50 protein-coding genes are annotated in these 52,947 nt (G+C 74.0%); 13 read left to right on the forward strand and 37 right to left on the reverse strand.

What is annotated here, in order from left to right:
- Positions 1-93: 93 nt before the first annotated feature.
- From GNZ18_RS22190 to GNZ18_RS22290, 21 genes are all read right to left on the reverse strand, one after another.
- Positions 94-2,001 carry a M48 family metallopeptidase gene (locus tag GNZ18_RS22190; protein WP_156218417.1) on the reverse strand — a complete coding sequence of 636 codons (1,908 nt, stop codon included), beginning with the start codon at positions 1,999-2,001 and terminating at the stop codon, positions 94-96.
- Between the two features lie 109 nt (positions 2,002-2,110).
- A complete protein-coding gene (locus GNZ18_RS22195) occupies positions 2,111-2,560 on the reverse strand; it encodes a VOC family protein (RefSeq protein WP_156218418.1) in 450 nt (149 codons plus the stop codon).
- Positions 2,561-2,673: 113 nt separating this feature from the next.
- Entirely contained in the window at positions 2,674-3,081 is a 408-nt protein-coding gene (locus GNZ18_RS22200) for a helix-turn-helix transcriptional regulator (protein WP_156218419.1), read from the reverse strand.
- Positions 3,082-3,191: 110 nt separating this feature from the next.
- Positions 3,192-4,655, reverse strand: a complete 1,464-nt coding sequence (locus GNZ18_RS22205; protein ID WP_156218420.1) for a glutamate synthase subunit beta — start codon at positions 4,653-4,655, stop codon at positions 3,192-3,194.
- A 15-nt stretch (positions 4,656-4,670) separates the two neighbouring features.
- Positions 4,671-9,230, reverse strand: a complete 4,560-nt coding sequence (gene gltB, locus GNZ18_RS22210) for a glutamate synthase large subunit (protein WP_156218421.1) — start codon at positions 9,228-9,230, stop codon at positions 4,671-4,673.
- Between the two features lie 324 nt (positions 9,231-9,554).
- Positions 9,555-10,718, reverse strand: coding sequence for a hypothetical protein (locus GNZ18_RS22215; protein ID WP_156218422.1), 1,164 nt, complete (start codon positions 10,716-10,718; stop codon positions 9,555-9,557).
- 64 nt (positions 10,719-10,782) lie between these two features.
- Positions 10,783-11,592 (reverse strand): hypothetical protein, encoded by an 810-nt coding sequence (locus tag GNZ18_RS22220; RefSeq protein ID WP_173390848.1) that lies wholly within the window; start codon positions 11,590-11,592, stop codon positions 10,783-10,785.
- A gap of 81 nt (positions 11,593-11,673) precedes the next feature.
- Positions 11,674-12,396: a VIT1/CCC1 transporter family protein gene (locus tag GNZ18_RS22225; RefSeq protein WP_214617853.1), complete on the reverse strand. Its 723-nt coding sequence runs from the start codon at positions 12,394-12,396 to the stop codon at positions 11,674-11,676.
- 23 nt (positions 12,397-12,419) lie between these two features.
- A complete protein-coding gene (gene lgt, locus GNZ18_RS22230) occupies positions 12,420-13,685 on the reverse strand; it encodes a prolipoprotein diacylglyceryl transferase (protein ID WP_156218424.1) in 1,266 nt (421 codons plus the stop codon).
- 11 nt (positions 13,686-13,696) lie between these two features.
- Entirely contained in the window at positions 13,697-14,497 is an 801-nt protein-coding gene (locus GNZ18_RS22235; RefSeq protein ID WP_173390849.1) for a DsbA family protein, read from the reverse strand.
- Positions 14,498-14,641: 144 nt separating this feature from the next.
- Complete coding sequence (locus GNZ18_RS22240) at positions 14,642-15,418, reverse strand: DsbA family protein (protein ID WP_156218426.1); 777 nt, start codon at positions 15,416-15,418, stop codon at positions 14,642-14,644.
- A gap of 57 nt (positions 15,419-15,475) precedes the next feature.
- Entirely contained in the window at positions 15,476-15,967 is a 492-nt protein-coding gene (locus tag GNZ18_RS22245; protein WP_156218427.1) for a vitamin K epoxide reductase family protein, read from the reverse strand.
- Between the two features lie 224 nt (positions 15,968-16,191).
- On the reverse strand, positions 16,192-17,004 hold the full coding sequence (trpA, locus tag GNZ18_RS22250; protein WP_156218428.1) for a tryptophan synthase subunit alpha: 813 nt from the start codon (positions 17,002-17,004) through the stop codon (positions 16,192-16,194).
- Positions 17,001-18,215, reverse strand: coding sequence for a tryptophan synthase subunit beta (gene trpB / locus GNZ18_RS22255; RefSeq protein WP_156218429.1), 1,215 nt, complete (start codon positions 18,213-18,215; stop codon positions 17,001-17,003). The genes trpA and trpB overlap by 4 nt, the downstream gene beginning before the upstream one ends.
- Positions 18,216-18,333: 118 nt before the next feature.
- Entirely contained in the window at positions 18,334-19,137 is an 804-nt protein-coding gene (gene trpC, locus GNZ18_RS22260; RefSeq protein ID WP_156218430.1) for an indole-3-glycerol phosphate synthase TrpC, read from the reverse strand.
- 92 nt (positions 19,138-19,229) lie between these two features.
- Positions 19,230-19,673: a DUF2752 domain-containing protein gene (locus tag GNZ18_RS22265; RefSeq protein WP_312874668.1), complete on the reverse strand. Its 444-nt coding sequence runs from the start codon at positions 19,671-19,673 to the stop codon at positions 19,230-19,232.
- A 39-nt stretch (positions 19,674-19,712) separates the two neighbouring features.
- Positions 19,713-20,390, reverse strand: coding sequence for a winged helix-turn-helix transcriptional regulator (locus GNZ18_RS43740; protein WP_214617849.1), 678 nt, complete (start codon positions 20,388-20,390; stop codon positions 19,713-19,715).
- Complete coding sequence (locus GNZ18_RS22275; RefSeq protein WP_156218431.1) at positions 20,387-21,040, reverse strand: Trp biosynthesis-associated membrane protein; 654 nt, start codon at positions 21,038-21,040, stop codon at positions 20,387-20,389. The genes GNZ18_RS43740 and GNZ18_RS22275 overlap by 4 nt, the downstream gene beginning before the upstream one ends.
- The gene (gene hisI / locus GNZ18_RS22280; RefSeq protein ID WP_156218432.1) at positions 21,037-21,420 is read right to left on the reverse strand and encodes a phosphoribosyl-AMP cyclohydrolase; all 384 of its coding nucleotides are present in this window, start codon (positions 21,418-21,420) and stop codon (positions 21,037-21,039) included. The genes GNZ18_RS22275 and hisI overlap by 4 nt, the downstream gene beginning before the upstream one ends.
- A 175-nt stretch (positions 21,421-21,595) precedes the next feature.
- Positions 21,596-21,802: a cold-shock protein gene (locus tag GNZ18_RS22285; RefSeq protein WP_018657218.1), complete on the reverse strand. Its 207-nt coding sequence runs from the start codon at positions 21,800-21,802 to the stop codon at positions 21,596-21,598.
- A gap of 253 nt (positions 21,803-22,055) precedes the next feature.
- Positions 22,056-22,802 (reverse strand): TIGR03085 family metal-binding protein, encoded by a 747-nt coding sequence (locus tag GNZ18_RS22290; protein WP_156218433.1) that lies wholly within the window; start codon positions 22,800-22,802, stop codon positions 22,056-22,058.
- Between the two features lie 186 nt (positions 22,803-22,988).
- On the opposite strand from GNZ18_RS22290, the gene GNZ18_RS22295 reads away from it, so the two are divergent.
- The 4 genes from GNZ18_RS22295 to GNZ18_RS22310 all read left to right on the forward strand — a co-directional run bounded on the left by GNZ18_RS22295 (position 22,989) and on the right by GNZ18_RS22310 (position 28,512).
- Positions 22,989-24,827, forward strand: a complete 1,839-nt coding sequence (locus GNZ18_RS22295; protein WP_246250198.1) for an ABC transporter ATP-binding protein — start codon at positions 22,989-22,991, stop codon at positions 24,825-24,827.
- The gene (locus tag GNZ18_RS22300; protein WP_156218435.1) at positions 24,824-26,605 is read left to right on the forward strand and encodes an ABC transporter ATP-binding protein; all 1,782 of its coding nucleotides are present in this window, start codon (positions 24,824-24,826) and stop codon (positions 26,603-26,605) included. The genes GNZ18_RS22295 and GNZ18_RS22300 overlap by 4 nt, the downstream gene beginning before the upstream one ends.
- A gap of 114 nt (positions 26,606-26,719) precedes the next feature.
- Positions 26,720-27,967, forward strand: coding sequence for a hypothetical protein (locus GNZ18_RS22305; RefSeq protein ID WP_312874669.1), 1,248 nt, complete (start codon positions 26,720-26,722; stop codon positions 27,965-27,967).
- An 86-nt stretch (positions 27,968-28,053) separates the two neighbouring features.
- Positions 28,054-28,512 (forward strand): hypothetical protein, encoded by a 459-nt coding sequence (locus GNZ18_RS22310; protein ID WP_156218436.1) that lies wholly within the window; start codon positions 28,054-28,056, stop codon positions 28,510-28,512.
- A 15-nt stretch (positions 28,513-28,527) separates the two neighbouring features.
- On the opposite strand, the gene GNZ18_RS22315 is transcribed toward GNZ18_RS22310, so the two are convergent.
- Entirely contained in the window at positions 28,528-29,127 is a 600-nt protein-coding gene (locus GNZ18_RS22315) for a phosphorylase family protein (protein ID WP_173390850.1), read from the reverse strand.
- Between the two features lie 144 nt (positions 29,128-29,271).
- On the opposite strand from GNZ18_RS22315, the gene GNZ18_RS22320 reads away from it, so the two are divergent.
- A complete protein-coding gene (locus GNZ18_RS22320; RefSeq protein WP_156218438.1) occupies positions 29,272-29,604 on the forward strand; it encodes a hypothetical protein in 333 nt (110 codons plus the stop codon).
- A gap of 52 nt (positions 29,605-29,656) precedes the next feature.
- The gene (locus GNZ18_RS22325) at positions 29,657-30,832 is read left to right on the forward strand and encodes a winged helix DNA-binding domain-containing protein (RefSeq protein WP_156218439.1); all 1,176 of its coding nucleotides are present in this window, start codon (positions 29,657-29,659) and stop codon (positions 30,830-30,832) included.
- A 17-nt stretch (positions 30,833-30,849) separates the two neighbouring features.
- Here GNZ18_RS22325 and GNZ18_RS22330 read toward each other — a convergent pair whose 3' ends face one another.
- From GNZ18_RS22330 to GNZ18_RS22370, 9 genes are all read right to left on the reverse strand, one after another.
- The gene (locus GNZ18_RS22330) at positions 30,850-31,440 is read right to left on the reverse strand and encodes a hypothetical protein (protein ID WP_156218440.1); all 591 of its coding nucleotides are present in this window, start codon (positions 31,438-31,440) and stop codon (positions 30,850-30,852) included.
- Between the two features lie 105 nt (positions 31,441-31,545).
- Positions 31,546-32,307 (reverse strand): imidazole glycerol phosphate synthase subunit HisF, encoded by a 762-nt coding sequence (hisF, locus tag GNZ18_RS22335; protein WP_214617843.1) that lies wholly within the window; start codon positions 32,305-32,307, stop codon positions 31,546-31,548.
- Positions 32,304-33,023 carry a bifunctional 1-(5-phosphoribosyl)-5-((5-phosphoribosylamino)methylideneamino)imidazole-4-carboxamide isomerase/phosphoribosylanthranilate isomerase PriA gene (gene priA / locus GNZ18_RS22340; RefSeq protein ID WP_156218441.1) on the reverse strand — a complete coding sequence of 240 codons (720 nt, stop codon included), beginning with the start codon at positions 33,021-33,023 and terminating at the stop codon, positions 32,304-32,306. The genes hisF and priA overlap by 4 nt, the downstream gene beginning before the upstream one ends.
- Positions 33,024-33,091: 68 nt before the next feature.
- Positions 33,092-33,739, reverse strand: a complete 648-nt coding sequence (gene hisH / locus GNZ18_RS22345) for an imidazole glycerol phosphate synthase subunit HisH (protein WP_312874674.1) — start codon at positions 33,737-33,739, stop codon at positions 33,092-33,094.
- Positions 33,736-33,906 (reverse strand): CG2302 family histidine operon protein, encoded by a 171-nt coding sequence (locus GNZ18_RS22350; RefSeq protein WP_156218442.1) that lies wholly within the window; start codon positions 33,904-33,906, stop codon positions 33,736-33,738. Before GNZ18_RS22350 ends, hisH begins: the two co-directional genes overlap by 4 nt.
- Before the next feature lie 2 nt (positions 33,907-33,908).
- Positions 33,909-34,502, reverse strand: coding sequence for an imidazoleglycerol-phosphate dehydratase HisB (hisB, locus tag GNZ18_RS22355; RefSeq protein WP_214617842.1), 594 nt, complete (start codon positions 34,500-34,502; stop codon positions 33,909-33,911).
- Entirely contained in the window at positions 34,499-35,617 is a 1,119-nt protein-coding gene (locus GNZ18_RS22360; protein WP_312874670.1) for a histidinol-phosphate transaminase, read from the reverse strand. Before GNZ18_RS22360 ends, hisB begins: the two co-directional genes overlap by 4 nt.
- The gene (gene hisD, locus GNZ18_RS22365) at positions 35,614-36,921 is read right to left on the reverse strand and encodes a histidinol dehydrogenase (protein WP_312874671.1); all 1,308 of its coding nucleotides are present in this window, start codon (positions 36,919-36,921) and stop codon (positions 35,614-35,616) included. Before hisD ends, GNZ18_RS22360 begins: the two co-directional genes overlap by 4 nt.
- A gap of 79 nt (positions 36,922-37,000) precedes the next feature.
- Complete coding sequence (locus GNZ18_RS22370; protein ID WP_156218443.1) at positions 37,001-37,816, reverse strand: PhzF family protein; 816 nt, start codon at positions 37,814-37,816, stop codon at positions 37,001-37,003.
- Between the two features lie 168 nt (positions 37,817-37,984).
- On the opposite strand from GNZ18_RS22370, the gene GNZ18_RS22375 reads away from it, so the two are divergent.
- Positions 37,985-38,656, forward strand: a complete 672-nt coding sequence (locus GNZ18_RS22375; protein WP_214617838.1) for an LON peptidase substrate-binding domain-containing protein — start codon at positions 37,985-37,987, stop codon at positions 38,654-38,656.
- Positions 38,657-38,679: 23 nt separating this feature from the next.
- Positions 38,680-39,177 (forward strand): Cys-tRNA(Pro) deacylase, encoded by a 498-nt coding sequence (gene ybaK / locus GNZ18_RS22380; protein ID WP_156218444.1) that lies wholly within the window; start codon positions 38,680-38,682, stop codon positions 39,175-39,177.
- On the opposite strand, the gene GNZ18_RS22385 is transcribed toward ybaK, so the two are convergent.
- Positions 39,061-39,663 (reverse strand): hypothetical protein, encoded by a 603-nt coding sequence (locus GNZ18_RS22385; protein WP_308166048.1) that lies wholly within the window; start codon positions 39,661-39,663, stop codon positions 39,061-39,063. The genes ybaK and GNZ18_RS22385 overlap by 117 nt on opposite strands.
- A gap of 131 nt (positions 39,664-39,794) precedes the next feature.
- Here GNZ18_RS22385 and GNZ18_RS22390 point away from each other — a divergent pair, with 131 nt between their 5' ends.
- Positions 39,795-40,508: a DUF6882 domain-containing protein gene (locus tag GNZ18_RS22390; RefSeq protein ID WP_156218445.1), complete on the forward strand. Its 714-nt coding sequence runs from the start codon at positions 39,795-39,797 to the stop codon at positions 40,506-40,508.
- Positions 40,509-40,665: 157 nt separating this feature from the next.
- Here the strand turns inward: GNZ18_RS22390 and dnaE are convergent, their stop codons facing one another.
- Entirely contained in the window at positions 40,666-44,196 is a 3,531-nt protein-coding gene (gene dnaE, locus GNZ18_RS22395) for a DNA polymerase III subunit alpha (protein ID WP_156218446.1), read from the reverse strand.
- A 193-nt stretch (positions 44,197-44,389) separates the two neighbouring features.
- Positions 44,390-45,247, reverse strand: a complete 858-nt coding sequence (locus GNZ18_RS22400; protein ID WP_156218447.1) for an AraC family transcriptional regulator — start codon at positions 45,245-45,247, stop codon at positions 44,390-44,392.
- 341 nt (positions 45,248-45,588) lie between these two features.
- Here GNZ18_RS22400 and GNZ18_RS22405 point away from each other — a divergent pair, with 341 nt between their 5' ends.
- The 3 genes from GNZ18_RS22405 (at position 45,589) to GNZ18_RS22415 (ending at position 47,029) form a co-directional block, all read left to right on the forward strand.
- Positions 45,589-45,930 carry a chorismate mutase gene (locus GNZ18_RS22405; protein ID WP_156218448.1) on the forward strand — a complete coding sequence of 114 codons (342 nt, stop codon included), beginning with the start codon at positions 45,589-45,591 and terminating at the stop codon, positions 45,928-45,930.
- Positions 45,931-45,992: 62 nt separating this feature from the next.
- On the forward strand, positions 45,993-46,727 hold the full coding sequence (locus tag GNZ18_RS22410) for an AzlC family ABC transporter permease (protein ID WP_156218449.1): 735 nt from the start codon (positions 45,993-45,995) through the stop codon (positions 46,725-46,727).
- On the forward strand, positions 46,724-47,029 hold the full coding sequence (locus GNZ18_RS22415) for a branched-chain amino acid transport AzlD family protein (protein WP_214617834.1): 306 nt from the start codon (positions 46,724-46,726) through the stop codon (positions 47,027-47,029). The genes GNZ18_RS22410 and GNZ18_RS22415 overlap by 4 nt, the downstream gene beginning before the upstream one ends.
- Before the next feature lie 16 nt (positions 47,030-47,045).
- On the opposite strand, the gene GNZ18_RS22420 is transcribed toward GNZ18_RS22415, so the two are convergent.
- From GNZ18_RS22420 to GNZ18_RS42385, 3 genes are all read right to left on the reverse strand, one after another.
- On the reverse strand, positions 47,046-47,978 hold the full coding sequence (locus GNZ18_RS22420; protein WP_156218450.1) for an RluA family pseudouridine synthase: 933 nt from the start codon (positions 47,976-47,978) through the stop codon (positions 47,046-47,048).
- The gene (gene lspA / locus GNZ18_RS22425) at positions 47,978-48,541 is read right to left on the reverse strand and encodes a signal peptidase II (RefSeq protein ID WP_308166047.1); all 564 of its coding nucleotides are present in this window, start codon (positions 48,539-48,541) and stop codon (positions 47,978-47,980) included. The genes GNZ18_RS22420 and lspA overlap by 1 nt, the downstream gene beginning before the upstream one ends.
- Before the next feature lie 68 nt (positions 48,542-48,609).
- On the reverse strand, positions 48,610-48,990 hold the full coding sequence (locus tag GNZ18_RS42385; RefSeq protein WP_246250205.1) for a TraR/DksA family transcriptional regulator: 381 nt from the start codon (positions 48,988-48,990) through the stop codon (positions 48,610-48,612).
- Positions 48,991-49,734: 744 nt separating this feature from the next.
- Between GNZ18_RS42385 and ileS the strand changes: the two genes are divergently transcribed.
- Positions 49,735-52,947: isoleucine--tRNA ligase (gene ileS / locus GNZ18_RS22435; protein WP_312874672.1), on the forward strand; the 3,213-nt coding region annotated here is incomplete at its 3' end.

Genomic DNA, 52,947 nt, shown 5'->3' on the forward strand with positions numbered 1-52,947 from the left:
GTGGCCGAACGTAGCCGACCGCATCGGGGAGCACAAGTTGACGCGCGCGCCCCACGCGTCGCACCTGCCCCGACGCCGCCTCGCGCGGGGCGGTCACACCTTCGCCTCCGACCACTGGACGCGCGACCCGAACAGGACCCGCAGGGCGCGCTGCGCCTCGGCCAGGTCGGTGCAGGGCGGCTTGCCGCCGACCCGGAGGCGGCCCTCGTGGACGGTGCCGTCGTCCTCGGTGCGGCGGACGAGGAAGCGCACCGCCCACTGGTCCTTCCTGGCCCAGAACGTCGCCTGGACGACGGCGTCCCGGTCCAGGAGCCAGCTTCCGTCGCGTCCGAGCAGCTCAGCGGGCGTGCTGTCGAGGAGCCTCCCGATCCGCTCCCGGACCGGGAGGGTGGACATGCCGCCGCGCATCGCCTCGGCCGCCGAGATCCGCACGAACAGCACGCCGACGTCCAGGACGAGCGCGTCGTAGAAGTCGCCGTCCTCCTCCACCCCGTACAGCACGCCGACGAGGTCGACGGAGGCCCGGCCGGGCGCCTCGGGGCGGTGGGCGGGGTCGGCGCCCCACCCGGTCAGCCAGTCGCGGAGCGCCGGGACGTGCGCGGGGCCGAACACGTCGGGGACGACGGCCACCAGGTCGATCACGGTGCCGTCCGGGCCGGTGAGCGCGACGGGCTCGCCCGACCAGGAGAGCCGGGCGGCGACCCGTCCGGACGCCAGCAGCGCGGAGGTGACGAGCGCGCGCAGGTGCCCCACGAGCGCCTCGGGCCGCTCCCGGGTGCCGCCGGACAGCTCCCGGCCCAGCGCCGGCCCGGCGCCGCGCTCCAGGTCGGCGAGGACCGTCCCGAGCGCGGCCGGGGTGGTGCCCCCGGTGCGCTCGGCGGCGGCGAGCAGGTCCAGCGCGGCCTCGTCGGCCTGGAGCCGGGCGGTGCGGGCGGCGAGGTCGTCCCAGCCGAGCGCGGTGGCGTCGGCGCCGAACATCGCGGCGCCCAGCCGCTCCCCGAGCGCGGCCGGGTCGGTGAGGAGGGCGGTCGCGGGACGGGCGTCGGGGACGAGCCCGCCCGGTTCGGGGCAGGCCGCGATGGCCCTGAGCCGTTCGGCGAGCGTCGGGTGCGAGTCGTAGGGGTCGCGCTCCTCCGGCTCGTCCAGCACCTGGCCCAGTTCGGCGAGGCGGACCGGTTCGGCGAGCACGGCGCGGAACCCGCCGAGCAGGTCGGCGGGGACCAGGCCGTAGCGGGCACCGGGCGCGGCGAGGCGGTTCAGGAAGAACGCCCAGGCGGCGGCGGTGACGCGGACGGACCGGAGCGCGGCCGCGGCGGCCTCCCGCCCCGACAGCTCGACCATGAACCGGTCGGCCTCGATCTCCTGGGAGCGCCGCACCGCCTGCGACACCCGGAAGTAGACCTTCGCGTACCCGGTGAAGACCTTCCCCAGGACGGCGCTCAGCCCGCCGCCGCCCTCCAGCGCGCCGAGCGTGCGCTCCAGCGCGACCGAGCCGCGGTAGGTGATGCCGCCGAGCCGGGTGTGCCGCCCGCCGTAGTGGCCGAGCTCGTGGCCGAGGACGGCGCGGAGCTGGGCGACCGTGAGCGCCTCGACCAGCGGCACCCCGATGATCATGTAGCGGCGGCGGGCGGCGAGGCCGAACCAGCGGGTCTCCTCGCTCACCGCGGCGTTCACGTCCGGGACGAACCGGACCTCGTCGGGCGGGCGGGTGCCGATCCGCCCGGCCAGCTCGTCGATCGCGGCCCACAGCGCGGGCTCCTCGGCCCGTCCGGCGGGCAGGCCGCCGGGCGGCTCGGGACGGTGCCTGGACGCCTTGACCAGCGCGCCGAGCAGCGGCACCGACACCACCAGCATGCCCACGCCGATCTTGACGGTGGCGAGGCCGGGGGCGCGGACCATGAGGTGGAGCGCCAGGCCGGCGACGGCGAACACGGCGAGGGTGAGCAGGTAGTAGCCCGCGAGCAGCGCGACGGCCACGGCGGCGCGTAAGGAGGTCTTCACAGGGGGTTCTCATCGCTACCGGGTCCCGCGACGCGAGACGATCTTCAGGGTGCCGAAATGGTAGCGGGGCCCGGCGCGGGCGTCCCCCGGTTCTCCGGTGCGCGATCTTCTAGTCGCAGCCGGCCCAGGACGCCGACTCGTCGAGGGTCTCGAACCGCTCGGTGAGGCTGAACCAGTTGCCCGAGTCGTCGCGGAAGATGGCCTCGATCCCGTAGGGGCGGCGCTCGGGCCGCTGGACGAACGTGACGCCCTTCGCCGACAGCTCCTCGTAGGTCGCCTGGCAGTCGTCGGCCGTGAACGCCCCCGCACCGAGGACGCCCTTGGCCAGCAGCGCCCTGAACCGCTCGGCGGAGGCGGGGTCCATCGACGGCGGCCCCGGCACCATCAGCGCGATCTTGAGGTCGGGCTGGTCCTTGGTGCCGACCGTGACCCAGCGCATCCCGCCCTCGCCGAGCGTGCGGTCGTCGCGGACCTCCAGCCCGAGCCTGCCGGTGAAGAACTCCAGGGCCGAGTCCTGGTCGAGCACCCAGACGGTGGCCAGGCCGAGCGCGGTGATCATGTTCGTGCTCCCTTCGCGGACGTCATCGGGGAGGTTCCCCGGCTGGTCACGCTAGGTCCCGCCGGGGCGGCCGGACTTCTCCGAAATTGCTACCGGCCCGACCGGAACCCCTGTCAGGCGCGGAAGCCGCCCGCCCAGAACATCACGAAGCAGCCGGGGACCGGGTCGGGGGCCGTGCGGCGGGCGCCCGCGCGGAACTGCGTCGGCGTCATCCCCTCCATCTGCTTGAACCGCGTGCAGAACGTGCCGAGGCTGCTGAACCCGACCCGCATGCAGATGTCGGTGACGGTCAGGTCGGCCGAGCGGAGCAGGTCCTTGGAGCGCTCGATGCGGCGGCGGGCGAGGTAGCGGCCGGGCGTCTCCCCGTAGGCGTCGCGGAACAGCCGGACGAAGTGGTACGGCGAGTACCCGGCGCGCGCGGCGACGGCGGCGACGTCGAGCGGCTCGGCCCAGTCGCGGTCCATGACGTCCTTGGCCAGCCGCAGCCGATGGAGCACCGCGATGTCCGGTCCGTCCCCCATCCCCCGATGGTCGCACGGAGACCGGCCGGGCGCCCCGCGTCGGGGCGACCGGCCGGTCTCCGTGCCCAGGCGGTAGGTGCTCAGGCGGTGGGTGCTCAGGCGGTGGGTGCTCAGGCGATCGGACGCGCGGTCGGCGGGATCGGGTACGGCAGCGCCGTCTCCCCGCTGAGGTAGGCGTCGACGCCGTGCGCGGCGGCGCGGCCCTCGGCGATCGCCCAGACGATCAGCGACTGGCCGCGGCCCATGTCGCCGGCGGCGAACACGCCGTCCACCGACGTCCGGTAGTCGGCGTCGCGGACGACGTTGCCGCGCTGGTCCAGCTCGACGCCGAGCCGGTCGAGCAGCCCCTCGCGCTGCGGGCCGAGGAAGCCCATCGCGAGCGTGACCAGCTCCGCCGGGATCTCCCGCTCGGTGCCCTCGATCGGCTTGAACCCGGTCGAGGGGCCGCCGACCTCGACGAGCCGCAGCGCCCGCACGTTCCCGTCGGCGTCGCCCACGAACTCCGTCGTGGACACCGCGTACACGCGGTCGCCGCCGAGCCCGGCGAGCTCCTCGTGGGCGCTCTCCATCTTGAACAGCATCGGGTAGGTCGGCCAGGGCTGGGCGTCGGGCCGGGTCTCCGGCGGCCTCGGCATGATCTCCAGCTGGGTGACGGACGCGGCGCCCTGCCGGATCGCGGTGCCGACGCAGTCGGCACCGGTGTCACCGCCGCCGATCACCACGACGTGCTTGCCCTTCGCGGAGATCGGCGACTCGGCGAAGTCGCCCTCCTGCGCCCGGTTGGACGGCGGCAGGTACTCCATCGCCTGGTGAACGCCGTTCAGCTCCCGCCCGGGGACGGGCAGGTCGCGCCAGACGGTGGCGCCGCCCGCGAGGACGACAGCGTCGTGGGAGGCGCGCAGCTCGTCCGCGGTGACGTCGACGCCGACGTCCACCGACGTGCGGAACGCGGTGCCCTCGGCGCGCATCTGCGCGAGCCGGCGGTCCAGGTGCCGCTTCTCCATCTTGAACTCGGGGATGCCGTAGCGCAGCAGGCCGCCGATCCGGTCGGCGCGCTCGTACACCGTGACGTCGTGCCCGGCGCGGGTGAGCTGCTGCGCGGCGGCGAGCCCGGCGGGCCCCGAGCCGACGACCGCGACCTTCTTGCCGGTCTTCACCGCGGGCGGGCGCGGCCGCACCCAGCCCTCGGCGAACGCCCGGTCGATGATCTCGACCTCGACCCGCTTGATCGTCACCGGGTCCTGGTTGATGCCGAGGACGCAGGCGCTCTCGCACGGGGCGGGGCACAGCCTCCCGGTGAACTCCGGGAAGTTGTTGGTGGCGTGCAGCCGCTCGATCGCCTCGTGCCAGTCCCCCCGGTAGACCAGATCGTTCCACTCGGGGATGAGGTTGCCGAGGGGGCAGCCCTGGTGGCAGAACGGGATGCCGCAGTCCATGCAGCGGCTCGCCTGCCGCTCCAGCCGGTCGGTGCCGAAGTCCTCGTAGACCTCCGACCAGCTCCGGATGCGGACGTCGACCGGGCGGCGCTTCGGAAGCTCCCGTCCGGCGGTCAGGAAACCCTTCGGGTCGGCCATGTGCGGATCCCCCTCTCAGCTCTGCGCGGCGGCCATGACGGCCTCGTCGACGTCGCGCCCCTCGGCCTCGGCCTGGGCCATCGCGTCCAGGACGCGCCGGTAGTCACGCGGCATGATCTTGGTGAAGCGGAGCGCGGCGGTGTCCCAGTCGGCCAGCAGCCGCGCCGCGACCCGCGACCCGGTCTCGGTGAGGTGCCGCGCCGCCAGCGTCCGGACGAACTCCAGGTCGGCCTCGTCGAGCGGCTCCAGGTCGACCATCTCGCCGTTGACCCGCTCGGGCACGAGGTCCAGGACGTAGGCGATCCCGCCGGACATCCCCGCCGCGAGGTTGCGCCCCGTCCGGCCGAGGATGACCGCGCGGCCGCCGGTCATGTACTCGCAGGCGTGGTCGCCGACGCCCTCGACGACGGCGGTCGCGCCGGAGTTGCGGACGCAGAACCGCTCGCCGACGACGCCCCGGGCGAACAGCTCGCCCGAGGTCGCGCCGTACAGGATGACGTTGCCGCCGATGATCTGCTCCTCGGCCGCGAACGCCGAGCCCGGGTGCGGGCGCAGCGTCAGCCGCCCGCCCGACAGGCCCTTGCCGACGTAGTCGTTGGCGTCGCCGACGAGCCGCAGCGTGATCCCGCGCGGCACGAACGCGCCGAAGGAGTTGCCCGCCGAGCCGGTGAAGGTGACGTCGATGGTGTCGTCGGGCAGCCCGCCGCCGCCCCACGTCCGGGTCACCTCGTGGCCGAGCATCGTGCCGACCGTCCGGTTGACGTTGCGGATCGGCAGCTCCAGCCGCACCGCGTCACCGAACGCGATCGCGCCCTCGGCGAGCTGGATCAGCGTGTTGTCCAGGGCCTTCTCCAGGCCGTGGTCCTGCTCGGCGACGCGGTGCAGCGCCGCGCCGGGCGCCCGCTCGGGCGCGTGCAGGATCGGCGCGAGGTCGAGCCCGGCCGCCTTCCAGTGCTCGACGGCCTCGCGGGTGTCGAGCATCTCGACGCGCCCGACCGCCTCCTCCAGCGTCCGGAAGCCGAGCGCCGCGAGGTACTCGCGGACCTCCTCGGCGACGAACTCGAAGAAGTTGACGACGAACTCCGGCTTCCCGGCGAACCGCTCGCGCAGGACGGGGTTCTGCGTCGCGACGCCGACCGGGCAGGTGTCGAGGTGGCAGACCCGCATCATCACGCAGCCCGACACCACGAGCGGCGCGGTCGCGAAGCCGAACTCCTCGGCGCCGAGCAGCGCCGCGACGACCACGTCCCGGCCGGTCTTCATCTGCCCGTCGGCCTGCACGACGATCCGGTCGCGCAGCCCGTTCAGCAGCAGCGTCTGCTGGGTCTCGGCGAGGCCCAGCTCCCACGGCGCGCCCGCGTGCTTGAGCGAGGTGAGCGGCGAGGCGCCGGTGCCGCCGTCGTGCCCGGAGATCAGCACGACGTCGGCGTGCGCCTTGGACACCCCGGCCGCGACCGTCCCGACCCCGACCTCGGAGACGAGCTTGACGTGCACCCGCGCCGCCGGGTTCGCGTTCTTCAGGTCGTGGATGAGCTGCGCGAGGTCCTCGATCGAGTAGATGTCGTGGTGCGGCGGCGGCGAGATCAGCCCGACGCCCGGCGTGGAGTGCCGGGTCTTGGCGATCCACGGGTAGACCTTGTGGCCGGGGAGCTGGCCGCCCTCGCCGGGCTTGGCGCCCTGCGCCATCTTGATCTGGATGTCGTCGGCGTTGGTGAGGTACTCGGAGGTGACGCCGAACCGGCCGGAGGCGACCTGCTTGATCGCACTGCGGCGCAGGTCGCCGTTCTCGTCCGGGACGAAGCGGGACGGGTCCTCCCCGCCCTCGCCGGTGTTGGACTTGCCGCCGAGCCGGTTCATCGCGATCGCGAGCGTCTCGTGCGCCTCGGCCGAGATCGAGCCGTAGGACATCGCGCCGGTGGAGAACCGCTTGACGATCTCCGATACCGGCTCGACCTCCTCGATCGGCACCGGCGGCCGCTCGCCCTCGCGGAGCCGGAACAGGCCCCGCAGCGTCATCAGCCGCCCGGCCTGCGAGTCGACCCCGGAGGTGTACTCCTTGAAGATCTCGTACCGGCGGGTGCGGGTCGCGTGCTGGAGCTTGAACACCGTGTCCGGGTCGAACAGGTGCGGCTCGCCCTCGCGGCGCCACTGGTACTCGCCGCCGACCTCCAGCGTGCGGTGCGCGGGCTCGTTGCCGCCCGCCGGGTAGGCGCGGCGGTGCCGCGCGGCGACCTCGCGGGCGAGCACGTCGAAGCCGACGCCGCCGAGCCGGGACGTCGTCCCGGTGAAGCAGCGCGCCACCACGTCCGCGCCGAGCCCGATCGCCTCGAAGATCTGCGCGCCGGTGTAGGACGCGACCGTGGACACGCCCATCTTCGACATGACCTTCAGGACACCCTTGCCGTAGGCCTTCACGAGGTTGCGGACGGCCCGTCCGGACGGCACGCCCTCGATCGCGCCGCCGCGGACGAGGTCCTCGACGGTCTCGATGGCCAGGTAGGGGTTGATCGCGGACGCGCCGTACCCGATCAGCAGCGCCATGTGGTGGCACTCGCGGGCCTCGCCGGTCTCGATCACGAGGCCGACCCGGGTGCGGGTCTTCTCCCGGATCAGGTGGTGGTGGACGGCGCCGGTGAGCAGCAGCGACGGGATCGCGGCGCGGGCGGAGTCGGCGCCGCGGTCCGACAGCACGATGATCCGCGCGCCGGCGTCGATGGCCCGGCTCACCTCGGAGTTGATCTCCGCCAGGCGCGCCTCCAGCGCCGCTCCCCCGCCGGCGACGTCGTACAGGCCGTGCACGACGTGGGCGTGCAGGTGCGGCAGCGAGCCCTCGTCGTCGATGTGGATGATCTTGGAGAGCTCGTCGTTGTCGAGGATCGGGGTCGGCAGCACGAGCCGCCGGCACGAGTCCGGGCCGGGCTCCAGGAGGTTGCCCTCCGGCCCGAGCGTGGACTGGAGCGAGGTGACGAGCTCCTCGCGGATCGCGTCCAGCGGCGGGTTCGTGACCTGCGCGAACAGCTGCTTGAAGTAGTCGAACAGCAGCCTCGGACGCTGCGAGAGCACCGCGACCGGGGTGTCGGTGCCCATCGAGCCGATCGGCTCCGCGCCCGTCCGCGCCATCGGCGACAGGATGACGCGCTGCTCCTCCAGCGTGTAGCCGAACGTCTGCTGGCGCTTGACGAGCGTCTCGTGCGTCGGGATCTCCCGCTCGCGCTGCGGCAGCTCCTCGAACCGGACGAGGCCCTCGTGCAGCCACCGGCCGTAGGGGTGCTCGGCGGCCAGCTCGGCCTTGACCTCGTCGTCCTCGACGATCCGCCCCGCCTCGGTGTCGATCAGGAAGATCTTGCCGGGCTGCAGGCGGCCCTTGCGGACGACCTTGGCGGAGGGGATGTCCAGCACCCCGGCCTCGCTCGCCAGCACGACCAGGCCGTCGTCGGTCACCCAGTAGCGGCCGGGGCGCAGGCCGTTGCGGTCCAGCACGGCGCCCGCGAGCGTCCCGTCGGTGAAGCTGACGCTGGCCGGGCCGTCCCACGCCTCCATGAGCGTCGAGTGGAACTCATAGAACGCGCGGCGCTCGGCGTCCATCTCCGCGTGGTTCTCCCACGCCTCGGGGATCATCATCAGCACCGCGTGCGGCAGCGACCGGCCGCCCAGGTGCAGCAGCTCCAGGCACTCGTCGAAGGAGGCCGTGTCGCTCGCCTCGATGTCGATCACCGGGAAGATCCGGGACAGGTCGCCGGGGATCAGGTCGGAGGCCAGCAGCGCCTCGCGGGCGCGCATCCAGTTCCGGTTGCCCTTCACCGTGTTGATCTCGCCGTTGTGGGCGATGAACCGGTACGGGTGGGCCAGCTCCCAGGCCGGGAACGTGTTGGTCGAGAAGCGCGAGTGGACCAGCGCGATCGCGCTGGTGAAGCGGGGGTCGGACAGGTCGGGGAAGAACGGCTGGAGCTGCGGGGTCGTCAGCATCCCCTTGTAGACCATCGTCCGGCTGGACAGGCTCGGGAAGTAGACCGGCGCGTCCTGCTCGGCGCGCTCGCGCATGCAGAAGACGGCACGGTCCAGCTCCAGGCCCGCCTTCCCCTCGTGCGGGCCGCCGGCGGCGGGCGCCACGAAGAGCTGGGCGAAGTGCGGCATGACCCGCCGCGCGGCGGGGCCGGTGAAGTCGGGGTCGTAGGGCAGCTCGCGCCAGCCGAGGACCGTCAGGCCCTCCTCCGCGCAGAGCGCCGCCACCTGCGCGACGGCGGCCTCGCGCTCCTCGCGGCCCGCGGGCAGGAACGCCAGTCCGGCGGCGTACCGGCCCGGCTCGGGCAGCGCGAAGTCGCAGACCTCGCGCAGGAACGCGTCGGGGATCTGGACGAGGATGCCGACGCCGTCCCCGTCGTCGGGCTCGGCGCCGACGGCCCCGCGGTGGTCCAGGTTCCGCAGGACGGTCAGCGCGTTCTGGACGATGTCGTGGCTCTTGCGTCCGTGCAGGTCGGCGACGATGCCGACGCCGCATGCGTCGTGCTCGTTCGCCGGGTCGTAGAGCCCCTGGGAATGGGGGCGGCCCGGTGGTGTGAGGGCAGCAGAAGCCATCGACCCTCCCGTCGTCGTCGTGTCGGTTCACTGCTTCGGTGTCAGTGCAGACCGGGACGACGTTGGCCCTGCTGCGGTGAGATGACATTACAGCACTGTCGGGATCATGCCCGACTACACCGGATCGCGAAACTTCTCCGCGCTCATCGGCTGTGCGACATCTCTGAGTGGTTTAGACCAGGATAGCCGGAGGCCCCGCCGGGACAGGGCATCCGATCCCGGTGAAAATCATCACCGGGGAGGGATGTTTACCGGCGGGAGGCAGAGAGTTGCTCAGAGTGGCCGGTCGGCTTCTCTCTGAAGGCGCGGGTGAGTCGGGGCGGGTCAGCGGGGGGCGCGGGCCGCCCGGCCGAGGACCGCCGGGGCCTTGCCGCCCTCGATCAGCAGCGACAGCAGCGTCTCGTCGCGCTCGTCGCCGCCGCCGTCCAGCCGCTGCGCCCAGGACACGACCGCGAAGTGGCCCATCGCGAGGCCCCGCGCCATCCCGAAGCCCTGGCCGAACGCGCCGAGCGGCCCGGTCGCGGCCGGCGGCCGGACGAAGCCGCCGCCGCGCGTGCGGTCGAGCAGCCCCACGAACCGGTCGGCGTCGGCGGAACCGGCCAGGTTGAACACCGCGACGGCCATGCCGTAGGCCCGCTCGCCCCGGCCCGTGCTCGCGTACAGGCCCCGCGCCGCCTGCGTGCAGCCGCCGCGCCGCAGGTCGGCGGCGACGGTGGCGCCCCAGACGGCGGCGGCGCAGTCGCCGTCCAGCCGTTTGGTACGCAGAGTCAACTTCGCGTCACTGTCGGGTACCGAAACTGTCGCCGCCGAGGGCGGGAACGCCTCGCCGGCCGTCAGCGGCCCCGCGTCGGACGTGCGCGCGGCGATCCCCGCGTAGGCGGCGGACGTCGGCGAGCTGGAGTAGGACGTCGGCGAGGGTCCGCTCCCCGCCGGACGGCCGATGACCGCGGCGGGCGCGTGGGTCGGGACCGGGTCGTCGCCGCCGCGCAGCAGGACCACGGCGCCCAGCCCGACGATCACCACCGCGCCGAGCGCGCCCGCGGCCCCGAAGTAGGCGCGGGACCCGAGCGCGGCGCGCGGGCGCCGGGCCGATCCGGGGTCGCCGCCGGAGGCGGCGGGGCGGCGGGGCGTGCGGGAGCCTCCGCGCCCGGAGGGGCGCTTGCGCCCCTTGGCGGGACGCCGCGTCTCGCGCGGCGCCTCGGCGTACACGGGTTCCTGGTACGCCTGGTCCTGATACGCCTGGTCCTGATAGGGCGCGTCGTCGTAGGGCGCCTCGTAGCCGGCGGGGTCCTGGTAGGGGACCTCCGGACGGGGGACCTCGGGGCGCGGGGCGGGGCGGGGGCGCCGGCCGGGGCGGCCCTGCCCGGCGCCGCGGGGCGCGGCGGACCGGCCGGACGTGCGGCGCGGGGCCGCCCGCCCGCGGCCGGAGCGGCTCACCGGGGCTCGGCGGGGACCGCCCTCGCGGCGGCCCGGGTCATCGGAGTCCACGACCGCGCAGACTACAACCCGCGGGGCCGTGCCGCGCGAGGCCGCGCCAGGGGCCGCCGCCGGGTCACGGCCGCTTCCCGCCGCCGGTCCCGCCGCCGACCAGGTCGAGGCGTCCCCACACGAAGTCGGCGGGCTTCTCGATGACCAGGCTCACATCGATCATCTCGTTGAGCGAGGCGGGCTGGACGCCGCCGGCCCGCTCCACCCAGGTGATCACCACGTAGTGGCCGTAGGTCTTGGCGTAGGCGGCGCTGAACCCGGCACCGAACTCGGGGACGCCGGGCGGGTTCAGCGGCCGCACCCAGCCCGCGCCGGTGGCCCGGTCGAGGTCGCGCTGGACCTGCTTCACGCCCTCCTCGTCGGCCATGTTGATCGCGATGAACTGGCCGACGTACTTCTTGTCCGAGCTGACGTAGGCGCCGCGCACGATCTGCGTGCAGCCGAGCTTGGCGAGGTCGCCCTGGAGCCGGGCGCCCCAGGTGGCGCTCTTGCAGTCGGAGGTCACGTTGGAGGCGCCCAGCGTGAAGGTGTACTTGCCCGAGGTGAGCCTCTTGGCGTCGCCGCCGAGCGCCTCGCCCTCGCTGACGGGGCGCTTGTCGGCCTGCCGCGAGGCGATCGCGGTGAAGCCCTCGCCGCTGAAGTCGGGCGTGTAGGCGGTCGGCAGGACGTCGCGCGGCGCCTTGCCGCCGTCCCCGCCGCCGCCGAGCAGCAGCACGGCGGCGATCGCGACCACCACCGCGACCAGCGCGGCCGCCCCGCCGTACAGCAGCTTGCGGTTCGGGGGCTTGCGGCCGGGCTTGTCCGCGGGCCAGAAGTCCCGTCCGCCCTCGCCGGGGGCCTGCTGGGGGGAACCGGTGTCACGAGCCTCGATCACGCCCCGGAGCTTAGCGGTCCGCACCGCCCCCGCGTGGCCAAAAGGGCGTTTCATCCGGGTTCTTTGGCACCGTCCACCGGGCTAGAGGCCGTTGGCGCCGATCAGCGCGCCGACCCCGTAGGTGATCGCCGCCGCGGCGCCGCCGAACGCGAGCTGCCGGAACCCCCCGTACCACCAGGCGCGGGAGGTCACCCGCGACACCAGCGCCCCCGCGCAGAACAGCCCGAGCGCCGCGAGCACGGCGGCGGGCCACAGCGAGGAGGCGCCCAGCAGGTAGGGCAGCACGGGCAGCAGCGCGCCCACCGCGAACGACAGGAACGACGACCCGGCCGCCAGCACCGGCGAGGGCAGGTCGCCCGGGGTCACCCCGAGCTCCTCCCGGGTGTGGACCTCCAGCGCCTCGTCGGGGTCGCGGGACAGCTGCCGGGCGACCTCGGCGGCCGTCGCCGGGTCGACGCCGCGCGCCTCGAAGACCTCCGCCAGCTCCCGCTCCTCGGCCGCCGGGTGCCGGGCCAGCTCCAGCCGCTCCACCTCGATCTCGGCCTGCGCCAGCTCGCTCTGGGACGCGACGGAGACGTACTCCCCCGCCGCCATCGAGAACGCGCCCGCCGCGAGCCCGGCCAGCCCCGCCAGCAGGACCACCTTCTGGCCGCCCTGCCCGCCCGCCATGCCCGCGATCAGCGCGAAGTTGGACACCAGGCCGTCCATCGCGCCGAACACCGCGGGCCGCAGCCAGCCGCCGCTGACGTCGCGGTGCTGGTGGTGGTTCTCCGGGGTCCGGCTGCCGGTTCGCTCGCTGGTCACCTCGCCGCCGGACCCCTTCGCGTCTACTTCCCGTCCTTGACGGGCTCCCCCTTCGCCGCGTCCTCGGACGCGGCGGCGTCGTCGCCGTCATTGTCCCCGGGCTCGCCGTCCGCCGCGCCGGCGGGGTCCTGCCCGGCGCCCTTCGCGCCCTTCGCGCCCTTCTCCGCGTCCTGCCCGCCCTCGGGGGCGTCCTCGGGCCCGTCCTCGGCCTCGGCGGGCTCGGGGGCTTCCTCGGACGTCTCGTCCCTGGGAGCCTCCGGCTCGCCGCTTTCGGGCTCCGGTCCGGGCTCGGGCTCGCCCGCCTCGGCCTCCGGCTCGTCCGGCTCCTCGGCGGGCCCCTCGTCCTTCGCCTCGGGCTCGTCCTTCGCCCCGGGCTCGGCCTCCGGCTCCGGCTCCCCCTCGGGCTCCGCCCCTCCACCGGACGGGGCGTCCGCGGGCTCCTGCCCGACGGCCTCCACGCCGGTGCGGCCGCGGGCCAGGTAGAGGTAGGCGACCGCGCCCACGAAGACGACGATCGAGGTCCAGTCGTTCAGCCGCATGCCGAGGAAGTGGTGGGCGTCGTCGATGCGCAGCGCCTCGATCCAGAACCGCCCGACGGTGTAGGCGGCGACGTACAGGAAGAACGCGCGCCCGTGCGTGAGCTTGAATTTCCGGTCGGCCCAGATCACGAGGACCGCGACCCCGATGCACCACAGGAACTCGTACAGGAACGTCGGGTGGTAGGTCGCGACGTCGGCGTACTTCGGGTCGAGCGGGGCGAGGCCGCCGTCCGACAGCCGGGGCCGCTGCTCCCGGTCGATCTTGAGGGCCCAGAAGGTGTCGAGCGGCCGCCCGTACAGCTCCTGGTTCCAGTAGTTGCCCCAGCGGCCGATCGCCTGGCCGAGCGCGAGCCCCGGCGCGACCGCGTCGCCGAGCGCCAGCACCGAGATGCCCCGGCGGCGGCAGCCGATGATCGCGCCGACCGCGCCGAGGACGACGGCGCCCCAGATGCCGAGGCCGCCCTTCCAGATCTCCAGCGCGTGCGCGGGCTCGCCGTTCTCCCCGAAGTAGCGCTGGTAGTCGGTGATCACGTGGTAGAGCCGCCCGCCGACCAGGCCGAACGGGACGGCCCACACCGCCACGTCCACGATCACGCCGGGCGCGCCGCCCTTGGCCGCCCAGCGCCGCTCGCCGAGCCAGACCGCGACGACGATACCGATGATGATCATGATCGCGTACGCGCGGATCGGTACGGGCCCGAGGTGCCAGACGCCCTGGGACGGGCTCGGGATGAAGGCGAGCGGCTGCATGGGCGTGAACGTTACCGCGTCGCGGCGTCTCCCGGGGCATTCCCGCCATGCGGGGCCGGGGCGTCCATCCGGGCCCCGGCGACGGCCTCGCGCAGCGCGTCCGGCGACCCGAGCAGGTCGTCACCGGCCTTCCTGCCGTCCAGCGCCAGGTACGGGGTGGAGTTCACGCCGACCCTGCCCGCGTGGGCGGAGGACTGGTCGACCCCCTCCATCATCCGCTGCCCGCTCACGCAGTCGGCGAACTCGGCGCCGGTCACGCCGACCTGCGCCGCCAGCTTGATCAGCTCCGGTTCGGTGAACCCGATCTCGCCCTCGGCGGGCTGGTTGGCGTAGAGGGCGTCGTGGTACTTCACCCACCGGTCGGCGGGCGCGCACAGGGCGGCGTTCGCGGCGCGCCGCGAGTTGGACATGAGCGGGTCCTGCTGGAACAGCTGGAACGGCCGGTAGACGACCTTGGCCCGGCCCTGCGCCGCGAGCTCCTTGAGCGTCCCGCCCTGGCGCTCCTCCAGCGCCAGGCACGCGGGGCACTGGAAGTCCTCGTACAGCTCCAGCACGGGCGCGGTCACGCCCGGCCGCGCCATCGCGACCGACCCGTCCGGCTGCCGGACGGCCGGCGCCAGCGCCCCCTTGTACTCCCCGACGCGGGTCCCGTCGTCCCGCCCCAGCACCACCACGACGAGGGCCACCGCCGTCGCCGTGACGGCCAGCGCCCCGAGGAGGACCACCAGCGCCCTCCGGCGCCGTCCCCTCGCGTAGGCGTTCGCCCGCTCGTCCACATGCCGGTGGCGCGCGGACTCCTCCTGTTCGGCCATGCTCATCGATCCCCCGATCGGCCGGTCAGATGCTTGCTGAGCAGCGTACGAGCGCGGGGGCGGACGGACGCGCGCGCCGCGCCGTTCCCTGCGGAACGGCGCGGCGCGCGATGCTCTCCGGGCGAGCGGGTCAGCCGGTGGCGGTCACTTGCCGCCGCCCGCCTGGGCGATGGCCGCCTTGAGGTCGCCGGGGTTCATGAGCTGGCTCTGCAGGTCGAGCTGCTTGCCGTCCAGGAAGACCGTCGGGGTGCCCTCGACCTTGCGGGTCTCCAGGGCGTACTTGGTCATCTGGTCGACCTGGGCCTTCTTCTGCTCGTCCCGGACGCACTTCTCGAAGTTCGGGTCGGTGACGCCGACGTCCTTGCCCCACTTGACGAGGTCGTCCGGCGAGAAGCCCTTGGAGCCCTCGTTGGGCTGGAACTTGAACAGCGCGTCGTGGTAGGAGACCCACTTGTCGGCGGGCACGCACAGCGCCGCCTCGGCCGACCGCAGCGAGTTGATCTTGATCGGGTCCTTCATCTGGCCGAACAGGTGGAAGGGCCGGTAGACGACCTTGACCTTGCCCTCGGCCGCGAGCTGCTGGACGGTCTCGCCGCTCTTCTCCTCGAACTGCTTGCAGATCGGGCACTGGAAGTCCTCGAAGATCTCCAGGACCGGCTTGGTCACGCCCGCCTTGGCCATCACGATGGACCCGTCGGCGTCGCGGCTGAGCGGGGCGAGCGCGCCCTGGTGGACCTCCGCCTTGCCGTTCTTGTCGCGCTGGTCCATGACGATGACGACCGCCACGACGACCACGGCGACCGCGACCACGGCCCCGACGACGATCGCGAGCAGCCGCCGCTGCTTCTGCCGCGCCGCCTGCCGCTTGCGCTCGGCGGCCAGCTTCTCGCGCGCGGACCGCTCTCGTGCGGCCTTGCTCATGGGTGGTTCTCCTAGGGATGGGGGCCGCGACTGCCGCGCGGCGTGGTCCCGGCGAGACTAGTCGACCTGACCGATCCGCCGGAATTCGTCGAACAGGACGAGTAGGAACAGCACGACGGTGATCGCGTGCACGCCGGTGCACCACAGGCAGATCTTGTGCAGGATCGCCAGTTCCACGGTGACCAGGTAGACGACCATCAGCACGCCCGTGCAGACGGCCAGCAGCCGTCCCCAGCGCAGGGGCGGCCACGGCGAGCGCAGCGCCCACGGCGTGATCAACGCGGCGAAGCCGACGAAGAAGGCCAGCCCGAGCAGCGGCATCGGGATCCCGACCAGCGTCGAGTACTTGCTGGTGGTGACGGCGTGGCAGTCGACGGTGCCCGACGCCGAGCAGGTCAGCGCCTCCTCGTGGTAGTGCGAGATCGTCAGGTACACCGAGATCCCGAACCCGGCCAGGGTGAGCACCCAGGCCGCGGCCTGGAACCACAGCGGCCGGGGCGGCTCGCTCGCCGTCCCGGCCCGTTCCCGGGCCGTCATCTCTCGCGTCATCGTGATCCTTCCAGGACCGCCTCGCTGCGCCGGCGAACACACCCTACGGGAGAGCGGGGCCGCCACAAGCATGAACCGTGCGCCGGCGGCGTCGAGTTCCCAGAACGGAGGAAAACGTCCACGGAAACGAAAAGGCTCCGTAATTCCGTGGACGTTTGCCACATCCGCACAGCCGTTCACGGACGCCCCGGGGGGCCTCGGGGGGCGCTGCCGCCTCGGGCGCCTCAGGCGCCCTTGCGGACCCCGGCGGCCAGTTCCCCGGTGAGCGCCCGGACCCCGGCGATCCCGGACGCGAGGTCGGAGGCCTCCAGCAGCCGCCGGACGAACGCCGAGCCGACGATCACGCCGTCGGCGAACCCGGCGACCTCGGCCGCCTGCGCGCCGTTGCCGACGCCGAGCCCGAGGCCGATCGGCAGCCGCGCGCCGGACCGGCCGATGATCTCCCGGGTGCGCTCGACGAGCCGGGGCGCGCCGGTGTCGACGGCGGTGCGGGCGCCGGTGACGCCCATCAGCGACGCCGCGTACACGAACCCCCGGCACGCGCCGGTCACGGTCTCGATGCGCTCGTCGGTGGAGCTGAGCGCGACGAGGAAGACCCGGTCGAGCCCGTGCTCCTCGGACGCCGCGAGCCAGGCGCCGCCCTCCTCGGGCGTCAGGTCGGGCGTGATCAGCCCGCTGCCGCCCGCCGCGGCCAGGTCGCGCGCGAACGCGTCGACGCCGTAGTGGTCGACGGGGTTCCAGTACGTCATGACGAGGGTCGGGGCGCCGGTCGCGGCCACGGCCTCGACGGTCCGGAACACGTCGGCGACGCGGACGCCGCCGACGAGGGCCTGGTGGACGGCGTCCTGGATGGTGGGGCCGTCCATCATCGGGTCGGTGTAGGGCAGGCCGATCTCGATGACGTCGCAGCCCGCGTCGACCATCGCGGTGGCGGCCTCGACCGCGCCCTCGACCGAGGGGAACCCGGCGGGCAGGTAGCCGACGAGCGCGGCGCGGCCCTCGTCGCGGGCCCTGTCGTAGGCGTCCCGGACGCTCATTCGACGTCCCCTTCCGGCATCAGGCCGAAGAAGGAGGCGGCCGTGTGCATGTCCTTGTCGCCGCGCCCGGACAGGCACACCACGACGGTGGCGTCCGGCCCCAGCTCCCTGCCGACCTTCAGGGCCCCCGCGAGCGCGTGCGCGGACTCGATGGCGGGGATGATCCCCTCCGTCCGGCACAGCAGCGCGAACGCCTCCATCGCCTCGGCGTCGGTGATCTCCCGGTACTCGGCGCGCCCGGACTCGTGCAGCCAGGAGTGCTCGGGGCCGACGCCGGGGTAGTCGAGGCCGGCGGAGATCGAGTGGGTCTCCATGGTCTGGCCGTCGCCGTCCTGAAGCAGGTAGGTGCGCATGCCGTGGATGACGCCGAGCGAGCCGCCGACCAGCGTCGCGGCGTGCCGGCCGGTGGCGACGCCGTCGCCGCCCGCCTCGAACCCGTACAGCCGGACGGAGGCGTCCGGGACGAAGGCGTGGAACGCGCCGATCGCGTTGGACCCCCCGCCCACGCACGCGACGACCGCGTCGGGCAGGGCGCCGGTCAGCTCCAGGCACTGCCGCCGCGCCTCGACCCCGATGATCCGCTGGAAGTCGCGGACCATCGTCGGGAACGGGTGCGGGCCCATCACCGAGCCGATGCAGTAGTGGGTGTGCTCGACGCTGGCGACCCAGTCGCGGAACGCCTCGTTGCAGGCGTCCTTGAGCGTCCTGCTGCCGGTGCGGACGGGGACGACCTCGGCGCCCAGCATCCGCATGCGGGCGACGTTGAGCGCCTGGCGCTCGGTGTCGACCTCGCCCATGTAGACGGTGCACTCCAGGCCGAGCAGCGCCGCCGCCGTAGCGGTCGCGACGCCGTGCTGGCCCGCGCCCGTCTCGGCGATCACGCGGGTCTTGCCCATCCGCCGGGTGAGCAGCGCCTGCCCCAGCACGTTGTTGATCTTGTGGGAGCCGGTGTGGTTGAGGTCCTCGCGCTTGAGCAGCACGCGGGCGCCCGCGTGCTCGGAGAAGCGCTTGGCCTCCGTCAGCAGGCTCGGGCGGCCCGCGTAGTTCGCGAGCAGGTCGTCCAGCTCCGCGGTGAAGGCGGGGTCGTTCTTGGCGGTCTCGAACTCGCGGGTGAGCTCGTCCAGGGCCGCCATCAGCGCCTCGGGCGCGAACCGTCCGCCGAAGGGGCCGAAGTGGCCGCTCGCGTCGGGGACGGCGGTGTCGGTGGTCATGAGGGAAACGCGTCCTGTCGGGAAGTCGAGAGAAGGGGCCGTCTGATCAGTGGATCGGGACGGCCCGCCATCGCTCCCGCAGCGGCTCTGCCAGCATGCCCGTCACCCTACCGCCGGCCTAGCCCTGCCGGAGCGCCGGGTGCGCGCCCGCGGCGACCAGGTCGGCGACGGCGGCGCGCGGGTCCTTGCCGATCACCAGGCTCTCCCCCACCAGCACCGCGTCGGCGCCGCTGGAGGCGTAGGCGAGCAGGTCGTGCGGGCCCCGCACGCCGGACTCGGCGACCTTGACGACGTCCTTGGGGATCAGCGGCGCGACCCGGGCGAACACGCCCCGGTCGACCTGGAGGGTGCGCAGGTCGCGGGCGTTCACGCCGATGACCTTGGCGCCCGCCTCGACCGCCCGCGCCGCCTCCTCCTCGGTGTGCGCCTCGACGAGCGGCAGCAGCCCGATGGACTCGGCACGCTCCACCAGCGACACCAGCGCGTCCTGCTCCAGCGCGGCCACGATCAGCAGCGCCATGTCGGCGCCGTGGGCCCGCGCCTCCCAGAGCTGGTAGGAGCTGACGATGAAGTCCTTGCGCAGGACGGAGACGTCGACGCTCGCGCGCACGGCGGCGAGGTCCTGGAGGCTGCCGCCGAAGCGGCGCCGCTCGGTCAGCACGCTGATCACCCGCGCGCCGCCGGCCTCGTAGTCGCGGGCCAGCGCGGCCGGGTCGGCGATCGCGGCGAGCGCGCCCTTGGACGGGCTGCTGCGCTTGACCTCGGCGATGACCGACACGCCCTGCCCGCGCAGCGCGGCGAGCGCGTCGCGCGGGGACGGGGCCTGCGCGGCCTTCTCCTTGAGTGCGTCGAGCGGAACCTCACGCTGCCTGTCAGCGAGATCGGCCCGGACGCCCTCGATGATCTCGTCCAGCACGCTCAAGGTGATAGGCCCCCTATTTCCGGTCGTTCCGTGCACCGATCGTAGCCGCCCCTCCGGACGGTCCCGGCACCCGGGAGCCCCCGCCCGCCCGCTCAGGGGGCAAGGGCATGACCGAAGGGCAGATTCCGGACGATCCAGTACACCGCGAGCACCCCGACGAACCCGTACGCGATCACCGGCCTGAACAGGAGGGACCTCATCGGGAGCCCCCGCGAGGCCAGGTAGGTCCACCGGAGGTACATGTACGCGAACACCGGCAGCAGCAGGAACAGCAGCGGGTTGAAGCCGAACGCCGTGCCCGCGTCCCCGTGGGTGAGCGCGTGGACGAGCCGGGTCGCCCCGCACCCGGGGCAGTAGTACCCGGTCATCGCCAGGAAGGGGCACCCCGGGTAGTGCCCCGGCTCGTTCGGGTCGCGGAAGGCGACGACGACCGCGCCCGCCGCGACCACGGCCGCCACGAGCAGCTGGGGGCGCAGGGCCCGCAGCGGCGCCCGCTCACCGGATGGGCGCGGCGGCTGGACGGGCACTCGGGTCACGTCCCAACCTTAGACCGCGCCGCCCTGCCCGCCATCGCCTTACCTGTCGAGGACGTAGCCGACGCCCCGGACGGTGCGGATGGGGTTGTCCTCGCCCAGCTTGGCGCGGAGCTGCGCGACGTGGACGTCGACCGTGCGGCTGCCCGCCCCGGCGCCCGGCCCCCAGGCGGCGTCGAGGAGCTGCTCCCGGGTGAATACGCGGCCCGGGTTGCCCATGAGGAACTCCAGGAGGTCGAACTCGGTGACGGTGAGCGCGACGCGGCGGTCGCCGACGCTGGCGGAGCGGCCCCGGGTGTCGAGCGCGACGGGACCGGCGTGCAGCAGGCCGGGCGGCTCGGGGATCCCGGTGCCGCGCAGCGCCTCGGCGACGGCGCCGACCAGGACGCGGGGCGCGAAGGGCCGCTCGACCCGGCGGTCGCCGAGGACGCGGGCGAGGGCGGCGTCGACGGGCCCGGTGACCGCGATGACGGGGGCGGGCGCGGCGGCGTCGGCGACGCGCCGGTACAGGTCGGCGGGAAGGGCGGACACCGAGAGGTCGAGGACGACGACGTCGGGCGCGGCGCGTCCGGCGGTGGCGGGCGCCGCGGCCGGATCGGGTTCGATCTCCACCTCGAAGCCCTCGCGGGCGAGGTAGCGGCGCTGGAGCTCGGCGACGGCGGGGTCGTGCTCGGCGACGAGGACGACCCCGGCACCGGGCCCGCCCGGGTCGGCGGTCACGGGCGGCCGGACCGGCGCGCGGTGGGGTCCTCACCTCGGTCGAGGGACTTCCAGAGGGCGGACGCGTCGGCCCCGGCCTCCTCGCCCGCGTCGCCGGTGGCCCCCGCGTCGCCGGTGGCCGCCGCGGCCTTCGCGGCCGCGGGCGCCGGGGCGCGGCGGCCGGAGGCGCGGTCGTAGCGGGACGACATCCCGGGCCAGCGGGCGCCGCGGACCAGCGTGAGCAGGCCGCCGACCGCGAGGACGACCCCGCCGGTCACCGACACCATCCACCACAGGTTCACGTCGATCGCCGGATGCGCGTCGAGGCTGACCAGCGTGCTGCGCTCGCCCGCCGCGTCCAGCACGCGGGAGTCGCGCACGGCGGCGGTCGAGGCGTACACGACGCCGGCGCCGAACGCGGCGGTCAGGGCGCCGATGGCGGCGCGGACGCGGCCGGAGGTGGCGAACAGCGCGGCGAGCGCCGCCAGGCCCGCGAGCGCGCAGGCGCCCGGCGCGCCGCCGAGGTCACGGCCGCTGAGCTGGTGCGCGACGGGGGTGATCGAGTCCCCGGCGTGCACGGTGGCCCAGGTCCGCCCGGCGGCGAGCAGGGCGAGCCCGGACCCGGCGGCGCACAGCAGCGCCGTCAGGCCGCGTTCGCGCCCGGGGGTCATGAGCCGGAGTCAGGGCGTTCCCCGACAACGGCGGTGAGGGGGTCGGCGTCCCAGCACGTGCGGTCGCCGGTGTGGCAGGCGGCGCCGACCTGGTCGACCTTGACGAGGATCGCGTCGGCGTCGCAGTCCAGCGCGACCGACTTGACCCACTGCTGGTGCCCCGAGCTCTCGCCCTTCACCCAGTACTCCTGGCGGCTGCGCGACCAGTAGGTGCAGCGGCCCGTGGTCAGCGTGCGGTGCAGGGCCTCGTCGTCCATCCAGCCGAGCATGAGCACCTCACCGGTGTCGTACTGCTGGGCGATGGCGGGCAGCAGCCCGGCGGGGTCGCGCTTCAGCCGGTCTGCGATCTTCTGGTCCAGGTTGGACGGTCGAACGGACATGGGCTCCATTGTGCCCGCTGCGGCAGCGAGGGCGGGACCACCCCCGCGCGCACGCGCGAAGCGCGCCGTCCTGGGGGCGCGAAGCCCCGTCCCCAGGGACACGAGCCACCGGCCCCGGGACACGAAAGGGCCCGTCCCCGGAGAGGGGACGGGCCCTGACGTACGACTACGGGCCTTACAGGGGGACGACCTGGTCTGCCTGCGGCCCCCGGTTACCCTGCGTCACTTCGAACTGGACGCGCTGGTTCTCGTCCAGCGTGCGGTATCCGGAGGACTGGATGGCCGAGTAGTGCACGAAGACGTCGGGACCGCCGCCGTCCACGGCGATGAAACCGAAGCCCTTCTCGGCGTTGAACCACTTCACGGTGCCCTGCTGGGGCATGTCTTTCTCCTTGCGGCAAAACACGGGCCCACACCTCGCGGGCCCGGCGCGGTCGCTGCGGAACGCCCTCGCCCCCGGTACGGTCCCGGAAAAGCCAAAACGCCCGCTGCCATCAGTCCGCGGGCGTCTGGACAAACGATCGAGAACCACGACTGCAACCGACGGGCCCCACCGTATCACCGGTTCCACGTAAAGCGGAGGAGCTACAAGGCTTGCGTTTCTTCTCTCGGCGAACCCTGCCGTTACCTGCCCGTTAAAGACTCCAACCGGTCTCGGTCAGGGTCTTGACAGAGTCCGTGGGCCCGGTGAGCCGGACGCGCGCCGCGTCCCGGCGGCCGACGGCCCACAGGACGAGTTCCCCTACGGGACCATGGACGCGCACGGGGCCCGGCACGCCCCGCCCCGCCGCGCGGCGCGGGCCGCCGCGTCCGCGCCGGTCGCCGCCGGAGACCCGCAGGCTGCGCCCGTCCGGCTGCACCAGCGTTACCTCAACGTGAACTTTTCTTAGGACAAAGCGGGCAATTTTTATCCTGCGCCAGAGGAGTTCCTCTAGTTCGCCCGACAGCTCCCTGGGCTCCCAGTCCGCGCCCGCACGCAGGACGTCCTCATGGTGGACAAAGAACTCCACGCCGTTGGCGATTTTGTCCATACCGGGAAGGGCTGCCGGGGAGAACTTCGGCGGACCCTGACGAAACCGTTCCACCAGCACATCGAAGGGGACGGTGCGCGCCGCGCGCCGCCTGACGCGCTCGGTGTAGAAGGCGAGCGGCTGCAGGAGTATTCCCGGCCCGGCGTCCACCCGCCCCTCCCGGACGACGAGATGGGCGGCGAGGTCACGGGCGTCCCAGCCCGCGCACCGGGTGGGCGCGTCCGGGCCCGCGGCGGCGAGCGCGGCGGCCAGCGCGCGCCGCTCCTCGCGGACCGGATCGGTCCCCCGGGAGTGGCCGCCGGGCCGTTGCCTTCGAGGGCCAACCGCGGCGTCGTCGTCGGGCGTGCTCATTGCATGATCGTAGGCCGGGGCGACCGCGCCGGGAATAAGCATCCCCGGCGGATGGTAGGCATATCCAGGCCCGCATACCCCCCGAGCGCGGAACTCTGGGGGCATTTCCCCCGGGCGCCGCCGATCGAGGAGTACGCCGTGCCGCCAGCGTCCAGTCGCGCCCGCCCACCCGTCCTGCGCGAGGGAATGCGCGTGCTGTGGGTGGCCGTGCGGGCCGAGCCCCGCGCCTTCACGGTCTCCGTGCTCGCCAGCGCGCTGTACGCGGCGATGACGGTGACGACCGCGCAGGTGCTGGGCTGGGCGACCGAGGAGGTCGTGCTCCCGGCGTTCCGGTCGGGGCACACGACGGCCGGGGCGCTGGCGGGCGCGGCGACGGCCATCGTCGGCGTCGCGGCGCTGAAGGCGCTGGGCGTGGCGGGCCGCCGGTTCTACGCGGGGCTCGTCCAGTACCGCATGCAGGCGTCCTACCGGCGCGCGGTCACCCGGCAGTACCTGCGGCTGCCGCTGGCCTGGCACCACCGGCACCCGACGGGGCAGCTGCTGTCCAACGCCAACGCCGACGTGGAGGCGACGTGGGCGCCGCTCGCGCCGCTGCCGATGGCGGTCGGCGTCGTGTTCATGCTGCTGATCGCGGCGGCGTCGATCATCGCGACCGACCTCGCGGTCGCGGCGGTCGCGTTCCTGATCTTCCCGGCGATCGCGCTGGTCAACGTCGCCTACCAGCGCCGGCTGTCGCCGGTGGCGACCCGGGCGCAGCGGCTGCGCGCCGAGGTCAGCGAGGTGGCGCACGAGAGCTTCGAGGGCGGCCTGGTCGTCAAGACCCTCGGCCGCGAGCAGGACGAGACGGAGCGGTTCCGGGCCCGCGCGGAGGAGCTGCGGGACGCGAACGTGGCCGTCGGCCGGATCCGGGGCATGTTCGACCCGGTGCTGGAGGCGCTGCCGAACCTGGGGGTGCTCGCGGTCCTGCTGATCGGGTCGATGCGGCTGGACTCGGGCGCGATGACGGCGGGCGACCTGGTGCACGTCTCCTACCTGTTCACGCTGCTGGCGTGGCCGATCCGGGCGCTCGGCTGGGTGCTGGCGGAGGTGCCGCGCAGCGTCGTCGGCTGGGAGCGGGTGCGCGGCGTCCTGGACGCGAGCGGCTCCCTCCCCTTCGGCGACGCCGCGCTCGGGGAGGACAAGGCGGCGGCGCTGGAGGTCCGCGGCGTCCGCTTCGCGTTCGAGGGCGCCGCCGAGGGCGGCGGGGGCGGGCGCGAGGTCCTGCACGACGTGTCGTTCTCCGCCGCCCCCGGCCGGACGGTCGCGGTGGTGGGCCCGACGGGGTCGGGCAAGTCCACGCTGACGTCGCTGCTGGTCCGGCTGGTCGACCCGGCGGACGGCTCGGTGCTGCTGGACGGCGTGGACCTGCGCGACGTCCGGCGGGGCGGCGTGGCCGCGTCGGCCGCGCTCGTCCCGCAGCAGACGTTCCTGTTCGACGACACCGTGCGGGGGAACGTGACACTCGGGCTGGACGTCCCCGACGAGCGGGTCTGGGAGGCGCTGCGCCTCGCGCAGGCCGACGGGTTCGTCGCGGGCCTGCCCGGCGGGCTCGACACGCAGGTCGGCGAGCGGGGCGCGACGCTGTCGGGCGGGCAGCGCCAGCGGCTCGCGCTGGCGCGCGCGCTGGTGCGGCGGCCCCGGCTGCTCGTCCTGGACGACGCGACCTCCAGCGTCGACCCGCAGGTCGAGGCGCGCATCCTGCGGGGCCTGCGGGAGGCGCAGTCGGCCGGGGACGGCTCGGGCGTGACCGTCGTGGTCGTCGCCTACCGCAAGGCGACGATCGGGCTGGCCGACGAGGTGGTCTACCTGGAGCGCGGGCGGGTCACCGCGCGCGGCGCGCACGCCGAGCTGCTGGAGACGTCGGAGGGCTACCGCGACCTGGTCAACGCCTACGAGCGGGCCGAAGCGGAGCAGGAGGCCGGGCAGGAGGCCGGGCAGGAGATCGAGCGGGGGGCCGCCGGGGGCGGCGAGGAGGCCGTGGCATGACGACGCTGAGCGGGACGTCCACGACGGAGGGCGCGCTGAGCACGCTGCGGCGCGGGCTGGCGCTGAGCCCGGAGTTCCGGGCCGGGCTGCCGGTGACGCTGGCGCTCGCGCTGGCCTCGACGGCCGGGCGGGTGGTGGTGCCGATCGCCGTCCAGCAGACGATCGACAAGGGCCTGGACCGCGCGGGCGGGCCCGACCTGCCGTTCATCCGGACGGCGGTGCTGCTGTGCGCGGTCGCCGTGCTGCTGACGGCGCTGTGCGCGTACGCGATGAACGTGCGCCTCTACAAGTCGTCCGAGGGCGGGCTGGCCTCGCTGCGGGTGAAGGCGTTCCGGCACGTCCACGACCTGTCGATGCTCACCCAGAGCGGGGAGCGGCGCGGGGCGCTGGTGTCGCGCGTGACGGGCGACGTCGACCAGATCAGCAACTTCATGCAGTCCGGCGGGCTCATGTTCATCGTCTCGATCGGCCAGCTGGTCGTGGCGAGCGTGCTCATGCTCGTCTACTCCTGGCAGCTCGCGCTGCTGGTGTGGGTGGCGTTCGTGCCGCTGGCGTTCGTCCTGCGCCGGTTCCAGCGGATCGTGTCGGCGGCCTACACGCGGGTCCGCGAGCGCATGGGCGACCTGCTGGCGGCCGTCAGCGAGTCGGTCGTGGGCGCGCCGGTGATCCGCGCCTACGCGGCGGAGGAGCGCACCGGGCGGCGCGTGGACGAGACCGTGGACACCCACCGCCGCATGCAGACCCGCGCCCAGGCCATGGTCGCGCTCACGTTCCCGGTCAGCGAGCTGGTCGCGGCGCTGGCGACCGCCGCCGTCGTCGTGGCGGGCGTCCTGCTGGGCGTGGGCGGGCACCTGACCGCCGGTGAGCTGGTCGCGTTCCTGTTCCTGGTCACGCTGTTCGTCAGCCCGATGCAGACCGCCACCGAGGTGCTGAACGAGGCGCAGAACGCCATCGCGGGGTGGCGGCGGGTGCTCGGCGTGCTGGACACCGTGCCCGACGTCGCCGACCCCGGCGAGGGCGGCGAGTCCCTGCCGCGCGGGCCGATCGAGGTGCGGTTCGACTCCGTCGGGTTCGCCTACCCGGGCGGGCCGCCCGTCCTGCACGACGTGGACGTGACGATCGCGCCGCGCAGCCGCGTCGCGATCGTCGGGCAGACCGGGTCGGGCAAGACCACGTTCGCCAAGCTCCTCACCCGGCTCATGGACCCCGCGTCCGGGCGGGTGCTGGTGGACGGCGTCCCCCTCGACCGGGTCAGGTTCTCCTCCCTGCGGGAGCGCGTCGTGATGGTGCCGCAGGACGGCTTCCTGTTCGACGCCTCGCTCGCCGACAACATCCGCTACGGCAGGCCGGACGCGTCCGACGGCGACCTCGCGGCCGCGCTGGCGGAACTGGGCCTCGCCGACTGGCTGGAGGGGCTCCCCGACGGCCTCGCGACCCCGGTCGGGCAGCGCGGCGAGTCGCTGTCGGCGGGCGAGCGCCAGCTCGTGGCGCTGGCCCGCGCCTACGTCGCGGGCCCCGACCTGCTCGTGCTGGACGAGGCGACCTCGGCCGTCGACCCGGCGACCGAGGTCCGCATCCAGCGCGCGCTGGACGGCGTCACCCGGGGCCGCACCGCGATCTCCATCGCGCACCGGCTGTCCACCGCCGAGGCCGCCGACGAGGTGATCGTGTTCGACGCCGGCCGGATCGTGCAGCGCGGGCCGCACGCCGAGCTGGTCGCCGAGCCGGGGGTCTACGCCGACCTGTACGCGTCCTGGACGGCGCAGCGGGGTATCTGAGACCGTGCTGGGGCCGGTGCCCGCGCGGTACCGGACCGGTCTCGGACAGTGAGGACAGCACGGCCAGGGGTAAAGCACTTGCCCGTTATCTGCTTGAGTGCGCATTCTGCTGGGGTGAGCGACAAGGTGTTGGAATCGGCGGGCACGCTGCACGGACAGTTGCAGCGGGGGTTGGGCAGGGCCGCGCGGCGCGCGGCCGACAGCGCGGGGGCGGGCGAGTTCGTCTACGACTGCATACGCCGCGATCCCCGGTGGGATCCGCAGTGCGAGTCGCGGGGGCTGTACTACGCGCGCCTGATGGTCGATCTCGAACTGCCGTCCGGGCCGGTCGCCGAGCACCTGTTCGACCCGGTCGACCAGAGCGACCCCGACGACTGGCGGGTCGAGCTGGCGCTGGACGTGCTGTCCCACCTCGTGCGGCTGAGCAGGCGGGAGGCGGGGCTGCTGCTGCGCCGCTACGCCGAGGAGGGCGCGCACTGGTTCGACGCGCTGGACGTGCTGGTGGAGCTGGGCGACCCGGCCCTCACGATCGGGCTGGACGAGCTGGCCGCCGCGCGCTGCGACGACCGGACGCTCGGCATGCTGATACCGGGCGGCTACAACCCGGTGATCGAGACGTGGGCGGCGCGGCAGCCGCGGATCGCGCGGGCGCTGGCCCGGCGGCGGGAGGCGGGCCGGGCGCGGCGGCCGGCGGGCGCGGGCGCGCGGGGCGGCGAGCGCACCGAGGCCGAGCTGCTGGAGCTGGCGCGGCGGCAGGGCGAGGGCTCGATCGGGGCGATCTTCGAGCTGGGCCGCCGCCGGACGCTCGCGCTGCTCGACCTCGCCGAGGAGCTGCTCCCCGCGAGACCCAGCAGGTTCGGCGGGGCCGTCTGCCGGGCGCTGCGCGAGTACGGGCCCGAGACGCTGCCCCGGGCGCGCGCGTGGGCGGCGCAGCGGGGCGGCTGCGAGGACATGGGGCTGCGGATCCTCGCCCGCTACGGCACCCGGCAGGACATCCCCTTCCTCATGGACGAGCTGCGCGGCGCCGTCGGCCGCCGCGAGTGGTGGGACGCCGCGAACCCGATCGAGGGCCTCGGCCGGCTGCGCGCGGGCGAGGCCGTCCCGCTGCTGAAGACCGCCTGGACCGAGTCGACCTACGCCTACCTGCGCCCGCGCATCCTGACCGCGCTGACCCGCACCGCCCCGCACACCGCCGAGTCCTACACGGTCGAGGGGCTGTGGGACTGCGAGGAGGGCGTCCGCCGCGAGGCCGTCCGGCTCGCGCCGCTGACCGACGAGACACGCGTCCGCCTGCAACGCCTGCATCTGGACACGGCCGAGGACCACGACATCCGGGCGGCGGCCGCCGCGCGCGCCCTCTGAACGCCCATCCGCCCGCCGGCTGAACCCGCCCGGCGCGGGACGCGTACTGCACCGTCGAAGCGCGTCTCACCCCGGGAGGAACGGCCATGGGCTTCACCCACCACCTCGGCGCGGCCAGGCTGCTGCGCGGCGCCGCCGTCCTCGCGCTGGCGCTGCCGTCGGCCGCGGGGTGCGCCGGGCAGGACGGCGGGCACGGCGGGCACGGGGCCGGGGAGAGGGCGGGCACTCCGGCGAGCCTCGACCAGCTCGCCGCGCGCACCGGCTGCACGCTGACCGGCCACCGCAGGGCCCAGGAGCTCCAGCAGGGCAACTGCGCGAACTCGCGCGGACGGTACGTCCTCGTCAGCTTCACCACCGACCGGGGGCTGACCTCGTGGATGGCGGAGGCCAAGCCCTGGGGCGGCTCCTACCTGGTCGGGACGCGCTGGGTCGCCGTCAGCACACCGGCGACCCTCCAGACGCTCCAGAAGGATCTCGGGGGCCGCATCATGTCCGGCGACGCCCACGGCGGCATGCCGGACATGCCCGGCATGAACCATGGGTGATCCGGGGTGCCGCGCTCAGGGGGCCCCGCTGATCAGGAAGGCCGCCCAGCGCTCCAGCGCGGGCCCGGTGCGCGCCAGCACCCGCCGCGCCATGAGCCCCCGGGCGAAGGTCCCCGGGTGCAGGAGGGGGCGGCCCGGCCCGTCCACGACGACCCGGACGGCCGCGACCGGACGCCCGTCCGCGCACTCGGCCACCACGCCCGACTCCATGTCGGCCACCCGCGCGCCCTGCTCGGCCCAGACGGCCCGCTCCGCGCCCCCCACGACGTGGTCGGTGGTGACCAGCGGCCCGACCTGGACGCTCAGGCCGTCCCTGATCAGCTCCCCGGCCAGCAGCGGCACCGCGTGGCAGCGGACCGGGTCGCCGCCGCCCCGGATCTCGTCGGCGACCAGCACGTCGCCGGGGCGGAGCCGCGCGTCGAGCGCGCCCCCGAACCCCATCGTCACCAGCGCCGCGCACGCCGCCGGGAGCCGGTCGGCGCGCCGGGCGCGGTAGCCGACCACCACGACCGGGGTCGCGGCGAGGCCGCGCCGCACCGCGCGGGCCTCCATCCGCAGACCGGCGCACACCACCGGGCCGACGATGGCGGGCGGATAGACGCCTGTACTGGTCACCGCCCCAGCGAAACACGCCGCCGGGCGAAGTTCCAGCTCGCGCGCCGACGAGGCGCCCTCACCATGAAGTACTACGGACGCGCCCCGCAAGTCCCGTCTCCGGGAGGACGGACGGGCGGGCGGCCGCGTCCTAGACTCGCCGGCATGACCTCCTCCGTACGCCGGAAGCTGGCCGTCCTGCCCCTGATCCTGCTGCCGCTCGGCGCCCTCGCGGCGTGCGACGGCGAGAACTCCAAGACCGACTGCAACGCCAACTCCTGCACCGTGACCTTCGACCGGGGCGTGGACGCGAGCGCCTCCATCCTCGGCGTGAAGGCCGAGCTGGTCGACGTCAAGGGCGAGACGGTCACGCTCAAGATCGCCGGACAGCGGGTGACGGTCCCGGTGGGCGACGGGCAGCAGTCCGACGGATTCGACGTCTCGGTGCAGTCCGTCACCGACGACCACGTCGTCGTGAAGATCTCCCACAACGGCTGACGGCGCGGGCGGGGGCGCCCGCGCACGGGGGCGGAGCGCATAGGATTCGTTCATGCGTTCGATGACCATCGCGGAGCGGCGCGCGCGCCTGGCCCGGCGGCACCGGCTGGCGCCCGCCGACCGCACCGACGACCCCGCCGCGATCGCCCGTTCCCTGGTGGTGCTGCACGCCACCGACCCCGCGACGGTGTTCCTGTCGGTGGCGGCGCGCAGCGCGCGGGCCGTCCCGGCCGACGTCGAGCGGGCCCTGTACGACGACCGGTCCCTGCTGCGGATGCTCGCGATGCGGCGCACCATGTTCGTGGCGCCGGTCGAGCTGGTCCCGATCCTCCAGGCGTCCACGGCCGAGGCGCTGGCCGACAAGCAGCGCCGCACCTACACGCGGTTCGTCGAGAAGGCGGGCGTGGTCGAGGACGCCGACGCCTTCTTCCGGGACGTCGCCGAGAGCGCCCACCGCGCCCTGCTGGCCCGCGGCGAGGCGACCGGCGCGCAGCTCGGCGCCGACGAGCCCCGGCTGCGCACCCAGATCGACCCGGCGCCCGGCAAGTCCTACTCCAAGCCCACGAGCATCACGACCTGGGTGCTGGTCACCCTCGGCTGCGAGGGGCGGATCGTGCGCGGCCGCCCGAACGGCACCTGGATCAGCAGCCAGTACCGCTGGTCGCCGGTCGAGGCGTGGCTGCCCGGCGGCATCCCCTCCGTCCCCGCCGACGAGGCCGCCGCCGCGCTCGTCGAGCGCTGGCTGCGCGCCTTCGGCCCCGCGCCGCTCAGCGACCTGCGCTGGTGGACGGGCTGGAGCGCCACCGCCGTCCGCAAGGCCCTCGCCCCCCTCGACGTCGCCGAGGTCGACCTCGGCGGGACGACCGGCCTCGTCCTCGCCGACGACCTGGAGCCGGCCGCCCCGGCCGAGCCGTGGGCGGCGCTGCTGCCCGCCCTCGACCCGACCCCGATGGGCTGGCAGGAGCGCGGCTGGTTCCTCGGCGGGCACGGCCCGTCGCTGTTCGACCGCAACGGCAACATCGGCCCGTCCCTGTGGTGGGACGGGCGGATCGTCGGCGGCTGGGCGCAGCGCGCCGACGGCGAGATCGTCCTGCGGTTCCTGGAGGACGCCGGCGCCGACGCGCGGGCCGCCGCCGAGCGGGAGGCCGAGCGCATGGCCGCCTGGTACGGCGGCATCCGCGCGGTCCCGCGCTTCCGCACACCGCTGGAACGCGAGCTCACCGCCTGACCCGGCCGCCGCCCCGATCAGTACGGGTGCACCAGGGCCTGGTCGCGGCGGCGCCTGGCGTTGTTGCGGCGGATCGCCACGAACGCGAACCCGAGCACCGCGAACACCGTCAGCGGCAGCCCGACGACCAGGGACATGCCGAGGTAGAAGTCCTGGGTGTCGTCCGGCGTCACCAGCACCCGGCCGCCGGGGCCGCGGCAGGTCAGCAGCCCCTGCCCGCTCACCGGCGCCTCGAACGTGGCGGCGTAGGAGTAGCCCGCCTTGTCGTTGGCGCTCCAGGAGTTCTTGCGCGTCAGCCTGACGTCACTGGACTGGCTGCCCTGCTGGACGGTGCAGGCGTAGGGCGCGGACTGGCCGCCGCGGACGTACAGGAAGTAGTTGTAGCCCCCTACCAGGTCCACGGCCACGCCCTGCCTGGGGTCGCCCGACTTCGGCGACGCCGAGGCGACGCCGGGGTCGTTCACCGCGAGGCCCACCATGAGCCCGATCGCGATCAGGGCCGCGGCGAGGAACGCGACCGGCAGCGCGTACCAGCCCGCGCTCGGCTTGATCGGCGGCGGCGCCCAGGCGGGGCCCGGGGGGAGCGGCCCCCCGGGCGGCGGTCCCATCGGTGGATTCGCCCCGGGCCACATCGTCGCACTCCCTCTTGCCGTGTTCTGATCGCCACGATCCCAGACAAACCGGCGACCCGCCAGCGCCGCCCCGAAGGCCGTTCAGCGGACGGGCCGCCCCGCCGCCTCCAGCGCCGCCTTGACCTCGGGGATCGTCAGCTCGCCGAAGTGGAAGACGCTCGCGGCGAGGACCGCGTCGGCGCCCGCCTCGACCGCGGGCGCGAAGTGCGCGACCTCCCCCGCGCCGCCGCTGGCGATGACCGGCACCGTGACCGCAGCGCGCACCCGGCGGAGCATCTCCAGGTCGAAGCCCGCCTTGGTGCCGTCGGCGTCCATCGAGTTCAGCAGGATCTCCCCGACGCCGAGGTCCTGGCCACGCCGGGCCCACTCGACCGCGTCGATGCCGGTGCCCTCGCGGCCGCCGTGGGTGGTGACCTCGAACCCGGACGCGGTGCCCGGCGCGCGGCGCGCGTCCACCGACAGCACCACGCACTGCGACCCGAACCGGTGCGCGGCCTCGCGCAGGAACTCCGGCCGCGCGATCGCGGCGGTGTTCACCGACACCTTGTCGGCGCCCGCGCGCAGCAGCCGGTCGACGTCCTCGACGGTGCGGACGCCGCCGCCGACGGTCAGCGGGATGAACACCTGCTCGGCCGTGCGCCGCACCACCTCGTAGGTGGTGGACCGGTCGCCGCTGGAGGCGGTGATGTCCAGGAACGTCAGCTCGTCGGCGCCCTCGGCGTCGTAGCGGCGGGCCAGCTCGACCGGGTCGCCCGCGTCCCGCAGGTTCTGGAAGTTGACGCCCTTGACCACGCGCCCGGCGTCGACGTCCAGGCACGGGATCACCCTGACCGCCACGCTCACCTGACGGCCTCCAGGGCCTCTTCCAGCGTGAACGCGCCCGCGTACAGGGCCTTGCCGACGATCGCGCCCTCGACGCCGTCCGGGACGAGCCCGGCGAGCGCCCGCAGGTCCTCCAGCGACGAGACGCCCCCGGAGGCGACGACCGGCCTGTCGGTGCGCGCGCACACCTCGCGCAGCAGCTCGGTGTTGGGGCCGCGCAGCGTGCCGTCCTTGGTGACGTCGGTGACGACGTAGCGCGGGCAGCCGTCCTCCTCCAGGCGGGCGAGGACCTCCCACAGGTCGCCGCCCTCGCGCGTCCAGCCGCGCGCGGCGAGGGTCGTGCCGCGCACGTCCAGGCCCACCGCGATCCGGTCGCCGTGCGAAGCGATGATCTTCCGGCACCAGGCGGGGTCCTCCAGCGCGGCGGTCCCGATGTTGACGCGGGCGCAGCCGGTCGCGAGCGCGGCCTCCAGCGAGGCGTCGTCGCGGATCCCCCCGGACAGCTCGACCCTGACGTCCAGGCGCCCGGTGACCTCGGCGAGCAGCTCGCGGTTGGAGCCGCGGCCGAACGCGGCGTCCAGGTCGACGAGATGGATCCACTCCGCCCCCGCCCGCTGCCACGCGAGCGCGGCCTCCAGCGGCGCGCCGTAGGACGTCTCGGAGCCGGCCTCGCCCTGCACCAGGCGGACCGCCTGGCCGTCGGCGACGTCGACCGCGGGAAGGAGCGTCAAAGTCATGCGGAAACCCTATCGAGGCGGAGAGGACTGATATCGGTGGTCAGGCGAGTGTGGTCAGGCGAACGCGGTCAGGCCAGCGTGGTCAGCCAGTTGCGCAGGAGCGCGGCGCCCGCGTCGCCCGACTTCTCGGGATGGAACTGGGTCGCGCACAGCGGGCCGTTCTCCACGGCGGCGACGAACCGGTCGCCGTGCTCGGCCCAGGTGACCAGCGGGGGCTTCAGATGCCCGGTCGGGTCGGGCTCCAGCTCCCAGCGGCGCGCGGCGTAGGAGTGCACGAAGTAGAACCGGGTGCCGGGGTCGATCCCCGCGAACAGGTCCGACCCGGAGGGGGCGTCCACCGTGCTCCACCCCATGTGCGGGACGACCGGCGCCTCCAGCCGGTCGACCGTGCCGGGCCACTCGTCGCAGCCCTCGGTGGTGACGCCGTGCTCGATGCCCTTGGTGAACAGGATCTGCATGCCGACGCAGATGCCGAGGACGGGCCGTCCGCCCGCGAGGCGACGGCCGATGACCTGCTCCCCGCGCACCGCGCGCAGGCCCGCCATGCACGCGGCGAACGCGCCGACGCCGGGGACGACCAGCCCGTCGGCGCCGAGCGCGGTGTCCCAGTCGGAGGTCACGGTCACCTCGGCGCGGGACCCGGCGGCGCGGGCGAGCGCGCGCTCGGCCGAGCGCAGGTTCCCCGAGCCGTAGTCCAGGACGGCGACCCTCCTCACAGCCACAGCACTCCCCCGGCGACCGCGAGCCCGGCCAGCACCAGCACGACCAGCGCCGCGATCTTCAGCCCCTGCTTGACGAAGCTGTAGACGCCCGCGAGCAGGAACGCCGCGACCGCGAAGACCACGACGTTGCCGTAGGTGAACTCCACCCCGCCGACCTCCACGGCTACAGCGCCCCCTTGGTGGAGGGCACGCCGTGCACCTTCGGGTCGAACGCGACCGCGTCGCGCAGCGCACGGGCGAGGGCCTTGAACTGCGCCTCCACGATGTGGTGGGCGTTGCGGCCGTAGGGGACGTGGACGTGCAGCGCGATCCGGGCGTGCGAGACGAACGATTCGAGCACGTGCCGGGTCATCGTCGTGTCGTACTCGGGGCCGATCATCGGGGCCATGCCCGCGGGCTCGGAGTGCACGAGGTAGGGGCGGCCCGACACGTCCACGGTGACCTGCGCGAGCGCCTCGTCCAGCGGGATCGAGGCGTCGGCGAAGCGGTGGATGCCGGCCTTGTCGCCGAGCGCCTCGGCGAAGGCCTGGCCGAGCGCGATCGCGGTGTCCTCGATCGTGTGGTGGCTGTCGATGTGCAGGTCGCCGGTGGTCTTGACGGTCAGGTCGAACGACCCGTGCTTGCCGAGCTGGGCCAGCATGTGGTCGAAGAACCCCACGCCGGTCGCCACGTCGACCCGTCCGGTGCCGTCCAGGTCGATCTCGACGAGGACGCGGGTCTCGCTGGTCCCGCGTTCGACCCGTCCCTTGCGCGTCACGAACTCTCCTCCAGTGCTTGCGGATCAGTCAGGGCGGCGCTCAGCGCGGCGCGGAACGCGGCCATCTCCGCCGGGGTCCCGACGCTGACCCGCAGCCATTCCGGCGGGCCCACCTCGCGGATCAGGACGCCGCGCGCCAGCATGCCCTCCCAGACCGCGCGGCGGTCGGGGAACGTCCCGAACAGGACGAAGTTGGCGTCGGAGTCGGCCACCCGCAGCCCGAGCCCGCGCAGCCACGCGACGGTCCGGTCGCGCTCGCCGCGCAGGGCCTCGACGCCGCCGAGCAGCTCCTCGCCGTGCGCGAGCGCCGTGCGGGCGACCGCCTGGGTCACCGCCGACAGATGGTAGGGCAGCCGGACGAGCAGCAGCGCGTCGACCACCGCCGGATGGGCGGCGAGGTAGCCGAGCCGGGTCCCGGCCATCGCGAACGCCTTCGACATCGTCCGCGTGACGATCAGGCGCGGGTGGCGCTCCAGCAGCGTCAGCGCGGACGGGGTGCCGGCGCGGCGGAACTCCGCGTACGCCTCGTCCACCACGACCATGCCGGGCGCGGCGCGCAGCACGGCCTCGATCGCCTCCAGCGGCAGCGCGGTGCCGGTCGGGTTGTTGGGCGAGGTGAGGAACACGACGTCGGGCCGGTGCTCGCGGACGGCGGCGACCGCGCGGGCCGGGTCGAGGCCGAAGTCGGCGTCGCGGGAGGCGTCCACCCAGCGGGTCCCCGACACGCGGGTGATGATCGGGTGCATCGAGTACGACGGCTCGAAGCCGAGCGCGGTGCGCCCCGCGCCGCCGAACGCCTGGAGGATCTGCTGGATGATCTCGTTGGAGCCGTTCGCGGCCCACACCCGGCGGCCGGACAGGCCCGCGCCCGGCGTGTCGGCGTTCAGGAACGCCGCGAGGTCGTCGCGCAGCGCGGCCGCGTCGCGGTCGGGGTAGCGGTTGAGGGTCCCGGCGACGTCCATGACGGCCTCGCCGAGCGCCTTCACCAGCCGCTCGGACGGCGGGTAGGGGTTCTCGTTGGTGTTCAGCGCGCAGGGCACGTCGAGCTGCGGGGCGCCGTAGGGCTCCCGGCCGCGCAGGTCGTCGCGGATCGGCAGGTCGTCCAGCGAGGTCACGAGGGCACCTCCCAGCCGAACCGGGCCTTCAGCGCGGCGCCGTGGGCGGGCAGGTCCTCGGCCTCGGCGAGCGCGACGACGCGCCCGGTGGCCTCCGCGAGCGCGTCCCGGTCGTACTCGACGACGTGGACGCCGCGCAGGAACGACTGCACCGACAGCCCCGAGGAGTGGCAGGCGCAGCCGCCGGTCGGCAGGACGTGGTTGGACCCGGCGAGGTAGTCGCCGAGCGACACCGGCGCGTGCCGTCCGACGAAGATCGCCCCGGCGTTGCGGACGCGGGCGGCGACCTCCGCCGCGTCGGCGGTGTGGATCTCCAGGTGCTCGGCGGCGTAGGCGTCCACGACGGCCAGGCCGGCCTCGACCGAGTCGACCAGGACGATGCCGGACTGCCGCCCGGCGAGCGCCTCGGTGATCCGCCCGGTGTGCTTCGTGCGCGCGACCTGCGCCGCCAGCTCGGCCTCGACCTCGCCCGCGAGCCGCGGGGAGTCGGTGACCAGGACGGCGGCGGCGAGCACGTCGTGCTCGGCCTGGCTGATCAGGTCGGCGGCGACCTCCGCCGCGTCGGCGGTGCCGTCGGCGAGGATCGCGATCTCGGTCGGGCCCGCCTCGGCGTCGATGCCGATCACGCCCTTGAGCAGCCGCTTGGCGGCGGCGACGTAGACGTTGCCGGGCCCGGTGACGAGGTCGGCGCGGGCGCAGTCGGCGGTGCCGTAGGCGAACATCGCGACGGCCTGGGCGCCGCCGACGGCGTGCACCTCCTCGACCCCGAGGAGCGCGCAGGCCGCGAGGATCGCCGGGTGCGGCAGCCCCCCGAACTCCCTCTGCGCGGGCGAGGTGACCGCGAGCGACCCGACCCCGGCCTCCTGCGCGGGGACGACGTTCATGACCACGCTGGAGGGGTAGACCGCCCGCCCGCCCGGCACGTACAGCCCGACCCGCCCGACCGGGATCCACCGCTCGGTGACCGTGCCGCCCGGCACGACCTGCGTGGTGACCTCGCCGCGGCGCTGCGCCCGGTGCACGACGCGGGCGCGGCGGATGCTCTCCTCCAGCGCGTCCCGGACGGCCGGGTCGAGCCCGGCGAGGGCCGCGTGGATCTCCTCGACCGGGACGCGGCTGCTCTCCCGGTCCACCCCGTCGAACGCCCTGGTGTGCTCCCGGACCGCCGCCGCGCCGCGATGGCGCACGTCCGCGCAGATGGGCCGCACCTTGTCCAGGGCGGCCTCGACGTCGAGTTCGGCGCGGGGCAGCACGGAGCGCAGGTCGCCCGGAAGGGGACCGCGCAGGTCGATACGGGAAATCACCCGCCCAGTCTACGGAGTGCGCACGGGTCACCGTCGCATCGCCCGCACGGCGTCTCACGTGCCGAGACGCGCCCGGTGGTCAGATCCGCAGCGTCCCGTCCAGCACGGTGACGGCGGTGCCGGTGAGGACCACCCGGTCGCCGCGCAGTTCGGCCCGCACGTACCCGCCGCGCTCGGACGCCTGGTAGCCGGTCACGGCGGCGCGGCCGAGCCGGGCGGCCCAGAACGGGGCGAGCGCGCAGTGCGCCGACCCGGTCACCGGGTCCTCGCCGTCGCCGAGCAGCACCCGCGCGCCGAAGAACCGGGAGACGAAGTCGTACCCGCCTCCGGGCTCGGCCGCCGCGGCCGTGACGATCACGCCGCGCGCGTCGATCTCGCCGAGCGCGGCGGTGTCGGCGGCCAGCCCCCGCACCGACGCCTCGTCCGCGACCTCGACGAGCAGGTCGTTCTGGTCGTTGCGGCCGGTCCACAGCGGCGCGGCGCCGAGCGCGCCGGCCAGGCCCTCCGGCGGGTCCACCCGCGCGGCGGGGACGGCGGGGAAGTCCATCGACAGCGACCCGTCGGCGGCGCGGGTGACGGTGAGCACGCCGCTCTCGCGCGTCCGGAACCGGATCGGGGCGCCCGCGTCGACGGTGCCGGTGTCGTAGAGGGCGTGGGCGCTCGCGAGCGTGGCGTGCCCGCACAGCGCGACCTCGACGAGCGGCGTGAACCAGCGCAGCTCGAAGTCGGCGTCCGGGTCGGGCAGGGGGCGGACGTAGGCGGTCTCCGAGTGCTTCATCTCGGCGGCCACCCGCTGCATCCAGCCGGCGTCGGCGGCGTCCTGGAGCAGGCAGACCCCCGCGGGGTTGCCGGCGAACGGGCGGGCGGTGAAGGCGTCGACCACGAGCATGCGCATGATCGTGACGCTACGCGCCACCGCGCGTCCGGAAGGAGGGCCAATCGGCGAAAAGTGGCCCATCGCTTCAGATTGTGAGAATTCCACAATGGGGAGATCATCGGTCCCGGCGTACGCTGGCGCACGGGGCGCCGTGCCGGAGGCGTCCCGCGAGCGTGGGAGAACCCTGTGACCGAGCGGCTCGCCCTGTTCCCGCTGGGCACCGTCCTGTTCCCGGGGCTGGTGCTGCCGCTGCGCCTGTTCGAGGGACGCTACCGCCTGCTGATCGCCGACCTGCTGGAGCGGCCCGAGCCGCGCCGGTTCGGGGTCGTCGGGATCGAGCTCGGACACGAGGTCGGCGACGACGGCGCACGGCGGCTGGCCGAGGTCGGCTGCGTCGCCGAGGTGCGCGAGGCGACGCCCCGGCCGGACGGCCGGTACGACATCGTGACCACCGGGACCAGCCGGTTCCGGCTGAAGGGGCTGGACCGCTCCCGCCCCTACCTCCAGGGCGAGGTGGAGTTCCTGCCCGAGGAGCCGGGCGGCGACCCCGAGCCGTCCGCGCGCCGCGTCCGGCGGCTGTTCCGGCTGTACCGGGAGCGGCTGCGCTCGGTCGGCATCGCGCCCGGCGGCGACCCGGACGACCCCGACCTGCCGGACGACCCGGTCCGGCTGTCCTACGTCGTCGCGGCCTCGCTCGTCCTGGACGGCCACGAGAAGCAGCGGCTGCTGGAGGCCGAGGACGCCGCGCTCCGGCTCGCCGCCGAACGCGACCTGCTCGCCCGCGAGAACCGCATCCTGGACGCGCTGCCGACGATCCCGGCGGGCCAGTTCCTGGACGGCTCGTTCCACCCCAACTGAAGGGGGCGGGCAGACTGTCCCCCATGAGCGCTGCCAAGGCCAAGGGGGCCAAGGGGACACCGGCCACCCTCGCCGCCGCCGAGGCCGGGATCGAGTTCACGCTGCACGCCTTCGAGGCCGACCCGGACGCCGAGTCCTACGGGCGGGCCGCCGCCGACGCCCTCGGCCTGCCCCCCGAGCACGTCTTCAAGACCCTGCTCACCGAGGTGGACGGGCGGCTCACCGTCGGCGTCGTGCCGGTCTCGGCCAGCCTGGACCTGAAGGCGCTCGCCGCCGCCGCGGGCGGGAAGAAGGCGCGGATGGCCGACCCGGCCGACGCCGAGCGCGCCACCGGGTACGTCGTCGGCGGGATCAGCCCGCTCGGGCAGCGCCGGAGGCTGCCGACCGTGCTGGACGCGTCGGCCTCAGCGCTCGGGACCCTCTACGTCTCCGCCGGACGGCGCGGCCTGGAGATCGAACTCTCCCCCGCCGACCTCGTCCGCCTCACCGGGGCCGTGCTCGCCGCCATCGCCCGAGGGTAGCCGCCGGAACACCAGCTCCAGCAGCCCGTACGCGGCGACCGCGAGCACCGGCCAGAACACCAGCACGCCCTTGGCGCGCAGGTCGGCGACCCCCTCGACGACGGTGCCGTCGCGGCCGTGCCGCACCGCGTCGCGGTAGCCGTCCAGCCCGACCATGTGGCCGGTCCGCCACGCGAGCACCGCCGCCGCCGCACCGCCCGCGACCAGCCCGAGCAGCAGCGCGACATCGTCGAAACGGCGGCCCACCGCGTAGGCGGCGGCGCCGCAGCAGAGCCCGGCGACCAGCGCGATCAGCGCGAACCGCACGTCGACGCCGATCGGGCCCTGGCCCTCGGGATCGGCGAGCAGCGGCTCGCCCTGCACGATCACATACCGCACCGTCGGGGCGGTCTTCGCCCACAGCAGCCCGAGGGGCGGCCCGAGCAGCGCCACGAGAGCGGTGGTGGCGACCCAGGTCGCCAAGAGCCTCCCGGCCGGTCGCCGCACCTCGTACGCTCCTTGGTGGAAGTGTCGTCTGACAGCGAAAGCCTAGCCTGCCCGCGTCGGCCGGATCGACCGTCACAAGGTGCCCGATTCCCGCCCACAGCCGCCTCGATCACTGGGATAATGTGCCCGACATGTCCGGATTCAGTCCCGCGTTCGAACGCCTCGGCGCCGCCCTGGCGGCCGTCGTCCTGCAACGGCAGGAGACGCTCGCCGAGTTCCTCCCGCGCGAGGACTGGAGCGCCGACCTGACCGCCCGCACCTACGCCAGCGGCGGCGTCACCGTCCGCGTCTCGCTGCTCGGCAGCTACGCCGCGCGCGAGCGCACCTGGCTGTGGGGCTGGGCCAACCCCCAGTTCGGCCCCGACCACCCCGCCGTCGCCCCGACACTGATCATCCGCACCCTCGGCGAACGGCTCGGCGTCACCGAGTTCACCACCCCCGAGGTCGACCTGTCCTGGTACGAGGGCCCCGCCGGGCACGGCGGCGAACTCGTCGCGATGGCCGCCGGCGGCGTGCTCGGCGGCGCCGGATACATCGGCGCCGGATACGACGGCGGCTCCGCCTACCTCCACGTCGACGACCCCCAGGCGCCGCCCGCCGGATGGGACCCGGTTCCCGTCCCCCGCCTGCTGTCGAACGCCACGAGCCTGTTCCCGCACGAGCCCCGCCTCACGCTGGCGGGGCTCCTGTCCCACCACCGCGTCCCCTACCGCCAGACCGACGCCCTCACCGAACTCCGCCCCCCGGGCGGCCCCACCACCCGGGCCCACTTCGACAACCTCGGCCGCTTCATCCACTGGGAAAGCGTCGAACCCGTCCCGGTGCCTTCGGCGTCAGGCGCTTAGAGTGGTGTGGTGAGCCCGGCCCGCGGCGACCTCCACGTTGCGATCGCGTCCGAAGGCAGATTCGAGCGAAGCGAGAATCTGATCGCGAGGCGAGCCGTCAAGGCGAGTTCGGAGCGCGCCCAGCGCCCGACGCCGAGGGCACCGCGATGAACACCGGTCAGCCCAGGCAGGAGGGGCCCAGGAGTTGCTTCAGGTCGCCCATCAGGGCGGGGGACGGCGCCACGCGTAGGCGGTCGTCCAGGCGGACCACCGTGGTGCGCGGGCCGTTCTGCAGGTGCAGGTGGACCTCGGCCGTGCCCGGGTGGGTGATCAGCACCTCCTTGAGGCGCGTGACGGTCGGGGGGGTGCAGCGGCCCAGCGGGAGCGTGACCGACAGCGGGCCGGTCGCGTCGGTGATCGTCAGGTCGGGCTGGACGACCTCCATCGCGATGATCTTCGCGACGTCCTCTCGGCGGTCCAGCCGGCCCTTGACGACGAGGATCGCGTCCTCGGCGAGGAGGGTCGAGCACAGCTGGTAGGACGAGGGGAAGCACATCACCTCGATGGAGCCGCCCAGGTCCTCCAGCTGGAACATGGCCCAGGAGTTGCCCTGCTTGGTGACCTTGCGCTGGAGGCCCGACACCAGCCCGGCGACGATCACGACCTGGCCGTCGGGGCGCTCGCCCCCGTTCAGGACGGCGATCGTGCAGTCGGCCTCGCGCTCCAGGATGTGCTCGACACCGAGGAGCGGGTGGTCGGAGACGTACAGGCCGAGCATCTCCCGCTCGAAGGCGAGCAGGGTGGTCTTGTCCCACTCCTCGCTGTCGGGGATCGCGACGGCGAAGGCGTCCTCGGCGTCGTCGTCCTCCAGCGCCCCGAACAGGGAGTCCTGCCCGATGGCCTCCTTGCGCTTGATGTCGATGACCGAGTCGATCGCCTGCTCGTGCACCATCAGCAGCGCCTTGCGGCGGTGGCCGAGCTCGTCGAAGGCGCCCGCCTTGATCAGCGACTCCACGACCCGCTTGTTGCAGACGATCGGCGGGACCTTGCTGAGGAAGTCGTTGAAGTCGGCGTAGGCGCCCTTCTCGCGGCGGGCCGCGACGATGCCGTCCACGACGTTCGTGCCGACGTTGCGGACGGCCGACAGCCCGAACCGGATCTCGGTGTCGCCGAGCGGGGTGAAGTCGGCCTCGGAGGTGTTGACGTCGGGCGGCAGGACCTTCAGGCCCATCCGGCGGCACTCCGACAGGTAGAGGGCGCTCTTGTCCTTGTCGTCGCCGACCGAGGTGAGCAGGCCCGCCATGTACTCGGCCGGGTAGTTGGCCTTCAGGTAGGCCGTCCAGTAGGAGACCAGCCCGTAGGCGGCGGAGTGCGCCTTGTTGAAGGCGTAGTCGGAGAACGGGACGAGGATGTCCCACAGCGTCTTCACGGCCTCCTTGGAGAAGCCGTTGTCGATCATGCCCTGCTCGAACCCGACGAACTGCGCGTCCAGCTCGGCCTTCTTCTTCTTGCCCATGACCCGGCGGAGAAGGTCCGCCTTGCCGAGCGTGTAGCCCGCCACCTTCTGCGCGATCGCCATGACCTGCTCCTGGTAGACGATCAGGCCGTAGGTCGTGTCGAGGATCTCGCGGAGCGGCTCCTCCAGCTCGGGGTGGATCGGCGTGATGTCCTGCTGGCCGTTCTTGCGGAGCGCGTAGTTGGTGTGGGAGTTGGCGCCCATCGGGCCCGGCCGGTACAGGGCGCCGACGGCGGAGATGTCCTCGAAGTTGTCGGGCTTCATCAGCCGCAGCAGCGAGCGCATCGGGCCGCCGTCGAACTGGAACACCCCGAGGGTGTCGCCGCGGGCGAGCAGGTCGTAGGTCGGCTGGTCGTCCAGCGGCAGCGAGAGCAGGTCGACGTCCACGCCCTTGTTCTTCTTGATGCCCTTCAGCGCGTCGTCGATGATCGTCAGGTTGCGCAGGCCGAGGAAGTCCATCTTCAGCAGGCCGAGCGTCTCGCAGGTCGGGTAGTCGAACTGCGTGATGATCGCGCCGTCGGCGTCCCGGCGCATGATCGGGACGTGGTCGGTGATCGTCTCACCGGACATGATGATCCCGGCGGCGTGCACGCCGGTCTGCCGGATCAGCCCCTCCAGACCCTGCGCCAGGTCCATGATCTGCTTGACGTCGGTCTCTTCCTCGTACAGCTTGCGCAGTTCGCCGGCCTCGCCGTGGCGCGGGTGCTTGTCGTCGAAGATGCCCGACAGCGGGATGTCCTTGCCCATGACGGCGGGCGGGAACGCCTTGGAGATCCGGTCGCCGAGCGCGTAGGGGAAGCCGAGGACGCGGCCCGCGTCCTTGATGGCGGCCTTCGCCTTGATGGTGCCGAACGTGGCGATGAAGGAGACCTTGTCCGCGCCCCACTTCTCGGTGGTGTAGCGGATGACCTCGGCCCGCCGGTCTTCAGGGAAGTCGATGTCGATGTCGGGCATGGACGCGCGCTCGGGGTTCAGGAACCGCTCGAAGATCAGCCCGTGCGGGATCGGGTCGAGGTCGGTGATGCCCATCGCGTAGGCGATCAGCGAGCCCGCCGCGCTGCCGCGCCCCGGGCCGACCAGGATGCCGTTCTCCTTCGCCCACATGATGAAGTCGGCGACGACGAGGAAGTAGGACGGGTAGCCCTTGCCGAGGATGACGTCCATCTCGTACTCGGCCTGTTTCCGGTACCCGTCGGGCAGGCCGTCGGGGAAGCGGCGCTCCAGGCCCTTCCAGACCTCCTTGCGGAACCAGCTCTCCTCCGTCTCGCCCTCGGGGACGGGGAAGCGCGGGCTGAGGTCGCGGTACTCGAACATGCCCGCCGGGTCGACCCGCTCGGCGATCAGGAGGGTGTTGCGGCACCCCTCCTGCCAGATGTCGGAGGTGTCGATCGCCCGCATCTCGTCGGCCGTCTTGATGTAGTAGCCGCTGCCGTCGAACCGGAACCGGTCGGGGTCGGCGAGCTGCTTGCCCACCTGCACGCACAGCAGCGCGTCGTGCGCGGTCGACTCCGACTCGTGGGTGTAGTGCGAGTCGTTGGTCACCACCGGCTTGATGTTCAGCTTCCTGCCGATGTCGATCAGGCCCTGCCGGACGCGGCGCTCGATGTCGAGGCCGTGGTCCATCAGCTCAAGGAAGTAGTTGTCCTTGCCGAGGATCTCCTGGAACGTCGCGGCGGCCTTCAGCGCCTCGTCGAACTGGCCGAGCCGCAGCCGCGTCTGGACCTTCCCCGACGGGCAGCCGGTCGTGGCCATCAACCCGTCCGCGTGCTCGGCGAGCAGCTCCTCGTCCATGCGCGCGTACTTGAAGACGAAGCCCTCGGTGTAGGCGCGGCTGGAGAGCTTGAACAGGTTGTGCAGGCCCGTCCGGTTGCGCGCCCACAGCGTCTTGTGGTTGATCAGACCGCCGCCGGAGACGTCGTCGCGCTTCTGGCTCGGCTCGCCCCAGTGGATCTTCTTCTTGTGGTAGCGGGACTCCGGCGCCATGTACGCCTCGATCCCGATGATCGGCGTCACCCCGGCGGCCGTCGCCTGCCTGTGGAAGTCGTAGGCGCCGTGCATGTTGCCGTGGTCGGTCATGGCGATCGCCGGCATCTCCTGCCGCCCGACCTCCTCGAACATCTGCTTCAACCGGGCGGCTCCGTCGAGCATGGAGTACTCCGTGTGAACATGCAGATGAACGAACGAGTCCGCCATGCCTGATGCGCCTCCTGCTCGTCGACATGCGACCGCGCACGTACGGATCCGCACGTGTTGGTCGCCATCGGTCCCGGGGGAAGATCGCCGCTCCGGGGCTGGGCCCGGAACGACGCGGTCCTGAGAGCCTAACCCCCATCCCGCGCCGCCGGGGACCCGACGCGCCGTCGTCCCTTACGTCCCGTCCGTCCCACTACGCTCGGTGGGCGCGCGTCCGCGCGGCGCTCTGGTAGGCGCCGGGCGGGACCCCGACCGTCCGCTTGAAGTGGCGGGTCAGGTGGGCCTGGTCGGCGAAGCCCGTGCGGGACGCCACGTCCGCCGGGCGAAGGCCCTCGTCGAGCAGCGTCCGCGCCGCCCGCACCCGCACCTGGTTCAGGTAGGCGTGCGGCGGCAGCCCCACCCGCTCCCGGAACGCCCTCAGCAGCGGGAACGGGCGCGTCCCCACCAGTTCGGCCAGCTCGTCCAGGGACGGCGGGTCGAGGAGGCTGGCCTCCAGGATGTCCCGCGCGTCGCGGACGGCCGGGGGCAGCGCGGCCGGGCCGGCGTCCCCGCGCACCTGCTTCGCGTGCCGGGTCAGCAGCCCCGCCAGCGCGACCCGCAGCAGGGACGAGGCGGCCAGCGCGTCGCCTCTCTCGCCGGCCCGGTGGAACGCGCGCAGCCGTCCCGCCGCGGCCGGGTCGTCCAGCACGGCCGGGAACGCGATCGTGCCGCGCGGCGCGCCCAACTCCCGGGCGATCCCGCTCACCAGCTCCACCGGCGGGTAGATCACCCGGTACGCCCAGCCCTCGGGCACGCCCGCCTGCCCGGTGTGGACGACGCCCGGATTGACCACCGCGAGCGAGCCGGGCCCGGCCCGCTCCAGGCCGCCCGGCAGGTCGAACTCCTCGACACCCGACTCGATCAGCGCGATCGTGTGGCCGGGGTGCGCGTGCCGGGTGAACCGGTGCGTCACGTAGCGCGCCCGCAGCAGATCGACCTCCGGCAGCGCCGGATGCCGGAAGTAGCGGGCGACCTCTCCCCCCGGGCCGCCCTTCGCGTCCGATCCCCCCATGTCCGACATGGTAGCCACGGCCGTCTCACGGGACGAGACGACAGGTCCCGGGAACTGGCGTTCACCCGGCCGCCCGCCCTACCATCGGGGCCATGGACCGCCGCCACTTCGCGTTTACGCAGCCGGCTCCGGGCGAGCCGGTCGGCGAGCCGACCTGAGCGACGACCCCGGAGCCGGCCAAGGCAGAGACCCCCACGGGCTCTGCCTTTTCCGTTGGACGCGTCCCGTCGGACGCACACGCCTCGTGAGCCCGCGCCCCGCGCGCGGGCACGACCATGGACGAGCGCGGCTCCGGTAACGGCTCCCTTCGCGACCGGCCGCCGCCGCAGGAGGGAACACGCATGCAGGACCAGGTGATCGGAGAGGGCGCGGCCCGCACCGCGTCGGGGGAGCTGCGGGTGGCGCTGCCGCCGGTGGCGGAGATCGGCTCGCTCGCCGAGGCCCGCGCGGCGATCGACGGCCTCGACGCGGCGCTCGCCGTCCTGCTGGAGCGCCGCGCGGCCGTCGCGGCGGTCGTCCAGCGGCTGAAGCCCGTCGGCGGCTTCGCCGGGCGCAGCCCCGAGCGCGAGCGGCAGATCGTCGAGGCGATGGCCGAGCACGCCCCCGTCCTCGGCGCCGAGCGGCTGGCCCGGATCATGAACGCCGTCATCGAGGCCGGGCTGGAGGCCGCCGCGTCCCGCTGAGGGGCCGCCCGGCGCAAGAACGTTCAAGATATGGCGGCGGGACCGCCGTTAGCGTCGCCGCCATGACCTCGACAAGACCCCCCGGCTCCGCGGCCGTGCGGGAACCGGCGGTGGACGGGCGGCGCGCCGCCGTGCGGGACGGCCTCGGGGTGGGCGTCGCCGTCGGCGTGTCCGGGCTGGCGTTCGGCGCCGCCGCGATCACGGCGGGCCTGTCGGTGACGCAGACCGCCGTGCTGAGCCTGCTGGCGTTCACCGGCGCGTCGCAGTTCGCGCTCGTCGGCGTGATCGGCGGGGGCGGCGGGCTGGCCGCCGGGACGCTCGGCGCCGTCCTGCTCGGCGGCCGCAACGCCCTGTACGGGCTGCGGCTGGCGAGCGCGCTGGACGTGCGGGGCTGGCGCCGGCTGCTCACCGCGCAGGTCGTCATCGACGAGACGACGGCGGTCGCGACCGCGCAGCAGGGCCGGGCCGCGATGCGCGCCGGGTTCTACAGCGCCGCCGTGACCCTGTACGCGATGTGGAACCTGACCACGCTGCTGGGCGCGGTCGGCGCGGCCCGGCTCGGCGACCCCGAGACGCTCGGGCTGGACGTCATCGGGCCCGCCGTGTTCCTCGCGCTGCTCTGGCCGCGCCTCACCTCCGCCCGCGCGCCGGACGGCGCGCGCGGCCAGGTCGGGGTGGCCGCGGCCGCCATGGCGATCGCCGTCGCCGCGACGCCCGTGCTGCCGCCCGGGGTCCCGGTGATGCTGGCCGCCGTCACGGCGCTGCCCGCCCTCCTGTCGCGGAAGGCGGACCGGTGAACGTCTGGATCGCGGTCGTCGCCACCGGGCTCGGCTGCTACGCGCTGAAGCTCGGCGGGCTCGTCATCCCGCAGCGGGTGCTGGAGGACGCCCGGGTGCGGCGGTTCACCGACCTGGTCCCCGTCGCGCTGCTGAGCGCGCTCATCGCGGTGCAGGCGCTCGCGGACGGCAGGACGCTGGAGTTCGACGGCGCCCGCCTGGCGGGCCTGGGCGCGGCGGTGGCCGCGCTCCTGCTGCGGGCGCCGTTCCTGGTCGTGCTCGTGGTCGCGGCGGGGGTCGCCGCCGGGCTGCGCCTCCTGTGAGGAGGGTGGGCCGCGGTCAGGACTCGTCGGAGACGATGTCGAGCGCGCGGGCCAGGTCGGCCGGGTAGGGGCTGGTGAACTCCACCCACTCGCCGGTGCCCGGGTGCTCGAAGCCGAGCCTGGCGGCGTGCAGCCACTGGCGCGTCACGCCGAGCCGCGCCGCGAGGGCCGGGTCGGCGCCGTAGGCCATGTCGCCCACGCACGGGTGCCGGATCGCGGACATGTGCACGCGGATCTGGTGGGTGCGGCCCGTCTCCAGGTCGATGTCGAGCAGCGACGCCGCCCGGAACGCCTCCACGGTGTCGTAGTGGGTCACCGACGGCTTGCCGCCCGCCACCACCGCGAACCGCCCGTCGCCGGAGGGGTGCCGGTCGATCGGCGCGTCCACCGTCCCGCGGAACGGGTCGGGGTGCCCCTGGACGAGCGCCTGGTAGCGCTTGTCGATGCGGCGCTCCTTGAACGCCCGCTTCAGCCGCGAGTAGGCGACCTCGCTCTTGGCGACGACCATCGCGCCCGTGGTGTTGGCGTCGAGCCGGTGCACGATCCCCTGCCGCTCGGACGCGCCGCTGGTGGCGACCGTGTGCCCGGCGCCGAGCAGGCCCCCGAGGACGGTCGGGCCCGTCCAGCCGGTGGTGGGGTGCGCGGCCACCCCGACCGGCTTGTCGACCACGACGATGTCGTCGTCCTCGTACAGGACGCCCATGCCGGGGACCGGCTCGGCGACCGGCGCGGGCGGGGCGGGCGGCGGCGGCAGCGTCACCTCCAGCCACGCCCCGGCGTGCAGCCGCTCGGACTTGGTGGCCACCTCGGCGCCGTCCAGCAGGACGTCGCCGGCGGCGATGATGTCGGCGGCGCCGCCCCGGGACAGGCCGAACAGCCGGGCGAGGGCCGCGTCGATCCGCTCCCCCTCCAGCCCGTCGGGGACGTGGATGCCGCGCACCTCCCCCATCACGGCTTGTCCCCCGCGTCCTCGGTCTTCTCGGTCTTCTCGGCCTTCTCGGCGGGCGGTTCCGCGTCGCCGGCGGGAGGCTCGGCGGGCTCCTCCTTGCCGGTGAGGCGCGTCCCGTCGATCTGGAGGCCGCGGGCGGCGAGCACGACGGCGAGGATCCCGCCGCACACGATCGCCGAGTCGGCCAGGTTGAACACCGGGTAGTGCGGCAGCTGGATCCAGTCGACGACATGGCCCTTCAGCGGCGCCGGGGCGCGGAACAGCCGGTCGATGAGGTTGCCGATCGCGCCGCCGAGCAGCAGCCCGAGGCAGATCGCCCAGGGCAGGCTCCGCAGGTTGCGGGCCGTGCGCAGGATCGCCACGACGACGCCGGACGCGATCACGGTGAACACGATCGTGTAGCCGGTGCCGATCGAGAACGCGGCGCCGCTGTTGCGGGTCTCGCGCAGGGTCAGCAGCCCGCCGAGCAGCTCGATCGGCTCCTCGTTCTGGAGCGCGGCCACGACGATCGTCTTGGACAGGAGGTCGGCGGCGAGCGCGGCGAGCGCCACGGCGACCAGCACGCCGACACGGCGCGGCCGAGGAGATCCCGTGGATTCCCCGGCCCCGCCCTCTGGGTTCGTTGAGTCGCTCAGCGACGTTCCTCGCGTTGTTTGCATGTCACACACAGGGTCGCACGCGGGAAGACCTGGAGGCGCGCCTTGCCGATCGGCCTGGCGCACGACTCGCAGGTTCCGTACGTGCCCCCGTCCATCCGCTGGACGGCCCGCTCGATCTGGGTGAGCAGGTCCTGCGAATTGTAGGACAGCGCGAGCTCGTGCTCGCGCTCGTAGGTCTTGGCGCCCGCGTCGGCCTGGTCGTCGCCCGCGCCCTCGCTGGTGTCGCCCTCGGCGATCTGGCTCGCGGACGCGGCGATCTCGGCGCGCAGCGCGGCGATCTGCTTCTCCAACCCGGCGCGGACCTCGGCGAGCTCGGCGGCGGTCCAGTGCCCCTCGCCCTCGCGGACGGGCAGCTCGGCGGCCTTCGCGGCGGCCTCGCCGTTCGCCCTGCCGCCGGCCTTCCGGGCCTTCGGCGCCTTCCCGGCGGTCTTACCGGCCTGGCCGCTCTTGGCCGCGCCGCGGCGGCCGGCGGGCCCCGCCGGCGCCGATCTCGTGCCCCGGGTCTTCTTCCCGGAGGACCTCTCCCCGGAGGGCGTCTCGCCCTTCCCAGCGGCGGCCATCTCGGCCTCCCTCGCGCTGATCGCCTCGACAGGCAGTGCGGGCAGCATAAGTCCCCTTTCCCGGGCACGGCAAACGACCTGGCGTTTGTTACCGACCGCTTATGCCCGGGTGCCGATCGTCGAGAAACCCCGGAGATCGCAGAATCATCGGAAAGGAAGGGCGCGGCGGCCGCCGGGAGCGCGCCCCGGTGGTATCGGGAAGAGGAACCGCCCCCGGTACGTTAAAGTCGGTCTGAGCAGTGGTGTCGACAGGCCCTGATGGGGACGCCTGCCGCCGCACGCAGCCATGAGCGACCCGGGGACGGTGCGAGCCCGGGGGCGAGCCCGGCGGTTGATCACCCCGGAGCCGCCGGAGGAACCGCCCGAGCGCCGCGAGGCGGCGGGCCCAGTAGAACCGGCGGTCGGCACCGCAACGAAGTGGGCCGCGCCGTGCCGGCGTGGCCAAGGAGGGTGGTACCGCGGGGCGCGTCCGGACGATCCGGGCCGCGGCCTCGTCCCTCCGGTCAACGTCTCACGTCGATCCGGAGGTCCGCCCAAGTGAGCCGCCGTAGTTTCCGGCCGCTGCCCGCGCAGGTCGATCTGCCCGCCCTGGAGCGGGACCTGCTGCGCCGCTGGCGCGACAGCAAGGTTTTCGAGCGCTCGCTGGAGCGCACCGCGTCCGGCCCGCGCTGGATCTTCTACGAGGGGCCGCCCACCGCCAACGGCATGCCCGGCGTCCACCACGTCGAGGCCCGCGTGTTCAAGGACGTCTTCCCGCGCTTCAAGACCATGAAGGGCTACCACGTCCCCCGCAAGGCGGGCTGGGACTGCCACGGCCTGCCCGTCGAGGTGGCCGTGGAGAAGGAGCTCGGGCTCACCGGCAAGAAGGACATCGAGGAGTACGGCGTCGCGGAGTTCAACGACCGCTGCCGCGAGTCCGTGCTGCGGCACGTGGACGCCTTCGAGGAGATGTCCGAGCGGATGGGCTTCTGGGTCGACACCGACCAGGCGTACCGGACGATGGACCCCGAGTACGTCGAGGCCGTCTGGTGGTCCCTCAAGGTCATCTTCGACAAGGGGCTGCTGTTCCGCGACTTCCGGATCACGCCGTACTGCCCGCGCTGCGGCACCGGCCTGTCCGACCACGAGCTGGGCCAGCCCGGCGGGTACGAGACCGTCACCAGCCCGTCGGTGTACGTGCGGCTGCCGGTGACCGCCGGCCCGCTGGCCGAGCTGGGCGCCTCGCTGCTGGTCTGGACGACGACGCCGTGGACGCTGGTGGCCAACACCGCCGTCTCCGTCCGCGCCGACGTGACCTACGTCGCCGCCCGCCCGGCGGGGTCGGACGAGGTGCTGGTCGTGGCGGAGGCGCTGCTGGAGAAGGTCCTCGGCGCGGACGCCGAGCGCCTCGCCGCCTTCCAGGGCTCGGAGCTGGAGCGCACCCCCTACTCCCGGCCGTTCGACCTGGTCGAGATCCCGGACGCGCACTACGTCGTCCTCGGCGACCACGTCACGGTCGAGGACGGCACCGGGCTCGTCCACACCTCGCCCGCGTTCGGCGAGGACGACATGGCCGTCTGCAAGGCGTACGGCATGCCGGTCGTCAACCCCGTCGGCCCGGACGGGCGGTTCCCGCGCGAGCTGCCGCTGGTCGGCGGCAAGTTCTTCAAGGACGCCGACGAGCCGCTCACCGACGACCTGCGCGCGCGGGGGCTGCTGTTCCGCGGCGGCCATTTCGAGCACAGCTACCCGCACTGCTGGCGCTGCCACACGCCGCTGCTGTACTACGCGCTCCCCGCCTGGTACATCCGCACCACCGAGATCAAGGACCGGCTGCTGGAGGAGAACGAGAAGACGAACTGGTTCCCCGAGACGGTCAAGACCGGCCGGTACGGCGAGTGGCTGCGCAACAACGTCGACTGGTCGCTGTCGCGGAGCCGCTACTGGGGCACGCCCCTGCCGCTGTGGGTGTGCGGCGAGGACGAGGACCACATCACCTGCGTCGGCTCCCTGGAGGAGCTGGGCGAGCTCGCGGGCAGGGACCTGTCCGCGCTGGACCCGCACCGCCCCTACGTGGACGACGTCACCCTCCCCTGCTCCGCGTGCGGGGGCGAGGCCCGCCGCGTCCCCGACGTCATCGACGCCTGGTACGACTCCGGCTCGATGCCCTTCGCGCAGTGGGGCGCCCCCCACCGCAACAAGGAGGTCTTCGAGAGCTCCTACCCGGCCCAGTACATCTGCGAGGCCCAGGACCAGACCCGCGGCTGGTTCTACTCGCTCATGGCCGTCGGGACGCTCGTCTTCGACCGCTCGTCCTACGAGGACGTCCTGTGCCTCGGGCTGATCCTCGCCGAGGACGGCCGCAAGATGAGCAAGCACCTCGGCAACGTCCTGCGCCCCATCCCGCTGATGGACGAGCACGGCGCCGACGCGGTCCGCTGGTACATGCTGGCCAGCGGGCTCCCCTGGGCGTCCCGCCGGGTCGGGCACTCGGCCCTGGAGGAGATCGTCCGCAAGGTCCTCCTCACCTACTGGCACACCGCGTCGTTCTTCGTCCTGTACGCGAACGCGGCGCAGGCGCAGGGCCGCGCGTGGACGCCGGACCGCCTCGCGGAGGCGCCCGCCCCCGCCGACCGCCCGCTGCTGGACCGCTGGGCGCTGGCCGAGCTGCACCGCACGACCGCCGAGGTGGACGCGGCGCTGGAGCAGTACGACACCGCCCGCGCGGGACGCCGCCTGGCCGAGTTCGTCGACGACCTGTCCAACTGGTACGTCCGGCGCTCCCGCCGCCGCTTCTGGGAGGGCCCGGAGACGCCGGAGGGCGCGTCGGCGTTCGCCACGCTCTACGAGTGCCTGGAGACCCTCACCCGCCTCATGGCGCCGATGGTCCCGTTCGTGACCGACCACGTCTGGGACGTCATCCGCCCCGAGGACGCCCCCGAGTCGGTGCACCTCACCGACTGGCCGTCCGCGCGCGAGGACCTCCTCGACCCGGAGCTGAGCGCGCGGATGGCGCTGGTCAGGCGGCTGGTGGAGCTCGGCCGCTCCGCGCGCGCCGCGAGCAGCGTCCGGACCCGCCAGCCCCTCGGCCGCGCCCTCGTCGGCGCCCCGGGCTGGACCTCGCTGCCCGAGCAGCTCCGCGTCCAGATCGCCGAGGAGCTGAACGTGCTGGCCTTCGAGGAGCTGTCCTCGATCGGCGTCGACCTGGTGGAGTACGAGGTCAAGCCCAACTTCCGGGAGCTCGGCAAGCGGTACGGCAAGGACACGCCGAAGGTCGCGGCGGCCGTGAAGGCCGCGGAGCCCTCGGCCCTCGTGCACGCGCTGCGCGACGGCGGCGCCGCCGAGGTGCGGGTGGCCGACCTCGGCACCGTCCCGCTGGCACCCGGCGACGTCATCGTCACCGAGCGGCCGCGCAGCGGGTGGGCCGTGGAGAGCGCGGCGGGCGAGACCATCGCGCTCGACCTCACCGTCACGCCCGAGCTGCGCCGCGCGGGGCTGGCGCGGGAGGCCGTCCGCCTCGTCCAGGAGGCGCGCAAGGCCGCCGGGCTGGAGGTCACCGACCGCATCGAGCTGTGGTGGCAGGCCGCCGGCGACGACCTCGCCGAGGCGCTGCGCGCGCACACCGCCGAGGTCACCGCCGAGGTCCTCGCCACCAACGCCGGACGCGTCGCCCGGCGCGCCCACGTGACCGCGGCCCTCACCGAGGCGTTCGCGGGGTGGCGGCGCGACGAGCTGGCCACGGCGCTGCGCGCGGCGGGCGTGCCCGCCGGC

The sequence above is a fragment of the Actinomadura litoris genome (assembly GCF_009733595.1).
In the GTDB taxonomy this organism is placed as follows: Bacteria; Actinomycetota; Actinomycetes; order Streptosporangiales; family Streptosporangiaceae; genus Spirillospora; species Spirillospora litoris.

What these genes read in the sequence shown, in the direction of transcription:
- GNZ18_RS22300 (WP_156218435.1), top strand. Translation starts at nt 24,824, where the DNA reads ATGACGACGCTGAGCGGGACGTCCACGACGGAGGGCGCGCTGAGCACG.
- GNZ18_RS22400 (WP_156218447.1), bottom strand. Translation starts at nt 45,247, where the DNA reads ATGGGGGGATCGGACGCGAAGGGCGGCCCGGGGGGAGAGGTCGCCCGC.
- GNZ18_RS22405 (WP_156218448.1), top strand. Translation starts at nt 45,589, where the DNA reads ATGCAGGACCAGGTGATCGGAGAGGGCGCGGCCCGCACCGCGTCGGGG.
- hisI (WP_156218432.1), bottom strand. Translation starts at nt 21,420, where the DNA reads ATGTCCGTTCGACCGTCCAACCTGGACCAGAAGATCGCAGACCGGCTG.
- GNZ18_RS22320 (WP_156218438.1), top strand. Translation starts at nt 29,272, where the DNA reads ATGACCTCCTCCGTACGCCGGAAGCTGGCCGTCCTGCCCCTGATCCTG.
- GNZ18_RS22240 (WP_156218426.1), bottom strand. Translation starts at nt 15,418, where the DNA reads ATGAGCAAGGCCGCACGAGAGCGGTCCGCGCGCGAGAAGCTGGCCGCC.
- GNZ18_RS22285 (WP_018657218.1), bottom strand. Translation starts at nt 21,802, where the DNA reads ATGCCCCAGCAGGGCACCGTGAAGTGGTTCAACGCCGAGAAGGGCTTC.
- GNZ18_RS22275 (WP_156218431.1), bottom strand. Translation starts at nt 21,040, where the DNA reads ATGACCCCCGGGCGCGAACGCGGCCTGACGGCGCTGCTGTGCGCCGCC.
- priA (WP_156218441.1), bottom strand. Translation starts at nt 33,023, where the DNA reads ATGACTTTGACGCTCCTTCCCGCGGTCGACGTCGCCGACGGCCAGGCG.
- GNZ18_RS22330 (WP_156218440.1), bottom strand. Translation starts at nt 31,440, where the DNA reads ATGGGACCGCCGCCCGGGGGGCCGCTCCCCCCGGGCCCCGCCTGGGCG.
- GNZ18_RS22390 (WP_156218445.1), top strand. Translation starts at nt 39,795, where the DNA reads ATGTCCGGATTCAGTCCCGCGTTCGAACGCCTCGGCGCCGCCCTGGCG.
- GNZ18_RS22295 (WP_246250198.1), top strand. Translation starts at nt 22,989, where the DNA reads ATGCGCGTGCTGTGGGTGGCCGTGCGGGCCGAGCCCCGCGCCTTCACG.
- GNZ18_RS22310 (WP_156218436.1), top strand. Translation starts at nt 28,054, where the DNA reads ATGGGCTTCACCCACCACCTCGGCGCGGCCAGGCTGCTGCGCGGCGCC.
- GNZ18_RS22290 (WP_156218433.1), bottom strand. Translation starts at nt 22,802, where the DNA reads ATGAGCACGCCCGACGACGACGCCGCGGTTGGCCCTCGAAGGCAACGG.
- gltB (WP_156218421.1), bottom strand. Translation starts at nt 9,230, where the DNA reads ATGGCTTCTGCTGCCCTCACACCACCGGGCCGCCCCCATTCCCAGGGG.
- dnaE (WP_156218446.1), bottom strand. Translation starts at nt 44,196, where the DNA reads ATGGCGGACTCGTTCGTTCATCTGCATGTTCACACGGAGTACTCCATG.
- GNZ18_RS22200 (WP_156218419.1), bottom strand. Translation starts at nt 3,081, where the DNA reads ATGGGGGACGGACCGGACATCGCGGTGCTCCATCGGCTGCGGCTGGCC.
- GNZ18_RS22235 (WP_173390849.1), bottom strand. Translation starts at nt 14,497, where the DNA reads ATGGCCGAACAGGAGGAGTCCGCGCGCCACCGGCATGTGGACGAGCGG.
- trpB (WP_156218429.1), bottom strand. Translation starts at nt 18,215, where the DNA reads ATGACCACCGACACCGCCGTCCCCGACGCGAGCGGCCACTTCGGCCCC.
- GNZ18_RS22195 (WP_156218418.1), bottom strand. Translation starts at nt 2,560, where the DNA reads ATGATCACCGCGCTCGGCCTGGCCACCGTCTGGGTGCTCGACCAGGAC.
- lgt (WP_156218424.1), bottom strand. Translation starts at nt 13,685, where the DNA reads ATGCAGCCGCTCGCCTTCATCCCGAGCCCGTCCCAGGGCGTCTGGCAC.
- GNZ18_RS22370 (WP_156218443.1), bottom strand. Translation starts at nt 37,816, where the DNA reads ATGCGCATGCTCGTGGTCGACGCCTTCACCGCCCGCCCGTTCGCCGGC.
- GNZ18_RS22245 (WP_156218427.1), bottom strand. Translation starts at nt 15,967, where the DNA reads ATGACGCGAGAGATGACGGCCCGGGAACGGGCCGGGACGGCGAGCGAG.
- ybaK (WP_156218444.1), top strand. Translation starts at nt 38,680, where the DNA reads ATGAGCGCTGCCAAGGCCAAGGGGGCCAAGGGGACACCGGCCACCCTC.
- GNZ18_RS22325 (WP_156218439.1), top strand. Translation starts at nt 29,657, where the DNA reads ATGCGTTCGATGACCATCGCGGAGCGGCGCGCGCGCCTGGCCCGGCGG.
- GNZ18_RS22205 (WP_156218420.1), bottom strand. Translation starts at nt 4,655, where the DNA reads ATGGCCGACCCGAAGGGTTTCCTGACCGCCGGACGGGAGCTTCCGAAG.
- trpA (WP_156218428.1), bottom strand. Translation starts at nt 17,004, where the DNA reads ATGAGCGTCCGGGACGCCTACGACAGGGCCCGCGACGAGGGCCGCGCC.
- GNZ18_RS22410 (WP_156218449.1), top strand. Translation starts at nt 45,993, where the DNA reads ATGACCTCGACAAGACCCCCCGGCTCCGCGGCCGTGCGGGAACCGGCG.
- GNZ18_RS22420 (WP_156218450.1), bottom strand. Translation starts at nt 47,978, where the DNA reads ATGGGGGAGGTGCGCGGCATCCACGTCCCCGACGGGCTGGAGGGGGAG.